Source organism: Streptomyces sp. NPDC002888 (assembly GCF_042888465.1).
Taxonomy (GTDB): domain Bacteria; phylum Actinomycetota; class Actinomycetes; order Streptomycetales; family Streptomycetaceae; genus Streptomyces.
Map to the genome: position 1 here is coordinate 284,186 of NZ_JBIAPU010000001.1, position 56,746 is coordinate 340,931.

Consider the following 56,746-nt stretch of genomic DNA (forward strand, 5'->3'; position numbering starts at 1 on the left):
CGCCGTGTCGTCGATGCCGTGCTCGTCGGTGGGTGTGAGGGGGAAGGCACTGAGGCCATGGAACATGGTCGCTCCTTCGAGGGGGAGGAAACGGGTGGCTATGCGCCTGCGGCGCGCAAGTCCGCCACGACTGAGGTCAGTTCAGCGGCAAATGCCTCAGCCTGCGGCTCGGTGATGGTGGAGGTGGTGACCCGGACGGCGCCCCGGTGGGCGGAACCGTCAGGGACGAAGACGTGGCCGGGCCGTACCGCCCAGCCCCGCTGTCCCAGGGCGTCGGCCACCGACCGGCCGTCGACGTCGAGTTCGACCCACACGTTCAGTCCGTCGGGCCGGTGGGGGACCTCGATGCCCTGGGCGTGCAACTGCCCGACGAGCAGGCCGCTGCGATGCGTGTATGTCTCGCGGGCCCGTTCGTGGAGTTCGTGGACGGCGGGATCGAGGAGCAGTTCGCGGGAGATGTGCTGCAGCAGGTGGCTGACCCATGTGGTGCCGGCGCTCAGCCGCGCCTCCAGGCGGGCGGTGGTCTCCGGGTCGGCGGCCAGGAGAGCGAGACGCAGGTCCGGGCCGAGGAACTTGGACAAGGACCGCACCAGCGCCCAGCGTGCCGTGGTCGGGGGAGTGATCCGGTGGTACGGCCGTGCGGAGACCGCCGAGAAGTGGTCGTCCTCGATGACCAGGACCTGGGGGTGGCCGGCCAGGATCGCGCGCAGGTCGGCTGCCCGCTCCTCGGTGAGGCTCGCGCCGGTCGGGTTGTGGGCACGGGGTGTGCAGACCACCGCACGAGCACCGTCCTCCAGGGCGGCCCGCAGGGCGTCGGGCCGCATACCGGCGCCGTCGACCCGGACCGGCACCGACCGGTAGCCGTTCAGTCGCAGGGTGCCGATGCTCGCCAGGAAACAGGGATCCTCGATCGCCACCAGGTCGCCGCGGGCGAGGTGGGCGTTCAGGAGGCGTTCGGTGGCGTCGACCGCTCCGTGCGCCACCAGCGTCCGGAACGGCTGCTCGATGTCCTCCGCGAAGTCGGCGGAGGCCCACTCGGCGAGCCCAGGGTCGACGGCGGGCACTCCGTACAGGGGCCGGCGGTAGCGTCCGCGCCGGACCACGGCCAGGATGTCCGGCAGCAGTTCCGGGTCGGGGTTGCCGCTGGCCAGGTCGGTCGAGGCGCCCCCTGCACCGACACCTTCGCGGGCGAGCTGCGGCACCGCCGCGATCACCGTGCCGCCGCGGCCCCGGGTCTCGGCCACGCCGGCCTCGACCAGCCGCCGGTACGCCAGGGCGACCGTGTTCCGGTTGACCCCCAGCTCGGCGGCGAGCGTCCGCACCGGGGGCAGCACCGCTCGCGGCGCCAGCTCACCTGAAGAGACCTGGTCCCGCACACTGCCCGCGATCTCAGCCGCGGTCGTGCCGCTGATCGTCATGTGATCACCTCCTGCACCCACCGTAGCATTTTTGTCCTATGCCAAAACAGTTGCCTACGCGCCCGCTGCGCGAGAATGGAGCAAGTGACCACAACCCGGTGTGGATGAACCGCAACGGCGATGTCTACGACAAGGCGGCCGACCAAGTCAGCGCGGGCATCACTATCAGTCCGGCGCCGTCGTCCTGGTCAGTGGTTCCCTCATGTCATCGCCCCTCGGAACATGGTGTTGTCATTGGCCGACTTCTCCGGGATCGGCTGGATGACGTCCCAGTGTTCGACGACCTTGCCGTCCTGAACCCGGAAGATGTCGACGACGGACGCTCCGCGGTCGTCGGCGGACATCTGGAAGTGGTGGTGGAACGCGACGTACTCGCCGTCGGCGATGACCCTCTTCAGGCTGATGCTGCGGCGTGGGTTCGGGTGCTGGATGCGGTGACGCGTGATCCGGGGCGGCGGTGACGGCTCCGCCCGCGACAAGTGGAGCAGTCTGATCGTCATGCGGCTCGGGGAGCGCACCCACCGGTTCAACGAACTCCACCGCGAGATCGACGGGATCAGCCGGCGGATGCTGACCCTGACCCTGCGCGCACTGGTCCGCGACGGCCTGGCCAGCCGCACGGCCTACCCCACCGTGCCGCCCCGCGTCGACTACGAACTCACCAAGCTGGGCCGCACCCTGCTCGCGCCGATCAGCGCGCTCCACGAGTGGGCCGTGGCGCACCGCTCCGACATTCGCCAGGCGCGCGCCGACCACGACCGAGCCACCGGCGACCGCGGTGCGGACTCGCGCACCCCCTGAGAAGGGCTACATGTTGATCATGTGGCCCGCCAGGCCGTGGACCGCCTCCTTCACCGCCTCGCCCAGGGTCGGGTGGGCGTGGACGTTGCGGGCGACCTCGTGGACGGTGAGGTCCCACTGTTGGGCCAGGGTGAGTTCGGGCAGCAGCTCGGTCACGTCCGGGCCGATCAGGTGGCCGCCGAGGAGTTCGCCGTACTGGGTGTCGCTGATGAGTTTCACGAAGCCGGTGACATCGCCGAGGCCGTGGGCCTTGCCGTTGGCGGTGAAGGGGAACTTGGCGACCTTGATGTCGTGGCCGAGTTCGCGGGCCTGGGCCTCGGTGTAGCCGAAGCTGGCGATCTGGGGCTGGCAGTAGGTGGCGCGGGGGATCATGACGTAGTCGAGTTCCATCGTCTCCGCGTCCGCGATCGTCTCCGCGGCCACCACACCCATCGCCTCCGCCGCGTGCGCGAGCATCAGCTTCGCGGTGACGTCGCCGATGGCGTAGATGTGCGGGACGGAGGTGCGGCAGCGGGTGTCGACGTCGATCGCGCCGCGCTCGGTGACCGTCACGCCCGTGTTCTCCAGGCCGTAGCCGGTGACGTTCGGGGCGAAGCCGATGGCCTGGAGGACCTTGTCGGTCTCCAGGACCTGCTGGGCGCCGTCCTTGCCGGTGACGGTGACGCGGACCTGGGGGCCGGACTCGTCGATCGACTCGACCCGGGTGGAGGTGAGCACGTCGATGCCCAGGCGGCGGTACTGCTTGGCGAGTTCGGCGGAGACGTCGGCGTCCTCCAGCGGGGCGACGCGGTCCAGGAACTCGACGACGGTGACCTTCACGCCGTAGTTGTGCAGGACGTAGGCGAACTCGATGCCGATGGCGCCGGCGCCCGCGATGACGATCGACTGGGGCAGGTCCTCGGCGAGGATCTGCTCCTCGTACGTCACCACGCGGGCCGTACGGCGGGTGCCCGGCAGCAGCTTCGGCGTGGCGCCGGTGGCGATGATGCAGTGGTCGAAGCCGATGGTGCGGGTGTTGCCGTCGTAGTCGGCGACCTGGAGGGTGTGCGGGTCGACGAATGTGCCGCGGCCGTCGAACTCGGTGATCTTGTTCTTCTTCATCAGGTAGTGGACGCCCTTGACGCGCCCGTCGGCGACCTTGCGGCTGCGGCGGTAGGCCTCGCCGTAGTCGAAGGAGACCTCTCCGTCGACCTTGATGCCGAAGGTCTTCGCCTCGCGGGTGACGATGTGCGCGAGCTCGGCGTTGCGCAGGAGGGCCTTGGTGGGGATGCAGCCCACGTTCAGGCAGACGCCGCCCCAGTACTTCTCCTCGATGACGGCGACCCGTTTGCCCAGTTGGGCGGCGCGGATGGCGGCGACGTAGCCGCCGGGGCCGGCACCGAGTACAACGACGTCGAAGTGCTCGTCCTGCTCGACCATGGGGAGTTCCTCCGTGGGTCCGCCGTGAGTCCGTCCCCGTGATTGTTTCGCTCCGGCCCGTCGCTCGCCACGCGGATCACCGCGTGTTACCAACGCAACAGCGCCCCCGCCGATCCGTGGTGGTCCGTCGGTCAGTACACGTCCCGCGCGTACCGCTTCTCCGTCGCGAGCTGCTTCACGTACGCCGCCGCGTCCTGCTCGGTGAGGCCGCCGTGGACGACGGCTATGTCGCGCAGGGCCTGGTCGACGTCCTTGGCCATGCGGGAGGCGTCGCCGCAGACGTAGAAGTGGGCGCCGTCCTGCAGCCAGGACCACAGGTGGGAGCCGTGTTCACGCATGCGGTCCTGGACGTAGACCTTGGCGCGCTGGTCGCGGGAGAACGCGGTGTCCAGGCGGGTGAGGGTGCCCTCGGTGAGGTGGGCGGTGAGGTCGTCCTCGTAGTAGAAGTCGGTGGCGCGGTGCTGTTCACCGAAGAAGAGCCAGTTGGGGGCGCGGTGGCCACGGGCGCGGCGTTCGTCGAGGAAGCCGACGAAGGGTGCCACGCCGGTGCCGGGGCCGACCATCACCATCGGGGTGGTGGGGTCGGCGGGCGGGCAGAAGTGCGGGGACTGCTGGACGTGGACCGGTACTTCGGTGCCGGGTTCGGCATCGGCGAGGAAAGGTGAGCAGACACCCTGGCGGGGGCGGCCGGCCAGGTTCTCGTAGCGGACCACGGAGACCGTCAGGGACACCAGGTGGGGGTCGGTGAGCGGGCTGGAGGATATGGAGTACAGGCGCGGCTGGAGGCGGCCCAGGGCGTCGGTCCACTCCTGGGCGTCGGCCCGTACGGCGAACTCGGCGACGGCGTCGACGGCCTGCCGGCCCCAGGACCACTTGGCCAGCTCGCCCTTGTTGTCCGGGCGCAGCAGCTTGCGCAGCTCGCGCGCGTCGCGGGCGCGGTCGGCGACGAAGCGCAGCAGGTCGGGGGTGATGCGGGTGATGTCGAGGTGGCGCAGCAGGGCGTCGCTGAACGGGGTCTCGCCGACGCCGGTGACCTGCACCGGCGTGTGCGCGTCGAGGCCGGTCACGGCCAGCCACTCCGTCACGAGGCCGACGGCGTTGAGGGGCCGTACGCCGAGGGCGTCGCCCGCCTCGTAGACGAGGGGTTCTTCGCTGTCGCGGGTGTCGAAGGTGAAGCGGCGGACCTCCTTGTCCGCGCCGGGCAGGCTGAGCAGCCGGTTGCCGGTCAGGCGGGCGGTGACGGGGGCGGGCCGCTTGGGACGCGAGGTCCTGGGCGCGTCGAGCGGGGGCCGCGGGCTGTCGTGGAGGGCGGTGAGCACCTCGTCGAGCCAGGCTTGAGCGGTGCTCTCGTAGTCGGGTTCGCAGTCGGTGCGGGGTGCCAGCCGCACCGCGCCGAGTTCGTCGAGGCGCTCGTCGAGGCGGCGGCCGTGGCCGCAGAAGTCGTCGTACGAGGAGTCCCCGAAGGCGAGGACGGCGTAGCGGCGTCCCTGCAGGCGCTGGGCGTCGGGGGCGGCCAGGGTGTCCCAGAAGCCGGTGCCGTTGTCGGGGGCGTCGCCGTCGCCGAAGGTGCTGGTGATGAGGAGCAGGTCGGCGTCGGAGGGCAGGGTGGTGGGGTCGGCCTGGTCCATGGCGACGAGGGAGGCGGTGTGGCCGCCCGAGGTGAGGCGTTCGGCGGTGGCGGCCGCGAAGTCCTCGGCGTTGCCGGTCTGCGAGGCCCAGAGGATCACGACCTGGCGGCGGGCCGTCTGCGGGGTCGGCGGGATGGTGGTGGCCCTGGAGTACATGCCGGCGAGGGTGCCGTTGACCCACAGGGCGTGTTCGGGACTGAAGGGGGCGTCGGGCGGCAGGACCGGTACGCCGGGGGCGCCGACGGGGACGCCGGCGAGGAAGCCGACGAGGTACCGGCGTTCGGTCTCGGTCAGGTGTGGCGGCGGGGTGGGTTCGATGCCGAAGGCGGCGGCCGCGGAGGGCACGACGGCGGCGGGCTCCACGACCACCGGCGCCGGGGTCGCCGTCACGGGCGTGGATGCCGCGACCGGCGTCGTCGACGTGATCGGGGTGGACAACGTGACCGGGGTGGCCACCTTGGTCAGCGACACCGCGCACACCTTCAGCTCGGGCTGGAAGGACAGCGGGTCGACGGCGTCGCTGGTCACCGCGTTGACGCTCAGGTACTCGCCGAACAGGTCGTTCCAGTGGAAGGGCGCGAAGCAGGAGCCGGGGAGGACCCGGTCGGTGACGACGGCGGGCAGTACGGCCCGGCCGCGGCGGGAGGCGACCTCCACCGAGTCGCCGTCGGCGATGCCGAGGCCGGCCGCGTCCTGCGGGTGCACCTCGACGAAGGGGCCGGGGTTGAGCTTGTTCAATTTGGCCACCTTGGCGGTCTTGGTCAGGGTGTGCCACTGGTGCTGGAGGCGGCCGGTGTTCAGGACGTACGGATAGTCGTCGTCCGGCATCTCGGCGGGCGGGAGGTGCGGGCGGGCGTGGAAGGCGGCGCGGCCGCTGGGGGTGGGGAAGGTGAGCGAGCCGTCGTCGGCCACGTACCGCACGGGGTTGCGGTCGGGGCCGTCGGCGGTGGGGGCGGGCCACTGGACGGGGGTGGAGCGCAGGCGGTCGTAGGTCACGCCGCGCAGGTCGTAGCCGGTCTTGGGGTTCCAGGCACCCTTGATCTCCTCGAAGACCTGTTCGGCGCTGTCGTAGGAGAAGCCCTTCTCGAAGCCCATCTCGCGGGCGACGGCCGCGATGATCCGCCAGTCGGCCATGGCCTCGCCGGGCGGGTCGGCGGCGGGCTGGGCGAGGGTGAGGTTGCGTTCGCTGTTGATGAGGACGCCCTCGGTCTCGGTCCAGAGGGCGGCGGGCAGGACGACGTCGGCGTAGGCGTTGGTCTCGGTGTCGGCGAAGACGTCCTGGGTGACCACGAACTCGGCGGCCTCCAGGCCCTCGATCACGGTCTTGCGGTTGGCGACGGAGGCGACGGGGTTGGTGCAGATGATCCAGCAGGCCTTGATGTCGCCGTCGGCCAACCTCTGGAACATCTCGACGGTGCCCTTGCCGACGCCGTCGGCGCGGAGGGTGTCGGGGGGCAGCTCCCACAGTTCCTCGGCGAAGGCGCGGTCGGCGTCGACGAGGACGGAGCGCTGGCCCGGCAGGCCGGGGCCCATGTAGCCCATCTCGCGGCCGCCCATGGCGTTGGGCTGGCCGGTGAGGGAGAAGGGTCCGCTGCCGGGGCGGCAGATCGCGCCGGTCGCCAGGTGGAGGTTGACCAGGGCGTTGGTGTTCCAGGTGCCGTGGGTGGACTGGTTGAGGCCCATGGTCCAGCAGCTGGTCCACTCCCCCGCCTCGCCGATCAGCCGGGCGGCCTCGCGCAGGTCGTCCTCCGGGATGCCGGTGATCTCGGCGACGGTCGCGGGCGGGTACTCGGCGAGGAACTCCTCCATCGCCTCCCAGCCCTCGGTGTGGGCGGCGATGAAGTCGGGGTCGGTGTGGCCGCCCGCGTGCAGCAGGTGCAGGAGGCCGTTGAGCAGGGCCAGGTCGGTACCGGGCTTGACCTGGAGGAACAGGTCGGCCTTCTCGGCGGTGGCGGTGCGGCGCGGGTCGACGACGATCAGCTTGGCGCCCGCCGACTTCACGCGGTCCATCATGCGCAGGAAGAGGATCGGGTGGCAGTCGGCCATGTTGGAGCCGATGACGAGGAAGACGTCGGCCTTGTCGAAGTCCTGGTAGGAGCCGGGCGGGCCGTCGGCGCCGAGGGACAGCTTGTATCCGGTTCCGGCGCTGGCCATGCACAGGCGGGAGTTCGACTCGATCTGGTTGGTGCGCAGGAAGCCCTTGGCCAGCTTGTTCGCGAGGTACTGGGCTTCGAGGCTCATCTGGCCGGAGACGTAGAGGGCGACCGCGTCGGGGCCGTGCTCGTCGAGGATCGCGCGCAGGCGGCGTGCGGTCTCGGTGATCGCCGCGTCGACAGGGGCGGGCTCCGGCTCCTCGCCCCGGTCGGACCGCACGAGGGCAGTGGTCAGCCGGCCGGGGGCGGCGAGCAGGTCGGCGGTGGTCGCGCCCTTGGTGCACAGCCGGCCGAAGTTCGCGGGGTGCTCCTTGTCGCCGGACGCCTTCAGGACGCTGCGGCGGCCGTCCGGGCCCGTGCCGATGTCGAGGACCATGCCGCAGCCCACCCCGCAGTACGAGCAGACCGTCCGCACCTTCGCTGTGCGGTCGCTCCGCGAGTCCGGCGCGGCCACGGGCGCCCCCCTTTGCTGTGTTCGACTGGCTGTGCGTTCGACATGGTTCGACCGTTCATGACCCTACGGACGACTCATTACGCCGGTGTCTCTTCGGCGGCTCATGGCCGGTTAAGCGCGCCGCACAGGGCGGCCACGGACGGTGTGAGCGGGACTTTCGGGCGATGCACGTGAGGAACGTCACGCCCCGGCTTCCCCTGGGGCCACAATCGCGCTATTGCTCCCCTTTGACCCAAGTGCCCCACAAGGATGATCTTTGCGGGTGGTTGGTCTCTCTTGTCAGGGTTTGGCGTACGGTGAAGTTCCTGACGACTGTGGGGAGTTCCTCACCCGCACACCGCGCCGGGGAGGGTGCCATGGCCGTCGACGGCAGGACAGTGACGTACCAGCGGGTCGGCGGCCTCGCCACGAGTGAGCGCCCCTCGGCGCCCCGGCTGTGTCTGCTCGGCCGGTTCACCCTCGACTACGGCACGGCGGCGGTCGACGTCGGTGTCGCCGCCCAGCGGCTGCTCGCCTACCTCGGCCTGCGTCGGCACGGGACCCGTACGGTCGTCGCCGGCACGCTGTGGCCCGACGCCACGGAGGAACGCGCTCACGGCAGCCTGCGTACGGCGCTGTGGCGGCTGCACCGGGGGCGGGAGCCGCTGGTGCGCAGCGACGGGGACATGCTGTCGCTCGCCGAGACGGTCAGCGTGGACGTCCGCGCCCTGACGGACTCGGCGCTGCACGTCGTCGACGCGCGCTCCGCCGACCCCGGGCTCGCCCGGCACCTGCTCTTCGCCGGGGACCTGCTGCCCGGCTGGGACGACGACTGGGTCCTCTTCGAACGGGAGCGCCTGCGCCAACTCCGCCTGCACGCCCTCGACGCGCTCGCCCATCAGTACCTCGCGGAGGCCCGGCCCGGACTCGCTCTCGAAGCCGCCCTCGAGAGCGTCCGCACCGAGCCGCTCCGCGAGAGCGCCCACCGCGCGGTCGTCGCCGTGCACCTCGCCGAACACAATGTCCTGGAGGCGGTCCGCCACTACCGCGTGTTCCGGTCCCTGCTGGAACAGGAACTGGGTCTGGCGCCTTCGGCGGGGTTCACGGCGATGCTGCCGGCGTGCGCGTGGGTCGACGACTGACGGGGCTGCGTCGGCGAGGAGCCAGGCGCCCGGGAAGCCGGGAGCACGGCCCAGAAACGTCCAGCCATCGCCTCGACCCGGCGAGGGCCACCGCCGGCGGCCCGAGGAGCTCGATGGTCACCGCGATCCCCAGCGGCATCCGGGCCTCCGCCAGGTAGCAGCACAGGTTTGAGCCCGCCTGAAGGCTGACGATGCCGAGCAGTACCAGTGCCGATGGCGGGATCGCGCCGAAGGTACGTCCGGCCGACGCGGGCAGGGAGGACCGGGGGGACGGGCCGCCTTCAGTCCTGTCGACGTCCGAGGTGGCCACGCGTGGATTGTCGACGATCGGGGGCCGCTCATCTCTTGGTTTTCCCGTGCGCGGCCAGTCTCGATTTCCCGTGCGTGGCCTGTCTCGGCCCTACACGCCCTCCGCCAGCGCCACCCCGAACGCCGTCCGCAAGCCCTTGATGTCCTTGCCGGTCAGGACCGCCAGGGGCGCGTAGTGGTACGGGACGCCGTGGGGCGGGGTGCCCTGGGGGTGGGGCCAGAGGATGCCGGGGAGGGTGCGGCGGGCGGGGAAGGTCCAGTAGTCGCCGCTGCGGTAGTGGTGGTCGGCGCGGCCGGGGGCGCGTTCGAAGCGGATCTCGATGCCGTGTTCCAGGGGGATCCAGTCGCCCTCGGTGAGGGGCAGCGCGCCGTCGGGGGTCGAGGCGGAGGGGGTGTGGTCCCAGCGGCGGAGGTAGGGGTGGTGGGCGCGGTTCGGGGGTGTGGCGGGGGGCTTGTCGAGGGTGACGGTGAGGGTGTCGGGGTCGATGTCCTCCACTCGGTGGAGGCGGGGTGCGGGCTGCGGCAGGCCCAGTTCGGGGCGCAGGGAGACCGTGTCGTCGACCAGTTCGACCCACTGTCCGGGGTGCAGCGCGGTGTGCCGGTCGCGGCCGAGGGTCGTCAGGCGGAGCGTCGTGCCCGTGCCGTCCAGGACGGGGTGGATGACCGAGCCGTTGTCCCGTGACCAGACGAAGCCGGCGCCCTCGCGGGCGGTGCCGCCGTGGCGGATCTCGACGCGGTAGAGCTGGTTCTCCCCCGTGTAGGGGGCGTGGGACGCGATCGCGCAGGGGTCGTCCGAGCCGCCGTCGCCGCCTTCGCCGTCGCGGGTGGTGCGGACGTGGAGGACGCCGGTGAAGCGGGGTGTGCGCTGGGCGGTGATCCACTCCAGGGGGTCCTCCTCCGGGAGCAGCGGCCGGGCCCGGACCTGCCACACCACCTGGGCGCGGCTGCCGGAGTCGGGGTGGTGGGGGCCGAGCGCGGGTTCGTGCAGGGAGGGGTCCTCGACCTCGGTGACGTGGCGTTCGAACACCTTGAGGTAGACGAGGCAGCGGTCGGGCGGCAGCCGGTCGGCGTCCCGGTCCGGGTCGATGAAGGCGTACGGCTGGTCGGTGTAGTTGACGTCGGCGGGGTTGTCGACGCGGATGCCGTCGACGTAGTAGCTGCCCGCGCCGATGACGAAGTCACCCGCGCGCACCTTGCTGATCTTGAAGCCGCAGCGGCTCTGCGGCCCGGCGTGCGGTCCGACGAGGTCGGCCATGGCCGAGCGCAGGGCGTGCAGCAGGATGGCGGTCTGTTCGTTGCGGTTGGCGTCCAGGCCGACGCGGCCCTGGAGGTCGAAGACGGTGGAGTAGTGGCGGTCGGGCGAGAAGGTGATGTTCGAGAAGTCGCCGTGCACGGCGGGTCCCCCTAGGTCGCGGTGATGACGGCTGCTTCGACACCGAGCGGCACGTACTCGGCGAGGTGGCCGAGGAGGCTGCTCAGGCGCTGCGGCTGGTACAGGTCGTGGAAGGCGCCCATCTCGGCGCCGTCCTCGGCGCCTGCGGCGATGCGCGGATCGCAGGCCGGGTGCAGCCGGCCGTAGCCGGGGTGGCCGTAGCGCGTGCTGGTGAAGTGCGGTCGCAGGGCGGGCTCGTCGGGCGTCGGCAGGCAGGCATGACGGGGCGGGCCCGGGTGGCCGGGCGGCGCGTAGGAGTGGCGCAGGCAGCCGGCGCCGCGGCGGCGGGTGTGCAGGCAGCCGGTGATGACGCTGTCCGTGCCGAGGGCGAGGAGGTCGACGCGGACGCCGCCGAGGACGGTGCAGCGGCGCAGCGTGAGTGCCGCGTGCGCGACGCGGTCCTCGGGGCCGGTCAGGGCGGGCAGTTCGCGGTCGGTGGCGTCGACGACCGAGTCGAGGATCTCGACGGTCAGCGGCTCGCCGCGGGTCTCGTCCTGGTCGACGACGACGGTGCCGATGATCGAGTGCTCCACCCTCAACCGGGCCGTGGTGCGGCGCAGTTCGACGGACGGTTCCTCGCCCCAACGGGGGCGGCAGTCGTGGTCCAGCTCCCAGCCGGGCACCAGCGTGCAGTGGCGTACGACGACCTCGCCGATCTGTCCGACCACGTCGAGGCTGCGGCCGGTGACCACGAGGCCGTCGAGGACCAGCCGTGGTCTGCGGGCGGCCGGCGGCGGGCAGTCGGCGGGCGTGCCGGGCGGGGGCTGTTTCCCGGTGGCGCGGACGGTGAGCGCGTCGAAGCGGTTGGCGTTCTGGTTCAACAGCCGTACCACGGGACGCTGTCGGGGCGCGGCGCGCAGTTCGAGGCGGTCGTCGGGGTCGAGGTCGATGCGCAGGGCCTCGGTGTAGTCGGCGGAGTCGCGGATCTCGATCAGTACGTCGTGCAGGGCTGGGTCCGTCGGCCTGCCGTCCTTCTCCGCCTCTTCCCTGTCGGCTTCCTTGTCGGCGCGCCAGCGGCGCAGCGCGGCGGTGATGGAGCCGAGGCCTTCCCCTCCGCCGACCACATAGAGCCTGCGCCCGCCCACCGGGGTCACCGGCCGCGCGTAGGCGCCGCCGCCCATGGCGTCGCTGAAGCCGTAGTGCCAGCTCACCCACACCCCGTCCTCGGGTGCCTCGTCGGGTGGGAAGGCGATCCGGCCGAGGACCGGGTCCACGGCGACCCGTCCCGGGTGGGGCCGGTAGCGCCAGTCGGTGAGGTCGGCGACGACGATCCGGTCGGCCGGTACGGGCCGGTCGGGGTCGTCGCGCCAGATCCGCAGGCTGCGGCCGGGCCCGTAGAACTCGGTCGGTGCGGCCGCGAACTCCTCGCGGCCCAGCGGACGCGGCACCTCGCCCGTCGCCGCGTCCGGGCCCGCCGGGACGAACAACGGGGTGTCGATGCCGAGGACGTTGACCAGGTAGCGGCTGTAGCGCTGGTCGATGCAGAACGCGGGCGCCCGGGTGACCGGGAAGGCCCGCAGCCGCCACACGAACAGCGCCAGGCTGGGGATGTTGTGCAGGCCGCGGGTGGCGGTGCTGTTCGGCCGCCGTACGTCGACGAGGTGCGGTGCGTCGTCGAAGGGGCCGCCGAGCCGGGCGCAGGCCAGGGCGTCGCGCACATCGAGGGTGGCGGGACGGTCGGGGCGTACGTGCCGGGTGTGCTGGGCGCGGACCAGGCGCGGGTACAGCTCGACCGCGCGGGCGGGCCAGCCGGAGCTGTCCAGGGCGACCGCTTCGAGTGCGGCCGGGGTGCCCTTGCGGCGCCGGTTGGCGACGGCGTCGGCGACGTCCCGGCGCGGGGCCGGTGCCCCGGCGGGCAGCGTTTGCCCGGTAAGGAGCGGCGGCCGGTGCGTGCTCTCGGCGTGCCGGCCGGAAGTCCTCGTACTGGATGTACTTGGGCTTTCGGCCGGTGCGGCGAGAGTGCGTGCCGGGCGTCGCGACGGGGCGAACGTTGCCGGCCGGGGCACTGGCGCGCGGACCGCCCCGGGCGGGAGGGCGGGGGGTGTGGGGATGCCGACGAGGGCGCCGATGTACGGCACCACCCAGTCCTCGCACGTCTCGACGAACCAGTTGGCGTACCAGGTGTCGAGGTCGTCCTCGACGACGCGGACCTGTTCCTCGACGATCCGCAGCAGCGCCCGCAGCGGATGGCCCCGCTCCTCGTCCCGGATGCGGTGGAGGGCGGGCAGCAGTTCGTACAGGCGGTCGGGTGGCGGGGCGGGGCTCACGGGGTCACCTCCAGGTGCAGCACGGTGAAGCGGGGCAGGTCGGGTGCCGCGACGACGAGGTCCGCGGGCAGGACGCCGGTGTCGCCGACGTGGGCCGGGCGGGCCGGGACGTGGGCCGCGACGCCGGTGACGGTGTCCGCGTCGGCGGGGGTGGTGCCGCGGGTGGCGCCGAACCGCCGTACGTCGACGAACACCACGCCGGGCACGCCCTGGAGCGCGGCGACGGCCTCCGCCAGGTACGCGCCCTGCCCCAACTCCCGTGCGTCGAAGCCGAAGACGCGCCCGAGGGCGGCTCTCAGGTGCGGCTCCAGGAGCGTGGCCGTCCGGTCGGGTTCGATGCCCACGCGCGCGTGGACGACGAGGTTGAAGCGGGTGCGCGGCGCGACGGCGGCCGGGATGCCGGGGTCGCCGTACCGGCGGAACGCGGTGAGCAGGGAGGTGAGGACGCCGGAGTCGGGCTCGACGGGGGCGTCGTCGACCCCGGCGACGGTGACGTGGACGAGTTCGCGCCCGTCGACGGCCAGCCGGTCGGCGACGGCCTTGCCGATGCCCGCGCGGGCGAGCGTGAAGTCGGCGTAGTCGCGCAGACCGACCAGGCGGTCCATGGCGAGCGTCGGCAGCGGGGCCCGGCCGCGCAGCGCGGCGTCGGTGTCGGCGTCCGTACCGCCGCTCGTGGGCAGCGGGTTGGTGACGGCGGCGATCCCGAGGGGCTTGGTCTGCGGCTGGCTGAGCTGTCCGGCGCGCAGGTTGCCCGCCCGCCCGAGGCCGACCCGGTAGCGGGCGGCGACGTTCGCGGTGCCGGTGGGCAGCCGGGCTCCGTGCCGGCCGTCCCCGAAGGTGACGGTGGCGGTGCCGGTGTCGTCGGTGCGCAGCTCGTAGGCGTGCTCCTCGGCACCGGCCCGCGCGATCTCGGCCGTCTCGTGCCAGGTCGACTCTCCCACCCGGACCGTGAGTTGGGCCTGCTCGCCGTCGCTGTCGGGTGCTGCGGTGTATGTCAGCGGATGCTGCCCGAGCGTGAAGCGCTGTCCGGGCCGGGACGCGTCGCCGCTGCCGAGCGCGGGTTCCTCCTTCGTCTCGCCGTGGGTGGCGCGTACGGCGTTGCCCCACACGGTGACGGTGTCGCGGCGGTAGGCGCGGCGCAGCGGGGCGGCCAGGCAAAGGACGGTGTACGGGACGGCGCCGGGCCGGTGGGCGTCGGTGACCGCCTCGGTGGTCAGGATGCGGGCGACCTCGCCGGTGGGTTCGGTGCCGTCGACGGGGGTGCCGGTGACGAGGACCGTACGGGACGGGGGCAGCCCGGTGACGACACGGTCGAGGTCGATGCGGTCGCCCTCGACGGGGTCGTCGACCGGTTCGTCGGCGAGCGGGAGGGCCTCGCCCTGGGCGTGCACGGTGTAGGGGCGGTGGGCTGTCAGCCGCAGGTCGTCCGCCCAGGTGAACCACGGCTGGTCCAGGGTGAGTTCGGTGATGCGTGCGGAGATCCCGTAGGCCGCCAGGCCGGTGCTGCGGACAGCGCTGACATGGAACGGCCGACCGTCGTCGTCCGGGGAGTCGAGGACGATCCAGCTACCGGAGATGATCCTGGGGTGGTCGCCGTCCAGCGGGAGCCGGAGCATCTCGTCGTCCACCTCGTACAGCGACTTGTCCAGCGGCCATTCCTCGAAATCGGGGTCGGCGGCGGCCTCGATGCCGATGACCACGGCCCTCCGCTTCAGCGGCGCGGCCGCCCCGAAGGGCGCGGCCCGCACCCGCAGCGCGTCGAGCCGTACGAACTCGGGCTCTTCTTCTCCGCCCCCGTCGTCTTCGAGCAGCGTGAGCACCTCCCGCAGCACGAGGGCCGTCCGCCCGGCCTCCGTGTCCGCGTGTACGAATTCCACGAACCGCACGACCGGAGGGTCCCCGTCGTCGAAGTGGAACAGCAGCCGGTCCCCCGGTGCCACACCCGTGCTCAGCCCGTCGGCGTACACCACCCGCAGCCGCCCCGCGCTCCCCCGGGTCAGCAGCGACGGCCGCCGCAGGCGGGGCCGGAGCTCCGCCCAGGAGGGCCGTGCCACCAGGTCCTCGTCGGTCTCGAAGAGGACGGATTCCTGGCCCGGGTCCGGCACGCTGCGCACCTGCGCCCCGGCCGGGACAGTTACCGGGACGTCGGCCGGGTCGGGGTCCAGGGTGTAGGCGAGCCGGCCGTCGGCCGCGAGGCCGGGGCGCGGGCGGTAGCCGACCAAGCGGCCCAGTTCGACGAGGGAGCGGCGTTCGGTGGCGGTGCCGAGGTAGCCCTCGTCGGCGATGCGCTCCTGGTAGAACGTCAGCACGTCGGCCACGCAGGCCCACGCGTCCAGCAGGGCCAGGGCGGGGTCGGACGGGTCGCGGGTGGTGAGCGCGGCGAGTTCGGGGTGCGCGGAGCCGGCCAGCGACCGGGTCATCGCCGCGAGGAAGGCGGGGTGCGTGCCCACCCGGGCGCGCAGGGCCGACGCGCCGGGCGGATTGTCCGTGGGCAGCGGGGTCGGGGGCTGCGTGACGCAACCACAAGGGTCCGCGGCACCGCCGCAGCCGCAACTGCCGTCATCGGTGGCGCACATGAGCGTTCACCGTCCTCCCACCAGATCGATGACCAACGTCCCGTCGGACGGCGGCGAGGGGATCTCCAGCGGCCCGAACGCCAGCACCCCGTCCGCGGGCACCGGCGGAACCGCGACCTCGGCGCGGCCCAGCCGCCGCACCGTCGCCGACAGCACGCCCCGCACGGCCATCGCTTCGGCGACCAGCCGGCCGGTGTACAGGTCGCTGCCGAAGGTGAGCCGGTCGGGATGGAACAGCCCGGCCAGCCGTGCGCGCACCTCCCGTTCCACGGCGGCGCGCCGCGCGTCCGCCGCCAGGCACAGCCGCAGCCGTACGTCGACCGGGACCAGGCGCGGCGGATCCACCCGCAGGTCGTGCCCGATCCGCCGGACGCCCTCCAGCCGGGTGCGCACCGCCTCGAGCAGCGCGGGCGGCGGCCAGGTCCGCCCCAGCGGGTCGACCGCGACGTCCGCCTCGTACCAACTTCCGGTCCACGCCAGGTCGGTGGCCGCCCGCTGCACCCCGGGCACCTCGCCCGCGAGGGCGGCGTAGTCGTCGGCGGTGACCGCCCGCCGCAGACCGTGCCGGTACCCGGTGGGGCCGAGCCGCCGCGCCTCGGCGACCGGCTCCGGCGCGGTGCCTCCGGTAGCGGGCAGCGGATTGCGTACGGCGGTGACGAGGGCGTCGGTCGCGGCGCCGACGACGACGTGCACCACCGTGTCGGCACCGGTGTTGCCCGCGGGACCGTTCCCGACGCGTGGCCTCGCCCGGAACTCCTGCCCGGGTGACACGGCCCGGCCGAGCCGTCCGTCGCCGAAGCGCAGGCCGGTGGTGCCGTCGTCCTCGGCCTCGGCCACGAGGTGCGGGTCGTCGGGCCCGCTGTCCAGCAGGTCGGCCCGCGCCGCCCACCGCTCGTCGCCGGAGGTGAGTGCCAGGTGGGGCAGGGCCGCACGGGGATCCTGGGTGAGTGCCGTCGACGCGGGCCCGGCGACGCGCGGGTCGGCCGGGTCGAGGCCCGCGGCGAGACCGGCGCCCCAGGCCGCGGCGACCTCGGCGGCGGTGTCGGCGTCGAGCGGGACGCCGTCGCGGGCGCGCGCGGCGAGGCGGGCGAGGCGGTCGGTGCGGCGGGCCAGCAGGGCGGCGGACCGGGAGCGCAGCAGGACCAGGGCGGCCCGCCGCCGTGCGGTGTCGCGCGCCCGCTCCAGGCCGGAGTCGGCGACGGCCTGTCTGCCCCACAGGGTGCGGGCCAGCGCCAGGTCGTCCGGGCGGAGCGGGCCGCCCGCCACTACGCGCCGGTACATCTCCGCCACGGCGTCCGCCGCCCGGCCCGGGATCGCCGCGAGCAGCCGGGCCTGCGCGGCGGCCACCCGGGCCGGGTCGGGGTAGGGGGCCCGCCGGGTGAGCGGTCCGGCGTCCAGGCGGGGCAGCCACCGCAGCGGCGCCTCGTCCCGCTGCGGGCGTCCGAGCCCGGCGCACCGCACCGGCCGGGCGGCCGGGGTGGGCGCGGTGAGCCGTACGGGAGGCCCGGCGCTGCTGCCGTGATCGACCAGCACGATGTTCCCGCGGGCCACGGTGACGTCCTCGAACAGACAGCAGCCGTCACCGCCCACGGCGGCCAGGCACAGCGGGAACGCGAGCGCGTCCTGTTCGGCCCAGGTCACCCGCAGCAGCGGCTGCCCGTGCACGGGGTCGCAGGTCCTCTCGACCGCGGTGAGCCGCACCGCCTGCCGGTGGCGCGGGTCGGCGTCGCCCGGCACACCGGTCGTGGGACCCCGTACCTCCTCCAGGACGAGGACGTCGCCGGGCGCGAGGTCGAGCAGGCGCCGCCCCTTGTCCGGGGCCGGGTCGACGAGGGTCGCCGAGGTGGACCCGGCGGGCAGCACGCACTCCTCACCGTCCCAGGTCCACAACCGGATCCGGTTGTGGGCGGGCCGCAGCACCAGGTCGGCGGGCAGGACGGGTTCGTAGCGCTCGAAGCCGGCGGTGGGGGTGCGCAGGTCCGCCTCCGAAAGGAGCGGCGGGCGGCCGGGCAGCGCGGTGGCGAACCAGTACGTACCGGCGCGCAGTACGGCGTTCTCGGCGACCTCCAGGTGCACCCAGGTGCGGGCGTTGCAGCCGTCGTGCAGGCGGTGGTCGACCAGGCGCAGATGGCGGCGGACCGAGGTGCGCAGCCGGGCGGTGTGCAGGTAGGCCTCGGTGGCGACGGCGTCCTGACGGTACGACAGCCGGTCGCCGACGTGGGCGAGGAGTTCGACGAGGGTGACGCCGAGGTCCGGCACCTCCCGGTCGGTCCACTGCGGTGCCGTCAGCGCCAGCCGGTCCAGGATCAGCCGGCGGAAGCTCGCGTAGTCCTTGGCGAGGTAGTCGAACGCCGGGACTGGCCGAGGCACGCTCTCCGCGTCGACGGGCGCGCACGTGGCCTCCTCCGCGAAGGTGAACGGGGCGCCGCTGTGCCGGGGGTCGAAGCCGGGGAAGGGGGCGCCCGGGTGGTCGGGGTCGACGAGGGCGAGCGTGTACGGGCAGCCGTCGCCGAGGCGGTCCAGGGTCACCAGGAGGGTGGCCTGCCGGGTCTCGGGCGGGCTGCCCTCCACCCGTACGGACAGCGCGCGCACGGCCCGCCCCGGCCCCTCGATCCGCACCGCCCGCGGCTCCGGCAGCGGCTCGGGGGCGGCGCCGAGGAGCAGCACACGCAGGGTGCGGGTCGCACGGTCCACGTCCACGGCGACGACCGCGCCGAGCCCGGCCGCCCGGATCCGGTCGGCGCGCTCGCCGGGCAGGCAGGGCCGCACGTCGGTCGAGCCGGCCCTCCGCACGTCAGTCATCGGCCGACCTCCCGTTCCAGCACGGCCGCCGTCTGCCGGCCCGTCGCGAGCAGGACGTAGGAGACCGTGATCCGCAGCGCGCCCTCCTCCGTCTCGACCTCGACCCGGTCGACCTGGACGAGGTCGGCGAGCCAGCGCTGGAGGGCGGCCTGGAGGGAGTACTCGACGGCTCCGGCCAGTTCCTGGCCGCCCGGGGCGAAGACGAGTTGGAGCGCGCCGGATCCGAAGTCGGGCCGGTTGAGCCGCTCGCCGGGGACGGTGAACAGCACCTGCTCGATCAGGTCGCGGACCCGGTCCTCGTCGCCGGTCGCGGCGGACCGGCCCTGTGCGTCGACGTGGAAGGGGAAGTCCAGGTGGGCGCGGGAGGCCAGGTGGGCGCGGGAGCCCAGGTTGTCGCGGGAGCCCGGGCGCGCGCTCATGTCGCCACCACCCGCTGCTGGACCGCCGACACCATGGGCGGCCCCTGCGGCGCCTGCGCGGCGGACAGGCACAGGCCCGCGCCCGGCCCGGTGGGCTCCAGGACGACCGGGCGGCCCTGTACGAAGACCCGGGTGGAGGCGGCGGGGGTGAAGTCGACCTTCACGCACGGGCTCGGCGGCTGTGCCGAGGACAGCGTGCAGGACGGGGCGACGACGTTCAGGTCGGCCGTCGTCACCACGGGCGCGCCGCCCGCCAGCACCTGCTGCTGGCCCGGTGTCAGGCTGACCTGTCCCTGGTGGGCGCAGGTCAGGGTCGCGGCCGTGGAGAGAGCGAATCCCGGCATGTCAGACCTCCGCTCACGCCGTCTTCACGACGAGCGCGCCGTTGTTGATGTTGACGAGGCCGACGATGTTGATGTTCGCCGCGGTGATCGTCACGCCCGCCTTGTCGAGGGTGATCGAGGCGGTCGGCGACTGGAGCAGCACCCCGTTGCCCTTCATGGGCGCAACCGGCGCGTCGCTGACCGCGATCCTGCTCTTGGCGGTGGTCTCGACCAGGAAGGCCGGGGAGCCGGGCCTGAGCGTGTTGGCCGTTGCCGGGACCTCGGCGCGGCTGCCCCAGAAGAAGCCGGTCCAGATCGGGTGGTCGGGGTCTCCGCCCTCGAACTCCACCCACACGCCCGCCCGTTGGGGCGGCACGACGAACGCCCCCGACTGCAGTCCGCTCATGGGAACGCACGGCATCGCCCAACTCGTCGGGAACACCCCGAACACGTCCGGCACGCTCACCAGCAGCCGGCCCATGCCCAGCGGATCGATGTTCTGCACCACCGCGCCCCGGTACTTGCCGTAGAAACGCCGGGCACCCGGCGCCTGAGCCTCCTCGCGCTGCGCGGGACCGAGGAGGCCCGGTGACTCCACGTAGCCGATGTCGTCCATGCGTGTCATGCGGCACGCCTCCTTGCGGTCACCGGCTCGCTCACAGCGGCCGGAACGCGTTGCGGGTCAGGGTGAACTGCTGGGTGTAGGAGCCTCGTTGGACCGAGTGCGTGACGCTCTTGACGTAGTACGTCCCGTCGTACGCCTCGCCCGCCCCGTGCACCGGAACGGGCCGCCGGGGCCGCAGTGGCTGCCCGTAGCGCAGGACGTCGAGGCCGCCCTGCCCGGAGATCACCTCGTAGCTGTCCGCGGCGCGGGCCAGTGCCACGCCCGCGGCCTGTGCGGGGGTGAGCTTCGCCAGGCCGCGGATCGGGGCGATCTTCAGCGGGAGCGGTCTGCGGCGGCCCATGGGCGGGCTGAGCGGGGTGACGTCCGGGACCGGGACCGGCACGGGGAACCTGGTGTCGGGGTCCTGGATCAGGACGACGTACTGGGTGGCGGAGAAGCCGTCGAAGGAGAAGGACAGGCTGTCGACGTTGGTGGCGGTGTCGCAGTTGACCAGCAGCGGTTCCTGCGGCGGGCCGAGCCGGTTCGGCGGCTCCCAGTGGGCGACGTTGACGCCGGGGACGGGGCCGGGCGCCACGAAGAACTGGTAACCGGCCTGCGCGGCGAGCTGCTTGACGTAGGCGAGGTCGGTGCCCTGGTGGCTCGGCACCTCGCGCAGCGGGTTGGGCGGCACCATCAGCACGCTCGGCACGATCGCCGGAACCAGCCCGTACATCGGGTACTTGGCGCAGATCACCGCGACCCGCGCCTCCGGGGGCAGGCACGGGTATTTCACCCCGCTGTAGTCGACGACGTCCATCATGCGCGAGACGTCCTCGCCGATGAGGGTGAGACGGGACTGGCCGGGGTCGGCGGCGGGGCCGAGCTCGTGGCGGGTGACGACGCCGTCCATGAGGACGGTGCTGCGGCCGCGCACGGTGAGCACGATCTGGGTGCGGGCGGGCGGATCCAGGGCGCCCGGGGGGAGGAGTTCGGTCAGCAGCGGGGACCGTTTGGCGGTGGCGAACCGCAGCTGGAAGCCGCCGGGCCGGCCGACGCCCTCGGTCACCTGGACCGACAGCAGGGCGTCCACCACCTCGCGGGGCACCGGCTCGGCGAGCACCGCACCGAGCCGCAGCGACAGCAGGAGTTCAGAACCCATGGACACTCCCGCCGGCCGCCGCGGACAGCGCGATCAGCAGCCGCCGGCCCGGGCGGGCGGTCAACTCGGCCGGATCCAGTACGGGGTTGGCGTCGGCGAGCTGCCAGAACAGCTCCGGGTCACCGAACGCGGCGGCGGCCACCCGGTCGAGCCGGTCCCCCTCGCCGACCGTGTGGAGTCCCACCGGCGTCAGCTCGGCCGGGTCGGGCAGGAACCTGCGGCGGACGTACGGGACCGGCTCGCCGCCGTCGGGCGGTCGGTACAGGGCGCTCTCGCTGCCGTGGTAGCGACTCGCGGGGGTGAACATCAACTGCCTCCCGGTGCCGTGCCGAGGCCGATCGTGCCCAGGCGGGACGATCGGTGCAGGGCCGCCAGCTGCTCGCGGCGCCGCTGGTAGCCGAGGTACAGGGCACCGCCGCGGTGGGCGAAGCCCAGGTCGTCGACGGTGAGGACGCGCAGGCCGAGGGAGACCTTGGCGCGGATCGGGCGGAGATTGGAGTCGAACGCCTCCTCGGTGACGGTGAACTCGGTGAGCCTGACCGGCACCACCCGGTCCCGGCTCCACACGAACACCGTCAGCGGTGCCTCCGTCGGAGCGATCTCGAAGGCGCCGGCCCGGGCCGCGGCGTCCTGCGCGAGCAGCGCCGGCGCGGTCGGGTTCACCAGCAGGTCCAGCGCGGCCAGCACCGGCAGCAGCCCGTACCGCGCCACCGCCTCCGCGTCCGGATCGGCCGGGTCCTCCAACTGGGCCGTGGCATCCAGCTCGACGTCCACCTTCACCGTCTCGTGCGCGGGCCCCCTGAGCCGCAACGCCTCACTCCGCTCCCCCGCCTCCGCTCCGACACCCTGCGGCTGGAGCGTGCGGGTGACCGTGTCGGGGTTGTACTGCAAAGCGATGACCCGCAGGACCGCCCCGGTGGCGGGGGCGAGGAGGACGAGCGCGCCGCGGGGGACGACGGGGGTGTCGGGGAGGAAGGAGGAGGTCATCGGGGTTCGCCCCCTCGGGCCGCGCTGCCGGTCCGGGAGTCTTGCCTCGGAACACGGGCGTCCTGTGTCATCTCCCCCACCGCGGCGGCCGCCGCCCGCGCGATCGCGTCGACGCCCCTCGCGCCGGCGGTGGCCCGCAGCCGGTCGACGGTGGTCACCGTGGAGTCGGTGGCTGCGCCCGGCCACGCCCGGGCGTCGTACGACGTGAGGCGGTCCCGGAGGGCCGCGGCGAGCAACTCCGTGATCTCCGCCGGGGACCGGCCCGCCGCCACGCCCGCGTCCAGGACCACCCGGTCGATGCGCAGCGCGATCCGTACCGTTCGTCTCATCGCCATGCCGCCTCCGCGGTGAGGGCTGCCGGGAGCGGCAGGTCGAGCTTGCGGAACTCGGCGCGGGCCGCGTCCCGTACCGTCGCGGCGTCGACGGGCCGTCCGGCGGCCGCGGCGCGGAAGGCCGCGCCGAGTGCGATGGCCTGGATGGCCGCGCCGGTCGTCGGCAGGTCCGCGAAGGGCCGCAGGTCGAGGTCCGGGGACAGCGGTACGCCCGCCGGGAACGCCGCCGCCCACAGGCGGCGCCGCTCGGGCGCGCCCGGCACCGGGAACTCCACGACGAACCGCAGCCGTCGCAGGAACGCGGGGTCCAGCGCGCCGCGCAGATTGGTGGCGAGGACGGCCACCCCGCGGTAGGCCTCCATGCGCTGCAACAGGTAGCTCACCTCGATGTTGGCGTACCGGTCGTGGCTGTCGTGGACCTCGCTGCGCCGCCCGAACAGCGCGTCGGCCTCGTCGAACAGCAGCAGCGAGCCGCCGCCCTCGGCCGCGTCGAAGACCCGGCGCAGGTTCTTCTCCGTCTCGCCGATGTACTTGCTGACCACCGCCGACAGGTCGATCCGGTAGTGGTCCAGGGCGAGTTCGTGCGCGAGGACCTCGGAGGCGAACGTCTTGCCGGTGCCGCTGGGTCCGGCGAACAGCGCGGTCACGCCCTGCCCGCGGCTCATCCCTTTCCCGAACCCCCAGTCGGCGAAGACCGTGGTGGCGTGCCGCACCTGGCCGGCCATGCGCCGCAGCACGTCCATCTGGTCGTCGGGCAGCACCAGGTCCGCCCAGCGGGCCCGTGGCACGGTGCGCCGTGCCAGTGACTCCAGCCGGGGCCGGGAGGCGTCCCGGCAGGCCGCCCACAGCCGGGGCCCGGGGAGGGCGTCGGTCGGGTCGTCGGCGTGGGCGGCGCCGATGCGGTGCAGGGCGGGCAGGCCGAGGCGGAACTGTCCGGCCAGCGCGGCCGGTACGCCGTCCGGGTCGAGGCCGGTGACCGCGGCCCACAGGGCGCGCTGCTCGTCCGGCGGCGGCACACTCACGTCGATGACGGCCCCGGGCAGCTCGGCCACCGGCCACACCTCCCGCGCGGCCAGCAGGACGGGGCCGCCGGTCCGGGACAGGAAGCGGTGCACGGCGGCCGTCAGGGCCGCGTCGTCGGGGTCGGCGTCTGTGGCGTCGAGCAGCAGGGCGACCGGCAGCAGTCGGGTCTCCCGGTGCCACAGCAGGGCCGCAGCGTCCGGATCCGTCCCGCCGTGCAGCAGCAGCTTCGCGGGCAGCCGGTACACCTCGCGGCTCAGCCGTGCGCAGGCCCGTACGGCGACGAGCGTGCCGCTCGCGGCGTCGTCGCAGACGAGCTGGACGACCGGGAACCGTCCGCCGGGGGCGACGGACGGCAGCGCGGCCGCCACCGCGTCCACCGTCCGGCGCGCGGAGGCCGGGGAGGGCAGGCCCGGGGCCGGGTCGGCGACCGGTTCGACGACCGCGAGGAGCCGTTCGTCGAGGTCGTTGAGACCACGGACGAGGTTGGCGATGCGGTCGTCGGCCCGCAGCGGCGCGGTGAGCAGCGGCTGCGCGGGCCCCCGTACGGCCTCGGCGAGCCGCCAGTGGCGCAGGGGCCGCCGGGGCGACAGCACGTCCCAGCGGGCGTCGTCGAACAGCCGCAGGGCGAGGGCGAAAGTCGGTGCCGTGGCCGCCGGGTCGCTCTGGGCGGCGGCGATCGCGGCACCGAGGGCGGGGTCCAGGGCCGGGGCGGACGCCAGCAGCAGCACGTCGCGCTCGAAGTCGGTCAGTCCGAAGCGGTCGGCGAGCGCCACGAGGGCGGGCGGGCCGGTGTGTTCGGGGCGGGCCGCGTCCTGCCGTTCGGCGGCGAGCCGGTCGGCCGCCGGGCCTGTCCCGGGTGGCTCGGGCTGCCTGGGTGCCGGTGGCAGGGCGGGGGCCGGCCGACCGCGCCGCGTCCAGTGTCTGCCGCTGTCCGACACCGCCGCGGGTCGCGGTGCCGACTCCTCGTGCCGGGGCCGCGCCGGGCCGTCGAGGCGGGCCCGCAGCCAGGCCAGGGAGGCCGACAGGTAATGGTTGTTGGCCTCCTCCCAGCGGAGGTCGACCGGTGTCCCGAAGCTCTCGGGGTCGTCGGACGTCACGGGATCGTCACCTCCACGGTCGACCCGCTCAGGAACGTGCCGGTGGTGCGGTCGGCGATCTCGCTGTCGACGCCGTCGACGCGCAGCCGTACCCGGGCCTTCCCGGGTGGCAGGACCGCGGTGACCGACAGGGTCGTAGTGCCGGCGGTGAGCAGGTCCACGGCCAGCTGGTGCGTCCCGACGAGGACGGCGGCCCGCTGGCCGGGGAGGACGGGTTCGGCGGCGGTGACGGTGACCTCGGTGCGCGCCGGGGTGCCGCCGGCCGCGGTGGCGGCGAGCGCGATGACCCGCGGGCTGACGCCGAGGACGAGTTCGTTGGTGTGCGGGCCGGCGTCGGCGTCCGGGGCGAGGCTGACCGACCAGGGTCCGGCGGGCAGTGCGGCGGCGGGCAGCGGGAGGTCGATTTCGGTGGCCCCGGCGGCGGGCGCGGGCAGGGGCACCTCGGCGGACCGGTTCACCGTCAGGTGCCGCAGCCGCGCGGTGAGCGGGACGGCGGGCAGGTTCTCCGCGAGCAGCGTGACCGTGTCGCCGGGCAGCGCGCCGACCTGCCCGGGAACCGCGTAGCGGACGGCGAGCAGGGCGGGCGCGTGCGACGCCGCGTCCGGCCTGACGACCGGGGAGCGGCCGTCGGCGCCCCGGCGCAGCACGGGCAGCGGGGAGCTGCCGGGCCGGGTGCTGTCGACGAGGACGACGGTGACCTGGTAGGCGGACGACATGCGGAACGGCGTCCCGAACGCCGTCCACATCGTGGCGATGTCCTCCTGGCTGAGCGTCTCCTGGGTGATGCGCACGCGTTCGCCCTGGAGGTGCAGGTCGCTCTGCGGCAGCCGCACGGCCGTCGCCCTGCGGATCTCGTCGGCCGACAGCACCGACGGGTCGTGCAGCGCCAGCATCGCCGCGCCCAGCAGTTCGTGTGCCGTGCCCTCGTCGTTGCTGTAGGCGGCGAGCAGGTAGTGCAGGACCAGCGGCAGGACGGGCCGGGGCGACTCCCCGGGCGGCGAGCCGGGCGGATCGGCGTTGCGGAAGGCGGGGTTGAGGTCCGCCCGGTACAGGAAGAGGTTCACATGGTCGCCGCTCACCGCGTCGGGCGCGCGGTCGGGCGGGGCGACGGTGACCTCGGGTCCGCCGAGCGCTTCGAAAAGTCGGGTGCGCAGGGTGGCCGTCACGGCGGCGATGGCGAGGGAGTTGCTCATCCCAGGTCCCCCTGCGCGCGGCGCCGCAGGTAGGTCTCCAGCGCCTTGGCGTGGTTCTCCCGCACCGCGGCGGACGGCGGGCGTGGTGCGGCCGTGGCGGGCGGTGTGCGGACGTCGAGCCGCCCGATGGACACCTCGACGACCACCGTGGGCGCCGCCTCCACCGCCATGGCTCCCGGATCGGCCTCGGGGGCGGCCGCCGGGGCGGTGGGGACCGTGCCGACGCGCAGGCGTGGGTGATCGGGCATCACGGTGACCGGTACGGGTTCCGTCGACGGCCCTCCCCTCGGCGGTGCCGCCGCGGCGGGCGGTGCCTCGGCCGCTTTCAAGGCCGCGGCGGGCGGTGCCTCGGCCGCTGTCACGGCAACAGGAAAAATCGGCACCTGCTGACGTCCCGTCACCTTCGCGCGTACGACAGGAAAGTGGTCGTCTGTGAGGGAGCGGGAGGGCGTCGTCGGGTCCGGCCGCTCCCCCACCTCCTCCACGGCTGCCGCCCCGCGCGGTGGGCGTTCCTCCGCCGCAGGTTCCTCGAGGGGCGCGTCGACCGGTTCGTCCGCGAGGGCCGGGGGCGTCTCGTCGACGACACCGCCCGCGGGCCGGTGTGCGTAGGGGGCGGCGGGGCGGGGGCGCAGGCCGGGGAGCGGGGCGCCGCTGCGGCCGAGAAGGCGGTTCAGGGGGCCGTTCACGCGCCCACCAGCCCCAGGTAGCACTGGCGGCGCCAGGGGCTGAGCGCGAGGGTGTCGGCCTCCGACCAGCCGTAGGCCCGGGCCAGGTCGTGCACCTCCTGGAGAGTGCGTCGGCCCCAGGTGTCCAGCTCCGCCCAGAGGAAGCCGACAATGTCGAAGGTCTCCTCCCAGGTGTGCTCGCAGTCGGGGCAGTCGAGGTCGATCCGCGGGTCAAGGAGGGGGTCCGCGGCCAGCCATGCCTCGGCGACCGCGCCGACGGGGGCGGTCGGAGCGCAGCGGTGGGCGAGGGCCTCGTCGGGGGCGGGCGGATCGGCGTCCAGTACGGCGGCCAGGTCCGCGCTCGTGGGCATGCGAACAGGGACGTCGCGGCCGCCGACCCGTACGGTCACCGTGCCCGGGACCGGCTGCCCGGACACGGACACCGGCGCGGGCACGGGCATCGCGTCGAGCAGGTCCCGCTGGTCGAAGGCGACCTCGACGTCCGTGCCGCACCCGGGGCAGCGGGACACCGCCTCGACGCCGGTGCCGAACAGGGCGGCGCGGAAGGCGAACAGGGCCCGGTCGCGCAGGCCCACCGGCACGTCGGCGGCCGCGGCCCGGGTGGTGCCCCGGGCGACGGCGAGCAGGGCCAGGCCGCGGCGCAGCGGGTCGCGGCCCCAGCCCGCCTCCCAGGCGTCCAGCAGCTCGGCGGCGCTCACTGAGGTCATCCGGTTCTCACCCCCCGTACTCCGGTCCGCCCGTCAGAAGTCCGGCTCGGTGGGCTCGGCGACGCTCACGTCCCGGATCCAGCCCTCGTTCTCCAGCTTCAGGTGCTGGATGGCGACCGCGTTGGCGTTGGCGTCGAGGTCGGGCAGCGCCTGGTACTCCGAGACCCAGCAGCGGAACACCTGGTAGGCGAGCACCTTCTGGCCGGCCTCGTTGTAGACCTCGATGATCAGGTCCTTGCGGAAGCCGGCGAGGGCCACCTCACGGTCGCGCTGGTCGGGCGCGGCCTGCGCGTTGGCGTAGTTCCAGACCTTGTTCGCCCACAGTTCGAACTCCGGGTCGTGGGTGACCCCGCGCTCCAGGGTGATGGGCTCGTACTTGGTGCGGCCGGGTGACTTGCGGGTGCTGGAGTGGTCGCCGCCGTCGCGGTGCTCCACCACCTCGGTGGTCCGCTTCAGGGCGCTGACCTTGCTGATCCCGGCGACATAGCGGTTGTCCCACTTCACCCGGAACTTGAAGTTCTTGTACGGGTCCAGGCGGGCGGTGTTGGCGGTGAACTGGGCCATCTCAACCCTCCTGGCCGGTGGCGGAGTCGCGCTTCTGCTGGATGCGGATCAGGACGAACTCCACGGGTGCCAGGGGCTGGAAGCCCACGTCGATGGTGACGATGCCGCGGTCGATGTCGTCCTGGAGGTTGTTCGTGGCGTCGCAGCGCACGAAGTACGCCTCCTTCGGTGTGCGGCCCTGAAAGGCGCCCTGCCGGAACAGCCGGTTCATGAAGGCGCCCACGTTGAGCCGGATCGAGGACCACAGGGGTTCGTCGTTGGGCTCGAACACGACCCACTTCGTGCCGATGAACAGCGATTCCTCGATGTGCAGGGCGACACGGCGGACCGGGAGGTAACGCCAGGGGTCACCGAGAGCCTCGGCGCCGCGGCAGGTGCGGGTGCCCCAGACGACGTTGCCGTACACGGGGAAGGTGCGCAGGCAGTTGACACCGAGTTTGTTGAGGGCGCCGTTCTGCGCGTCCGTCAGCCGGAACGCGAGGGAGCGCACGCCGAGGAGGCCGCCGTCGTCGATGCCGGCCGGGGCCTTCCAGAAGCCGCGACGCGTGTCGGTGCGGGCGATCACCCCGGCGACGGTGCCGGCCGGCCCGACCTCGCGGTCCGGTCCGCCCAGCGGGTCCGAGACCAGCACGTTGGGGAAGAACACCGTGGCGTTGCGTCCCGTCACCCCGCCCACGAGCGGGCCGGCCTGGGCGCCCTCCCTCGCCTTGTCGGGGCTGACCCAGGCGAACGGCGGGTCGAGCAGCAGCATGGCCCGCCGTTCCACGCACAGCCGCGCGGCGGCGTCGACGACGGGCGCCCAGCGGCTGTCACGGTCGTCGTCGCCCTCCGGCTTCTCCAACTGGGCGGGAATCACGAGAAGGTTGAAGAGGTCGACGTCGGCCAGGGCCGCCAGACCCGTGAGGACGTCCGCGGGTTGCAGGGCGGTGTCCTCCACCTCGCTGAACGCCTTGTCCTCGACCGCGGTCGGCCGCTGGTCGAAGGCCTGCGGCAGTACGGGTTCGACGAGCTGCGAGGTGGCGAGCGCCCGGTCCAGGCGGCGGCTCGCGAGCTGGGGGTCGACGGAGACGAGATACGTCTCCTTCGTCCGCCCGTCGGTGACCTCCAGGGTGTAGACCGTGTCCTTCTCCGGATCGGGGTCGTGGGTCACGCTCGCCTTGAGGGCGCTGCCGGCCGAACCGGGCGCCCTGGCCCGGAGTTTCACTCCGTTGCCGAGGTCGGCCTCGGCGTACTCGGGGGCTTCGCCGACGCGTACGACGACCGCCTTGCTGCCGCCGTTGAGGAAGAACTGGTAGACCGCGTAGCTCAGATCGCTGCCGGTCCACAGTCCGCCGAAACGATCCTCGTAGTCGGCCCAACTTTCCAGCGTCGTAGGTGTTTGTGGCCCCGTCAGGGCCGGTCCCACGAACGCCGTCACCGACGTCTCGACGCCGGCGATGGGCCGGACCGGACTCTCGGTCTCCTCGATGTAGACACCGGGATAGGAGAATTGCGTCGCCATAGCCCCTCTGGCCTCCCTCACCCGACGACTTCCGGCCGCCGGAGGTGCGTCGCATGGTGCACGGGGCGCAGTCACCGGGTCGTCACCGGCATGTCACGGGTCCGGTGACGGGGAAGTGACGCCTCCGGGTCCACACTCCGGGGCAGTGGGGCCGGGCGCGCGGGTGAACCGGCCGGGCACCGCACGGCCGGGGGCCCACACCTCGGCCGACGGCGGGCGGTGCGCGTGGCCCCGCGGCGGGTGACATCGCGGAGGAGGCCGGTATGGGCGCACACCGAGACGGTCATATGGCGGCGGCCCGGACGACGGACGTGCCGCCGGGCACCGTCCAGCGGTGCGGGGACCACGCGTGTCCGCCCGGCACCTGCGGGCACCGGGACGACGAGCACGCGGTGCTGCGCCGGCACCCCGCCCCGCACTCCGCCCCGGCGGCCGGAGGGGCGGCACCGGAGTCCGTGCACGCGGTACTGCGGGGGCCCGGGCAGCCGTTGGAGCCGCCGGTGCGGTCGGGGATGGAGGGCTGGTTCGGGCGGGACCTCGGCGCGGTGCGCATCCACTCGGACGGCGCGGCGGCACGGTCCGCCGCGGACATCGGCGCGCTCGCCTACACGGTCGGCAACCGGGTCGCCTTCGGTGAGAGGCAGTTCCGTCCCGGCACCGACGACGGCCGGCGTCTCCTCGCCCACGAACTGGCGCACGTCGTCCAGCAGGGCGGTGTCCCTCCCCCGTCCGGCGGTGCCCTGCGGCTCGGCGCCCCGGACGACCGCCACGAGCGCGAGGCGCACTCGGTGGCCGCCCGGGCGGCGCACCCGACGGCGGGCGACCGGCCGGACACCGTTCGCCGCGCGCCCGTACCGGGACGGGCCGCGCCCGCGGGGACGGCGGGAGCGCCGGCGGTACGGGTCGACTGCGGGGCGATGCTCATCGAGTTCGCCACGGACAACGGTGTGGAGGCCTACTCCCTGACGTCCTGCCGCATGCCGCCGGGTCAGTACACGGCGACCGTCCAGGTCGACGGGCACGACCTGGTCCTCGACTTCGGCGAGCAGACGGGCGGCGAGGCCTTCGCGTTCTCCTACCGCGTCGGCCCCGGGCAGCGGGATCCGAGCCGGTTGTTCACCCGCAACAACACCGTCGTCACCGTGACGGTCAACGACACGGCGGGGGCCGCGCGGTCCGGTCCCGGCTCCGGGCCGCGCCCCCTGGAGTCGGTCCTGGTCCCGGACGCCACGTACGCGCTGGCACTCGCCCCCGGCTACATGGTGAGCGGTGGCACCGGGCTGGCGCGCGGGGCCCTGATGAGCGAGGCGCTGGCGGGCGACCTGGTCGCCGCGGAGGCCGTGGGCACCGCGGAGGCGCTCCTCGCCGCCCAGGGACTCGGTACCGCGGGCACCGTCGTCGCGGAGGGCGCCGGCATCGGGGCGACTCTGACAGCCGCGGGCGAGGGCATCCTCTTCGTGGAGGCGGCCGGCGCGGCCGAGGTCGAGGCGGCCGTACCGGTCGCGGGCTGGATCGTGGGAGCCATCGTCCTCGCGGTCGCGGGCGGACTCCTCGTGGCCGGGTACCTCCTCTCGCGCGAGACGAGGCCGAAGACGCAGCAGCAGCCCCGGCAGCGCACGGACACCGGCCGCAGGACGTCGCCGGAGCCGACCCAGGACGTCTTCCCCGACGTCGGCCAGGACACCCGCCGCAGGCGCAGGCCTCAGCAGTGCCGCTCCGCCTGGATGCCGCCGGCGGGCGGGAACGTCGTCCACGACGAGTTCGCACGGCTCGTGGCGCTGCGCTACGGCAACGCGATGTACGCCACGGTGAACTACTGGCTGACGGACGGGCGGGTCGTCGCCGACTTCGACCACCACAATCCCGACGTCAACGAGTTCTTCGAGGCGAAGACCCGGCACGAGATCCTGCTGCGCGACTGGGCGCGCAGCCAGCCCGAGATCCTCGCCCGGCTCCTGGAGCAGGCCGGCCGGCAGCACGAGATCCTGACCCGCTGCGCGGAGCCGGGCTGGCGGCTGGTCTGGTTCTTCGACGACGAGCGGGTCGCCGACGTGGCGCGCGAGTACCTCGGGCCGGTGGTGGACGAGGTGCGGTTCATGCCGTGGAACCGGAGGGTGCCGTAAAAACCGTTGGCCCGCCCGGCGCGTCAGTGGACGTGCCGGGCGAACGCCTCGTACGCCCGCTCGTCGAAGAGAACGAACCTGACCTCTTCGACGGCGGTCGGTGTGGCGGCGCGTACCGTCTCCGCGGCGATACGGGCGCCGTCGTCGATGGGCCAGCCGTAGATGCCGGTGGAGATCGCGGGGAACGCGACCGTGCGGGCGCCCAGTTCGTCGGCGATCCTCAGCGACTCCCGGTAGCAGGAGGCGAGTTGGCCGGAGCGGTCGTCGGTGGCGGACCAGACCGGTCCGACGGTGTGGATCACCCACTGCGCGTCCAGCTCCCCGGCGGTCGTGGCGACCGCCTGCCCGGTGGGCAGGCCCTTGCCGTAGTGGGAGGCGCGGAGCCTGCGGCAGTCGTCGAGGATCGCGGGGCCGCCGCGCCGGTGGATGGCGCCGTCGACGCCACCGCCGCCGAGCAGCGAGGAGTTCGCCGCGTTGACGATGGCGTCGACGGACTGCCGGGTGATGTCGCCCTGGACGAGAGTGATCGTGGTCATGGGGCCTTGATACCAGCCAGCGGTCGCCTCACCAGGTCACGGGCAGGGACCGCAGGCCGTGGATGGCGGACGTCGAGCGGGGCAGCCTGTCCACCGGCTCCGTGAGCCGGAGTCCGGGGAGCCGGTCGAAGAGGGCGGGCAGGCCGATCTGGAGTTCGGCGCGGGCGAGGGACTGCCCGACGCACTGGTGGAGCCCGTGGCCGAAGGCCAGGTGTCCGGCCGCGTCGCGGCGGATGTCGAGGGTGTCGGGGTCCGCGAAGACGGCCGGGTCCCGGTCGGCCGCCTGGAGTGCCACCACCACACCGTCCCCGGCCCGGATCAGGACACCGCCCAGGTCGACGTCCTCAGTGGCGATCCGCCGCATCCCCGCGTGGGCCACGGTCAGGTACCGCAGCAGTTCCTCGACCGCGTCCGGCCACCGGTCGGGGTCCGCGCGCAGGGCGGCCAGTTGCCCGGGGTGGCGCAGCAGGGCGACGACCGCCAGCGGGAACATGTTCGCGGTGGTCTCGTGGCCCGCGACGAGCAGCAGCGCCGCGACGCCCACCGCCTCCTCCGCGGTGGCCTCGCCGGTGGCCACCCGCTCGGTCGCGAGCCGTGAGATCAGGTCGTCGGCGGGTTCGCGGGAGCGCGTGGCGAGCAGCTCGCCGAGGTAGCCGTAGAGCGCCTTCCGCGCCGCCAGCATGTCCTGGGGAGTGTCCGAGGCGAAGTCGGTGAGGGTGCGCACCTGCCGCTGGAAGAAGGCGTGGTCCTCGTACGGCACGCCGAGCAGCTCGCAGATCACCCGGGTGGGCTGCGGCAGGGCGTACGCCTCGACGAGGTCGGCCTCGGCCCGGCCGTCGGCGGTCATCGTGTCGAGGAGTTCGCCGCATATGCGGGCGATGGCGGGGCGCAGCCGTTCGATGCGGCGGAAGGTGAAGTCGGGGACCACCATGCGCCGCAGACGGGTGTGGTCGGGCGGGTCCATGACGAAGAACTGTCCGGGGCCGGGCGGGGGCACCCGCGGGCTCAGGCCGGGGAAGCCCTCGCGGGTGGCGTCGGCGCTGAAGCGCGGGTCGTCGAGGACCGCGCGGGCGTCCTGGTGCCGGGTGATCAGCCAGGGGCTGTTGTCGCCCCAGACGGTCACCCGCCGGATCGGCTCCACCGTCTGCCACTTGGCGTACTCGGAGGCCGGGTCGAGCAGCGGGCGTTCGGTGGGCAGTGGGGGGAAGGTCATGCCGACGTCTCCTTCAGTCCGGCGAGGGTGAGCAGCAGGGACTTGACCTCGGTCGCCGCGTACGCGTCACGGGCCGGTTCCGGGTTCGGCCGGGAGCACAGCAGTACGGGGCCGTGATCGGGGTCGTCGGGCAGTCGGCCGTGGCTGCCGCTGACGCCGGAGGGGTCCAGCGGGACGGTGCGGATGCGGTACCGGAATCCGGACTTCTTGCGCAGGACCGAGCCCACGGCGCGCAGTTTGACCGCCGGGACGCTGTCGTCGTAGAGCAGTTCGGCGGGGTCGTAGCCGGGTTTGCGGTGGATCTCGACCTGGCGGGCGAAGTCCGGGGCGCGCTCGTCGTCGAGCCAGTAGTAGTACGTGAACCAGGCGTCGGGGTCGGCGATCGCCACGAGTTCGCCGGAGCGTTCGTGGTCCAGGCCGTGCGCCGCCTTGCCGTCGGCGTCCAGCAGCCTTTCCACACCGTCGAGTTCGCCGACGATCTTCGCGACCTTCTCCGTGTCGGCCGGGTCCCGTACGTAGACGTGGGCGATCTGGTGGTCGGCGACGGCGAAGGCGCGGGAGGTCCAGGGGTCGAGGTACTCCATGCCGTCCTGGGTGTGGACCTGGAGGAGTCCGGCGCGGCGCAGGGCGCGGTTGATGTCGACGGGGCGGGAGGCGGGGGCGATGCCGTACTCGCTGAGCGCGACGACGGTGGCGCCCTCACGCACGAAGTGGTCCATCAAGGGGCGCAGGGCGTCGTCCAGTTGGCGGGCGGCGCGGGCGGTGGCCGGCGAGTCGGGGCCGGAGCGCTGGGGTTCGTAGTCGAGGTGCGGGACGTAGACGAGGGTGAGGTCGGGTTGCTGCTCGTCGAAGATCTGGCGGGCGGCGCCGAGGATCCACTGGGTGGAGGGCATTCCGGCGTTCGGCCCCCAGTAGGTGAAGAGGGGGAACGGGCCGAGGCGGTCGGTGAGTTCGGTGTGCAGGGTCGGCGGCCAGGTGTAGCAGTCGGGTTCCTTGCGGCCGTCGGAGTAGTAGACGGGGCGCGGGGTGACGGTCCAGTCGACGTCGGCGCCCATGGCGTACCACCAGCACACGTTGGCGACCTTGTAGTCGGGGTCGGATCTGCGGGCGGTCTCCCAGATCTTCTCGCCGCCGACGAGGGCGTTGTGCTGCCGCCACAGCAGGACCTCGCCGAGGTCGCGGAAGTACCAGCCGTTGCCCACCGCGCCATGTACGGAGGGCAGTTCACCGGTGAGCAGGGTGGACTGGACGGTGCAGGTGACGGCGGGCAGGACGGTGTCGAGGCGGGCCCGGAATCCGCGTTCGCCGAGGGCGGCGACGGCGGGCATGTGGCGCAGCAGGTTCGGGGTGAGTCCGACGATGTCGAGGACGACGACCCGGTGGCGGTCGGTGGTCATGAGTGCTCCTCCTTGAGGCCGAGGCCGGTCAACCGGTCGCGGGCCCAGGCGAGTTCGGCGGCGATGCCGCCGGGGAGGTCGGTGGGGGGTTCGGGGAGGACGGACCAGGTGTAGGTCTCCACGTCGATGTGGTCGCAGGCGGCGGTGGGGCCGCCGAGGAGTTTGGCGAGTACGTCGGTGAGCGGGCCGGTCGTCGTCCGCAGCGGCGGCTCGGGGTCGGCGTGCAGGGGGGCGTGGAAGTGGACCCGCCAGGCTCCGGTGTCGGTGGGCAGTCCGCCGTCGAGCGCCTCGCCCAGGTCGTCGACGCCGAGCACCTCGCCGTCGCGCACGGTGCGGGTCTGGTGCAGGAACCTCGGTTCGGCGAGCCTGCGCAGGGCCGCCCGGGCGGCGGGGTCGGCCGGGTCGGCGGCCTCGACGGCGCAGGACGCCTGGAGTTTCACGACGGGAAGCCCGGCGTCCACGAGTCGCCGCAGCGCCTCAGCGGGGTCCTCGAACTGCACGGCGAGATGGCAGGCGTCGAGGCAGACGCCGAGCCGCTCCGGGTCGAGGCCGCCGAGTTCGCGTACCGCCTGGCCGGTGGTCTCCACGACACATCCGGGCTCGGGTTCGAAGCCGACGCGGACACGGCGGCCGGTGTCGGCCTCGATGGCGGCGAGCCCGGCGGCCAGCCGGTCCAGGGCGCGGCGGGCGGTGTCGGCACGCTCGGCGGGCCAGGGGTCGCGCCAGCCGAGGGGCAGCGTGGAGACGCTTCCGCGTGCGGCGTCGTCGGGCAGCAGCGCGGCGAGGACGCGGGCGCAGTCGAGGGTGTGGCGCAGCCGTGCCTCGTCGGCCCAGTCGGGGTGGTACACGTCCTTCTTGACGACCTCGCGGTGGAAGCCGGCGTACGGGAAGGCGTTGAGGGTGACGGCCTCCAGGCCACGCGCCGCGAGCTCGTTCTTCAGCCCCCGCAACGCCCCCTCGTCGGTGCTGAGTTCGGTGACGACGTCACGGGCCAGCCAGAGTCCGATGCCGAGCCGGCCGACGCCGAGCCGTTCACGGACGGGCTCGGCGTAGAGGGCGAGTTGGGAGACGACGCCGTCCAGGTCCTCCGCCTGGTGGACGTTGGAGCAGTAACCGAGGTGTACGGCTGTGCCGTCGGGGTGCCGAAAGCGCATGGGGCCGCTCACTCTCCCCCGCGTCGGATGGAGTTGCCCTGGAAGGTGGAGGTGTCGTCCGGCTTGGGCTCGTCGAGGTCGAGCCGTCCGCTCTGCCCGTAGAAGGCGACGGGGTTGCGCCACATCACCTGGTCCACGGCGTCGTCGTCGAACCCGGCGGCGAGCATCGCGTCGGCGGTCCTGCGGGTCTTCAGTGGGTCCGAACGACCCCAGTCGGCGGCCGAGTTGACGAGGACGCGGTCGGTGCCGTGCTCTTTGAGGATCTCGACCATCCGGTCCTCGCTCATCTTCGTTCGCGGGTAGATCGAGAAACCCGCCCAGCAGCCGCTGCCGAGGACCATGCCGACGGTGAGTTCGTTGAGGTGGTCGAGGACGACGAGTTCGGGGGCGATGCCCGACTCCCGTACGACGTCCAGGGTGCGGCGGGTTCCAGCGGCCTTGTCGCGGTGCGGGGTGTGCACGAGGGCGGGCAGGTCGTGGGCGACGGCGAGCTGGAGCTGACGGGCGAGCGCCTCGTCCTCCTCGGGGGTCATGGAGTCGTAGCCGATCTCCCCGACGGCGACGACCCGGTCCTTGGCGAGGTAGCGGTCGAGCTCGTCCAGCACGGGCAGACAGCGCGGGTCGTTGGCCTCCTTGGGGTTGAGGGCGATCGTGCAGAAGTGCTGGACGCCGAACTGCGCAGCCCGGTACGGCTCCCAGCCGAGCAGCGAGTCGAAGTAGTCGTAGAAGCTCTCCGGGGAGGTGCGGGGCTGCCCCATCCAGAAGGCGGGTTCGACGACGGCGCGCACTCCGGCCGCGTACATGGCCTCGTAGTCGTCGGTCGTGCGGGACGTCATGTGGATGTGCGGGTCGAAGATGCGCATGTCAGGCCTCTTCCTTGAGGGCTTCGGATACGGCGACGGGCTCGGGCCCGGCGTCGCCGAGGGCCGCGAGGGCCCGTGTGGCGGCCTCGGGGCGGGTGGGGGCGAGGTCGCGGGCCCGGGTGGCGAGGGTGGTGGCGACGGCCGGGAAGGCACGTACCAGGGGCCAGACGTCGGCCGGTACGTCCCGGCCGGCGGCGATCCGCTCATGGGCGAAGTCGGCCAGCATGCGGGCGAGTTCGTGGTCGGCGCGGGTGTCCAGGCCTGCCACGCGGTCCAGGGGGATCTCGTGGAAGAGGCACTTGAGGACGGCCTGCCGGTACTCGGCGTTAGGAAGACGAGCGGCCCCGTACGGGCCGAGCGCGCTCTCGATGACGCCGGTGTCGTTGCCGCGCAGGGCCTCGCGCAGGAGGAACAGGGCGAGGTCGTCGTCGCCCGCGTCGGCCGCGGGGGCGTCGAGGAGCGGCAACGCGCGTAGCACGGCTCGCTGTTCGGCCGGGTCGCCGTGCCGGTACAGGCCCTTCACCTCGTCGGCGAGTGCCCGGCCGCGCAGGGTCAGCGCGGTGAGCAGGGCGGCCCGGGCGGCCTCGTCCGTGGTCCAGTGGGCGTCGAGGCGAGCCTGTCCGCAGCGTCTTCGCGCGGCCGGGAACAGGGCGCGGATCGCGGCCGGTTCGGCGGCGACGCTCGCGAGAGCGTCGTCCAGCCAGGCGCGGGCCGCCTGGGACAGCGGGCCGGACCGGAGCAGGGGGCGCGGATCAGGGAGTGTCGGCGGGAGCGGGCGTGCGTCGGGCATGGGAGGTCGACCTCCTACGAGACGGGAGGGGGTGTGGGGTGGGTGGTGCGTGGGACGGAGCGCGCTCAGGCGGTCGCGGTGCGCAGGAACTCGATGGAGCGGCGGGCGATGTCGGGGGCGTCGAGGGCGCCGCCCTGGATCTCGACGGAGACCAGCCCGCGGTGCCCGAGATCGCGCAGCGCGGCCAGCACGGGCGGGAAGTCGATCTCGCCGGCGCCGAACTCGAGGTGCTGGTGGACGCCGCGCCGCATGTCCTCGATCTGCACGTTGCACAGGCGCGGCGCGGCCTGCCGTACGCACTCCAGGACGGGCCGGTCCTCCACGCAGTGTGCGTGCCCGATGTCCAGGGTGATCCCGAACAGCTCGTGTCCGCCGACGAGTTCGGCGAGGCGCAGACAGCGTTCCACGGTGTCGACGCACATGTACGGCTCGGGCTCGAAGGCGAGGGCCACGCCGTACTTCGCGGCCGTCTCCAGCACCGTCCCGACTCCGGCGGCGAGCCGCTTGAGGGCGTCCGCCTCCGGCAGCCCGTCCGGGGCGGGTCCGCTGCACAGGTGGACGGTCGGGGATCCGAGGTCGGCCGCGATGCGCACGGCCCGGCGCAGCAGGTCGATCCTGAGTTCGGCCCCGTCCGACATGAGCGTCGGCAGGTGTTTGCCCCACGGGTCGAGCAGATGGGGTGCGCCGGTCTCGACCGTGACGTCGAGTCCGTGGCGGTCGAGTCGCCGGGCCAGGGAGGTGACGCGCCGGGTCAGGTCCTCGGCGTAAGGGTCGAGGTGGACGTGGTCGAGGGTGAGGGCGACACCGTCGTAGCCGAGGTCGGCGAGGACCGTGAGGACGTCGTTGAGCCGGTGGTGGGTGAAGCCGTTGGTGCCGTAGCCGAACTTGAGAGGTCTGGGCGGTGGTTCCATGCTCACGTTCCTCATACAGCGGTCAGGTGGGGGATATGCGCCGGGCCAGGCGTCGCGCGAGGGGGTGGGCGACACCGAGGGCCGCCGCCGTGGCCGGTGCCCCGGCGCGTGCCGTCAGCGCGGCTTGCAGGGGCATCAGCGCGAGGATCCCGGCGCCGACGGCGCGTCGCACGTTCTCACCGGAGGGCTCGCGCACGGCGCGGAGTTGGGCCGTGCCGTAGGTGCCGAGGCAGGTGAGGGCGGCGGCAGCGGTGACGGCGGCGGCCGGGCGGGCGGTGCGGTCACGCCGTGCCCGGCGCAGGGCGGGGACGACGGTCGCGAGGGTCGTGGCCGCGGAGACGGCGAGGGTGGTGGCGGGCAGCCGGGCGGGGGCGCCCGAGATCTCGTGCCGGCTGAGGGCCGTCAGCGTGTAGGTGTGCGTGCCGACCAGGGCGGCGGCCCCGGCCGCCCTGCGCGCGGCGGCGGCGCCCGCGTCGGCCGTATCAGTGGTCAGCGCGCCCGACAGGACGTTCAGGGCGCGCGCTCCCGCCATGGCCGCGGGACCGGCCGCGGTGGACTTGAGCCCGAGATCGTACGCCCAGACCAGGCCGGCCAGCGGGAGCGCTCCCAGAAGTCCGCGCCGTCCGCCCGCGACGGCGGCGAGGCCCAGCCCGGCGGCGGTCAGGCCGCTCGCGACGGCGAGGGCGGTACGGCGGGGCACGCGGCCGGAGGGCACGGGGCGTTCGGGGCGTTCGACCGCGTCGACCGTGGCGTCGGCGTAGTCGTTGAGGGCCATGCCTGCCCAGTAGAGGCACACAGAGGAGGCGGTCACGCCCAGCGTGCGGGCGGTCAACGGGGCTCCGGCGGCCGCGGCCCCCGCGAGGACGTCACCGGGGACGCTCAGTGCGGCCGGTGCACGGACGAGGCGGGCGAGGTCGGATATGCGCACGTCAGAACGACGGTCGGAGCGGAATGCCGCTTTCCGATCTTTCATGGCCGCACACTACTCAACCAACTTGAACTTTCACACTAACGCCAAACCGAAATCGGAGTGGCAAAGCCAACACCAAGATTCCTTCCGGACGCCGCCGAATCGGTGTACACGCGGCCAGTTGGGCCCTAAGGGCGTTGCCGCAGCCGCCGCCAGACGGCCTTCGCCGCGTTGTGGCCCGACATGCCGTGGACGCCCGGTCCCGGTGGGGTGGCCGAGGAGCAGATGAAGACGGCCGGGTGCGGGGTGGCGTACGGGGACAGGGACAGCTTGGGACGGAGCATGACCTGGAGTCCGCGGACCGCGCCGGAGCCGATGTCGCCGCCGACGTAGTTGGCGTTTCGGGCGGCGAGTTCGGGCGGGCCCGCGGTGGCGCGGGCGAGGACGCGGTCACGGAAACCGGGGGCGAAGCGCTCCAGTTGGCGCTCTATGGCGTCCGTGAGGTCGCCGGTCCAGCCGTTGGGGACGTGGCCGTAGGCCCAGAAGACCTGCTTGCCGGCCGGGGCGCGGGTGGGGTCGACGAGGCTGGGCTGGACCGTGATCATGAACGGCCGGTCGGGGGCGCGGCCCTCGATGGACGCGGCGCGCAGGGCCGTGTCGATCTCCTGGCTGGTGGCGCCGATCTGCACGGTGCCCGCGTCGCGGGCCTCCTTCGCGGTCCACGGCACGGGTCCGTCGAGGGCGTAGTCGACCTTGAAGACACCTGCCCCGTACCGGTAGCCCTCGTAGAAGCGGCCGAAGCCGGCGATGCGGGCCAGTGCGGTGGGCGAGGTGTCGAAGACATAGGCGCGGGCGGGCGGCAGGTCGTCGAGGCGTTTGACCTCGTAGTCGGTGTGGATGGTGCCGCCGAGGTCCTTGAGGTAGGCGGCGAGGGCGTCGGAGATGGACTGAGAGCCGCCGCGGGCCACGGGCCAACCGCGGGCGTGCGCGGCGAGGGCGAAGACGAGGCCGATGGCGCCGGTGGCCACACCGGAGAGCGGGGCCATGACATGCGCGACGAGGCCGGAGAACAGCGCCTTCGCCCGTTCGTCGCGGAAGCGGCGCATCAGCCAGGTCGACGGGGGCAGACCGACGAGGCCGAAGCGGGCGAGGGTCACCGGGTCGCGGGGCAGGGCGGTCAGCGGCAGGGACATGAAGTCGCGGGCCAGGGTGTCCCACCGGGGCAGGAACGGTTCGACCAGCCTGCGGTACGCGCCCGCGTCACGGGGCCCGAACGAGGCGGCCGTCTCGCCGACCGAGCGGGACAGCACGGCGGCGGTGCCGTCGGGGAAGGGGTGGGCCATGGGCAGCTCGGCATGCAGCCACTCCAGGCCGTAGCGCTCCAGGGGCAGGGCGCGGAACGCGGGTGAGTTGATGCCGAGCGGGTGGGCCGCGGAGCACGGGTCGTGCCGGAAGCCCGGCAGGGTGAGCTCCTCGGTGCGGGCGCCCCCGCCCACGGTGTCCCGCGCCTCGAAGAGGGCCACGGAGAAGCCGCGGCGGGCCAGCTCCACCGCGGCGGTCAGTCCGTTCGGCCCCGCACCCACCACGACAGCATCGAGCATCGACGGCACCTTCGGACCCCTTCGTCAGCCGATGGCCACTGGGGATCAGGATATGCCGGTGGACTGACTACGATCGCGGCGCGGGGGGAGTCGGCCGGGTGACGGGCTGATTCCGCCTGGTTCCGCCTGGTTCCGCCTGGTTCCGCCTGGTTCCGCGATCAGGCTGCGCCCGACAGCAGCCCCATCACCCGCCGTGCCGTGGCCGCGTCCCGTGCCGCCGTGAAGGGCAGGGTGTTGCCGCCCGTGATGCGGAACGGCTCGCCCGTGAGGGTCAGGTGGGCGCCGCCCGCCTCCTCGACCAGGAGGATGCCCGCGGCGTGGTCCCAGGCGGCCTCCCAGGAGAAGGCCGTGGCGTCCGACTCGCCCCGGGCGACGGCGAGATACTCCAGGCCCGCGGAGCCGCAGGCGCGGGGTGCGACGCCGTCCGTCCACAGGCCGAGGAGGGCGTGCTTCTGCTCGTCGGTGGTGTAGTCGGGGTGGGACGTGGCCACCGTCAGGTCCCGGCCGGGGGTGGGCGGGCCGGCGAACAGCCGCTCGCCGTCGAGGAAGGCGCCGCCGCCCCGAACGGCCGTGGCCAGTTGGTCGCGGGCGGGCGCGTACGTCCAGGACGCGAGCAGGACTCCACGCCTCGCGAGCGCGACCAGTGTGCAGAAGCCGTCGTCGCCGTGCACGAACTGCCGGGTCCCGTCGACCGGGTCGACGATCCAGACCGGCGCGTCGCCCTGTATCGCCTCGTACGTGGCCGGGTTGGCGTGCACCGCCTCCTCGCCGACCACGACCGAGCCGGGCAGCAGGGCGCCGAGCGCCTCGGTGAGATACAGCTCGGCCCTGCGGTCGGCGTCCGTCACCAGGTCGTGCGGGCCGTTCTTCTCGTCGACCTCGTGCGCGGCGAGCCTGCGGAAGCGCGGCATGATCTCGGCCGCGGCGGCCTTGCGGACCGCGTCCTCCACGTCGGACGCGTGGCGGGCGAGAAACTCGTCGATGGTTTCCTTGTCTTCGATCATGCCTCCATGAGAGCACGCGCCACTGACAATCCCCGCCCGCCCGGTGCACTCCGGGTGGAATCGGCATGAACACCGGGCGCGCGGGCGCCGGGCGGGATCACCGTCCCACGGCGTACCCCTGCATGCCCCGCGGGTTCGCGGCCGCCGACAGGATCCCGGTCCGGGGATCCCGGGCGACCGCGCAGAGCCGGCCCTCGGACCAGGGCGGTCCCACGGTCACGTCGTGGCCCCGGCGCTTCAGCTCGGCGGCGATCCGGGGGTCCGTGCGGGCCTCGACGGTGACGCTGCCGGGTCGCATGCCGCGCGGGTAGAAGGAGCCGGGGAAGCTGTCGTTGTGCCAGTTCGGGGCGTCGATGGCGCCCTGGAGGTCGAGGCCGCCGCGCACGGACGCGCGCAGGGCGACCGCCAGGAAGAAGTGCAGCTGCCACTGGTCCTGCTGGTCCCCGCCCGGCGTCCCGAACGCCATGACCGGCGCTCCGTCGCGCAGGGCGAGGGAGGGGGTGAGCGTGGTGCGGGGGCGGCGGCCGGGCGTCAGCGTGTTCGGCAGCCCCTCCTCCAGCCAGGTCATCTGCAGCCGCGTACCGAGCGGGAAGCCCAGTTCGGGCACGACCGGGTTGGACTGGAGCCAGCCACCGCTGGGCGTGGCGGCGACCATGTTGCCCCAGCGGTCGACGACGTCGAGGTGGCAGGTGTCGCCCCGGGTGCTCCCGTCACCACGGACATCCGGTTCGCCCGGAACAGGCGACGCGGGATGCTTGGCGACGGTCGGCTCCCCCGCGCCCATCGGGCCGGGGCCGGGCTCGTCGGAGACGACCACGTTCGCGTGGGTACTGAGGCGCGGGGTGCGCCCGCCGGGGCTGCCGGGCCGCAGCTCGTGGGAGGCCGTGTCACCGACGAGCCCGCGCCGCGCCGCGTTGTAGTGCGCCGACAGCAACTCGTCCAGCGGCACCTCGGCCGCGTCCCCGTACCAGGCCTCCCGGTCGGCCATGGCGAGCTTGCAGCCCTCGACGAGCAGGTGGACGTAGTCGGCGGACCCGTACGGCGGCAGCTCGGGCGGGAGCAGCGCGAGCTGCTGGAGGAGGACCGGACCCTGGCTCCAGGGTCCCGCCTTGCACACGGTCCAGCCGTTCCAGTCGTACGTCGCCGGTGCCTCGTACGCCGCGGACCAGCCGGCGAGGTCGGCGGCGGTGAGTGTGCCGGTGTGGCGCTCGCCGCTGGTGTCCAGGGTGGGGCGCCCCGCCTGCCGCACCAGGGCCTCGGCGACGAAGCCGGTCCGCCACACCTCCCGCGCGGCCTCGATCTGCGCCTCCCGGTCCCCCGCCCCGGCCACCTCGGCCAGCAGCCGTTTCCAGGTCGCGGCGAGGGCGGGGTTGCGCAGCAGCTCACCCGGCCGGGGCGCCTTCCCGTCGGGCAGGTACACCTCGGCCGACGAGGTCCACTCCGTCTCGAACAGCTCTCGGACCGTCTCGACGGTCGCACCGACGTTCTCCACGGGCGCGTGCCCGTGTTCGGCGTACCCGACGGCGTACTTCAGGACGTCGGCGAGGGGTTTGGTGCCGTGGTCGCGCAGCAGGAGCATCCAGGCGTCGAAGGCGCCCGGCACGGCCGCGGCGAGCGGGCCGGTACCGGGGACGAGATCCAGACCGAGCCCTCTGTAGTGGGCGACCGTCGCCCCGGCCGGCGCCACGCCCTGTCCGCACAGCACCCGCACCTCGCCGCCCGCCGGGGCGAGCAGGATCGGCACCTCACCGGCGGGCCCGTTCAGGTGCGGCTCCACGACGTGCAGCACGAAGGCGCCCGCCACGGCCGCGTCGTAGGCGTTGCCGCCGTCCTCCAGGACGGCCATCGCGGACTGCGAGGCCAGCCAGTGCGTGGAGGACACCATGCCGAAGGTGCCCTGGAGAGTGGGACGGGTGGTGAACACCTCTCACCTCGCTGCTCACGCCTGCCGGTCGGTTCGCCCACCTCTCCCTACCGCAGGTACGGGGCAGACATGCGTACGAGTTCACGAGCGCACGGTGAGCGTGCCGCCGGGCCCGCGGTCGATCCGCGCGCCGTGGGCGTGGCTGACCCGGTCCAGAGTGGTCCGCAGCCACTCGGCGTCCTCGTGCGAGGCGTGCTCCAGCCGCATCCGCCGTGCTTGGAAGGGCACCATCCGCACTTCGGCCGGCCTGGTGCCGGGCTCCGTCGTGACGAGCGTGACGAGGTACAGCAGCCGCAGGTCGTCCCGGTAGCGCTCGTAGCCGCGGATCCCCTCGTAGTCGTCGACAAAGTCGCCGCACCCGTACAGGACGAGCCGTCCCCGGTACACCTCCACCGGGCGAGGATGGTGCGCGGAGTGTCCGTGCACCACGTCCGCTCCGCCGTCGACCAGGGCGCGGGCGAAGCGGACCTCGTCACGGGAGACGCCGAAGCCCCAGTTGGCACCCCAGTGGACCGAGACCACCACGACGTCTCCCGGTCTCCTCGACCGCCGTATCCGGGCGATGAGTTCGGCGGCCGCGGCGGCGGACGGCCCGGCCACGAGAGCCACGCCCGCGCGGCGGTCGGTCGCGGCCCACTCGTGCGGGACGCCGCTGGACGGCATCCCGCAGGAGAAGACCAGGACGCGGCCGCCACCGCGCACGGGGACGACCGCCGGCCGCCCGGCCTCCGATGCGTTCCGGCCCGCTCCCGCCGTCCTGAGTCCGGCGTCCGCCAGGGCCGTGAGCGTCTCGTCGAGTCCGCGGGGTCCGAAGTCCAGGACGTGGTTGTTGGCCAGCGTGCAGACGTCGGGACGGGCGGCGGCCAGGGACGGCAGGTTGGCGGGATTCATGCGGTAGTGGACGTCCTTGTCGGGTGCGAAGGAGCCGTCCTGCGTGACGCTGGTCTCCAGGTTGACGATCCGGGCGTCGGGCGCGGCCCGGTCGAGGACGTCGAGTGCCTCGCCCCAGGGCCAGGAGAAGCCCACCGGGCGGGGGATCGGCCCGTTCGCCGCCTCGGCCAGGTCGACGTAGGCGCGGGCGTCGCGGACATACGTCTCGCGCAGCACGGGGTCGCCCGGGTGCGGGAGGATCTGGTCGACGCCCCGGCCCAGCATCACGTCACCGCAGAGGGACAAGGTGAGGCTCATGGTCGTGGGCCGGGTCAGGCCGCCGCGTGGGGGGCCGGCGCCATGTGGTCGCTGAACCAGGCCCGGGCCAGATCCGTGACGTGTTCCAGGGCGCCGGGCTCCGCGAACAGGTGGGTGGCGCCGGGGACGACCGCGAGCCGGTTCTCGCAGTGCAGCCGGGACTGTGCCTCCCGGTTCAGTTCGAGCACCGTCTCGTCCTGCCCTCCGACGATCAACAGCGTGGGGGCCGTCACCCCTGACAACCGTGGCCCCGCCAGGTCCGGCCGACCGCCCCGGGAGACGACCGCGGCGAGCCGGGCGCCCGGCTCGGCGGCTGCCCACAGTGCGGCGGCCGCGCCGGTGCTGGCGCCGAAGTACCCGACCGGGAGCCCTTCGGTCCCGGGCTGTCCGTGCAGCCAGCGGGTGGCCTCCGCCAACCGCCGGGCCAGCAGGCCGGTGTCGAAGACGTTGGCCCGGTCGGTCTCCTCCTCCTCTGTGAGCAGGTCGAACAGCAGGGTGCCCAGCCCGGCACGGCGCAGTCCGGCGGCGACGAACCGGTTGCGGGGGCTGTGCCGGCTGCTGCCACTGCCGTGTGCGAACGCCACGACCCCGGGCGCGCCCCCGGGCACCGTGAGCCACCCGGGCAGCACCGCCGCACCGGCGCGCACGTCCACCTCCCGGTCCTCGGGCAGGACGTGGTCCGAGGCGGGGCGGCGCTCGCGCACCGGGCGGGCGAGGGCGGCTTCCAGGCAGGCGACGACCTCACGGTCGTCGGTCTGGGTGAAGTCGCCGTAGTAGGGGCCGATCGCGAAGAAGTCCCATGGGGTGTGCAGGCACACGAGTTCGTCGGCGTCGTCGCCCAGCCGCTCGGTCCAGTCCGGCGGCGCCACGGGGGCCGCCAGCACGATCCGCGCCGCTCCTCGCGCACGGGCGATCCAGCAGGCCGCGCGCGCCGTCGACCCCGTGGCCACCCCGTCGTCGACGACCACGGCCGTGCGGCCCCTGAGCCCGACCGCTGCCCTGCTGCCCCGATAGCGCCGGGCGCGGTTCTCCAGCACCGCGCGCTCACGCTCCTCGACCCGGGCCAGCGCGTCCGGGGTGACGCCGCGTATCACGTCGTGGTTGATCACGCGCGCACCGCTCTCGCCGATCGCGCCCATGCCCAGCTCCGGCTGGGTCGGCACGCCGAGTTTGCGCACCAGGCAGACGTCCAGGGGCGCGCCCAGCGCCTCGGCGACCTCAGCGGCGACGGGAACGCCTCCGCGGGGCAGTCCCAGCACCACCACGTCGGCACTCTCGAGGTGCCTCAGCCGGTCGGCCAGCTGCCGGCCGGCGTCACGACGATCGGTGAAGTACACGGTCCGGCCCTCCTCACACCGCCCCGCACCTCCATCCTCACCCCTGCGGAAACGAAGCGCAGCACCGCGCGAAGCGCACTCCCCGCGCGGTTCTTAGACTGTGAGACATGGTCCGGCCCAACGACGAGGTCGAGGCACTCCTCCAGGAGTACGCGGACCTCATCGCCGTCACCGCAGGCGACGCGTTCAAGGCCCGCGCCTACGAGAAGGCGGCGCGCGCGATCGGCGGGCACCCGTGCGACGTCTCCCGCCTCGATGCCGCGGGCCTGCGTGAGATCCCGGGCGTGGGCAGGTCGATCGCCGAGAAGGTCGTGGAGTACTTCCGTACCGGCACCGTCGTGGCGGTCGAGGAGCGGCGGGCCGAGATCCCCGCCGGGGTACGGCAGCTCATGACCATCCCCACCCTCGGTCCGAAGAAGGCGATGACGCTCTACGAGGACCTGCGCGTCTCCTCGGTGGGCGAGCTGATTGACGCCATCAAGGAGGAGCGGCTGCGTGATCTGAAGGGCTTCGGGGAGCGGACCGAGGAGAACATCCTGCACGGCATCGCCCTCATGCGGCAGGCGGGAGAGCGGATCCTGCTCAGCACCGCCACGGAGGCCGCCGAGGATATCGTCGCGGCGCTCTCCGGGATCACCGGCTGTGAGAGCTGCGCGTACGCCGGATCGCTGCGCCGCATGCGGGCGACCATCGGCGACATCGACGTCCTGGTGGCCGCCGACCGGTCGGCTCCCTTCATGGACGCGCTCACCGAACTGCCCGCCACCGCGGAGGTCGTCGCGCACGGCCGGAGGAAGACCTCGGTCCGCACCGTCCGGGGCGTCCAGGTCGACCTGCGGGTGGTGCCACCGGACTCGTGGGGCGCGGCCCTCCAGTACTTCACCGGCTCGAAGGCGCACAACATCCACACCCGCACGATCGCCGTCCGCCTGGGGCTGAAGCTCTCCGAGTACGGCCTGTTCGAGACCGAGGGCGGCCGGCGGGTCGCCTCCCGGTCCGAGGACGAGGTGTACGCCAGGCTCGGCCTGCCCTGGATCCCGCCCACGCTGCGCGAGGACCGCGGGGAGATCGAAGCGGGCCTGCGCGGCGAGCTGCCCGAGGTGGTGACCGAGGGCGACCTCAAAGGTGATCTGCACACCCACACCGACCTCACCGACGGTCTCGCCCCGCTGGAGGAGATGGTGGCGGCGGCCGCCGAGCGGGGGTACGCGTACTACGCGGTCACCGACCACGCGCCGAACATGTACATGCAGCGCATGACCGACGCGAAGATCCTCGCTCAGCGCGAGCGCGTGCGGTCACTGGACGGCGCCCACCACGGGATGCGGCTGCTGCACGGTACCGAGCTCAACATCGGACCCGAAGGTGAGGTGGACTGGGCCGACGCGTTCCTCGAAGGCTTCGATCTCTGCGTGGCCTCGGTGCACTCCCACTTCGGCATCGGCCGCGGGGCGATGACCCGGCGGATCGTACGCGCCTGCGAGAACCCTCACATCAACGTCATCGGCCACCCCACCACCCGTCTGATCGGCAGACGGCCCGGCATCGACGCCGACCTCGACGAGGTGTTCGCCGCCTGTGCCCGCACGGGTACGGCGCTGGAGGTCAACGCCCAGCCCGACCGGCTGGACCTGCGCGACGAGGACATCCTCCGGGCCCGCGGTCTGGGGGCGAAGTTCGCCGTCGACAGCGACGCCCACTCCCTGCGCGACCTCGCGTACATCCGCTACGGAATCGGCATGGCACAGCGCGGATGGCTCACCCCGGACGACGTGATCAACACCTGGCCGCTGCGGCGGCTGCGCCGGTTCCTGCGCAAGGACCGGACGAACTGAGGCACCCTCCGGTGCCGCACGGCGCGCGCTCCGGTGTCACGTACCGGACATAACCGGACACGTGACTTATCGTCAACCGGCCTCCGTCACCGCGTCGGTACGGAGCGAGTTCGCACTTCCGCACTACAGAGACTCATGTGAAACTGTCGTCCCGTCCGCAGTGCGGACTCCTTCCGCACCGTCCCCCACGAAAAGTGCGCCGTGCGTTCTCTCCCCCTGCCGCTCACCCTGACCGCGCGCCTGTCCCCCGTCGCCGTGCTCGCCTGCGCGGGCTGGGCGCTGACGTCCGGCCCACTCGCCCCGGCACCGGCCGCCGAGCACGGGTCGGCCGCCAGGACGGGCACGCAGTCGTCGGCCTCGGCACCGTCGACCGAGGCGGAGACCAAGACGTACGCCGCGGCCCCCGCGCCGTGCACGAGTGTGGCCACGAGCACGGTGAAGGCACTCGTGCCGGGTGCCAAGCAGGCCGGCAAGGAGATCCCCTCGACGGACACGAAGGTGCGCCGCACCTGCTCGTGGAACGCGCTCAAGGGGTACGACTACCGCTGGCTCGACGTCTCCTACGAGATCACCGACTCGGACGACGAGGCGACGGAGTCCTACACGAACCGCGTGAAGGAGAAGAGCGGCGGCGGGGACGTTCCCGGGCTCGGCGACTCCGCGTACTCCATCGTGAACCTCACCACCGAGGACAAACAGCAGACGCGTGAGGGCACGGTGCTGGTCCGCGCGTCCAACGCGCTGGTGATCATCACCTACAACGGCAGCGACTTCGAGTCGAAGAAGGCACCCGCTACGGACGTGATCAACAAGGGCGCCATCAAGGCCGCGAAGGACGCGGTGGCAGCGCTGGAGGGCGGCCAGACGAACTGACCGCCCTCCCCACGGGCACGCGTCACGCCTCGGCCGTCTCCCGGCCTCGCAGCAGCATCAGCGCCAGGTACAGCACCATCGAGGTGCCCAGGCCCACCGCCCAGCCGTAGTCGGCGAGCGGCTCCAGGGCGGGAACGGGCCGGCCGTCGATCAGCGGCTTGAAGCTGGCGCCGCCGACCGCCAGCACACCGCCCACCAGGAAGGCGACGACGGCCCGCCAGTTCCAGCCGCCCTCGTACCAGTAGCGGCCGCCGCTGCGGTAGAGGTCCGCGAGGACCAGTCGGCCTCTGCGCAGGATCCAGTAGTCGGCGATGAGGATGCCGGCGACCGTGCCGAGCAGACCGCCGACCAGGCCGAGCCAGGTGAAGATGTAGCCCTGCGGGTCGGAGTACAGCTTCCACGGGAAGATCAGCACACCGAGGACGCAGGTCGCGAGCGCGCCGGTCCGGAAACTGATTTTCCGGGGCGCGATGTTGGAGAAGTCGAAGGCAGGCGAGACGAGGTTGGCCGCGATGTTCACGGACAGCGTCGCCACCAGCACGGTCACCAGCGCGAAGAGCAGGCCCACGACGTTGTCCGTCTTCGCGGCGAGCTGTACCGGGTCCCAGATCGTCTCGCCGTACACGGCCTGCGAACCGGAGGTCACCATCACCGACAGCAGCGCGAACAGCGTCATCGTCGTGGGCAGACCGAGCGCCTGACCCCACGTCTGCGCCTTCTGGCTCTTGCCGTAACGGGTGAAGTCCGGAATGTTCAACGAGAGCGTCGACCAGAAGCCGATCATGCCCATGAGGGAGGGCCAGAACAGCTTCCAGAAGTCACCGCCCCAGCCGAGCTTGGACGGCTGGTCGAGCAGCGGGCCGAAGCCGCCCGCCTTGTTGCTCATCCAGATCAGCATCACGAGCGCGCCGACGAGCACGAAGGGCGCCGCCCAGTTCTCGAAGCGGCGGATCGTCTCCATGCCCCGGTAGATGATCGCGACCTGGAGCACCCAGAAGATCGCGAACGACAGCCACATCGTCCACGCGTAGCCGCCGACCTTGGCGACGTCGGTCCAGCCGCTGCCGATCAGCTTCCCGGCGAGGAAGTAGATCGCCTCACCGCCGATCCAGGTCTGGATGCCGAACCAGCCGCACGCCACCAACGCCCGTACGACGGCGGGCAGGTTGGCGCCGCGGATGCCGAAGGAGGCACGGGCGAAGACCGGGAACGGGATGCCGTACTTCGGTCCCGCGTGCCCGGTGAGCAGCATCGGGACCAGCACGATCAGGTTGGCCAGCGCGATCGTCAGCACGGCCTGCTTCCAGTCCATGCCGACCGCGATCAGACCGGAGGCCAGCGTCCACGAGGCCGTGTTGTGGGCCATGCCGACCCACAGCGCGGAGAAGTTGTACGTGGTCCAGGTGCGCTTCTCGACGGGGACCGGCAGCAGGTCCTCGTTGGCGTACGGCCCGCTGGGCGGCGGCGAACCAGGAGCGATCTCCACCCGGCCGTCGGCGAGGGTGACTTGGGCGGACGGCGGTATGGCCGTGGGAGCGGTGTCGGTCATGGGCAGGCCAATCAAACGAGGGGCGGATCCGGAAAGGCCGTGCGGGCTCCGGCCCCCTCCCCCGGGAACTGGGGGGGAGGGGAGAACAGGAGTGGGGGGTTGGGGAGTTGACCAGGAAGTACGTCAGCCGTTGAGGGCCGGGATCACCTGCGTGCCGTACGCGTCGATGACCCTCTCCTGCGCGTCGTGCATGTCGTAGACGGCGAACTGGTCGACGCCCAGCTCGCGCAGCGCGTTCAGCTTCTCGATGTGCTTCTCGACCGGTCCGACGATGCAGAACCGGTCGACGATCTCGTCGGGCACGAACTGGGTGTCCGGGTTGTCGGCACGCCCGTGGTGGGAGTAGTCGTACCCCTCGCGGGCCTTGATGTAGTCGGTGAGTTCGTCGGGTACGGCGGCGGAGTGCTCGCCGTACTTCGACACCAGGTCGGCGACGTGGTTGCCGACCATCCCGCCGAACCACCGGCACTGCTCGCGCGCGTGGGCGAGCGCCTCGGGCGAGTCGTCCTCGGTGACGTAGGCGGGGGCGGCGACGCAGATCTTCACCTCGGACGGGTCACGCCCGGCGGCGACGGCAGCGTCCTTGACCGCCTTCACCATGTACTCGGTGAGGTACAGGTCGGCGAGCTGGAGGATGAACCCGTCGGCCTCCTCACCGGTCATCTTCAGCGCCTTGGGCCCATACGCGGCCATCCAGACGGGGAGTTCTGCGCCCGGCTTGATCCACGGGAAGCTGATCACCGTACCGCCGAGATCGGCCTCACCCCCGCTCCCGAGGGCGCGGATGACCTTCATCGCCTCGCTGATACGGGCCAGCGTGTTGGGCTTGCGGCCCGCGACACGCATCGCGGAGTCGCCGCGGCCGATGCCGCAGACGGTGCGGTTGCCGAACATGTCGTTGAGGGTGGCGAAGGTGGAGGCGGTGACCTCCCAGGTGCGGGTGCCCGGGTTGGTGACCATCGGGCCGACCGTCAAACTCGTGGTGTTGGAGAGGATCTGGCTGTAGATCACGAACGGCTCCTGCCAGAGCACGGCGGAGTCGAACGTCCAGCCGTAGGTGAAGCCGTTGCGCTCGGCCCGCTTCATCAGGCTGACGACCTTCGAGGCCGGCGGGTCGGTCTGCAGGACGAGTCCGAAGTCCATGGCGCCACTCCTAGTTGAGGTACTGACAGGTGGACCGCGGGGTGTAGACGCCGTGACCCGCGCGCCCGGTGAACTCCCGCTCGGTGATGACGGGTTCGCCGCGCGAGAGCACCGTCTCGACACGGCCGGTGACGCTCCTGCCCTCGTACGCCGAGTAGTCGACGTTCATGTGGTGAGTCACGGCGGACAGGACCTGCTCGGCGGCCGGGTCGTAGATCACGACGTCGGCGTCGGCGCCCGGCGCGATGGTGCCCTTCTTCGGGTACAGGCCGAACATGCGGGCCGGGGTGGCGCAGGCGATCTCGATCCAGCGGCGGCGCGAGAGGTGCCCGTCGACGACGGCCTGGTGGAGCAGGTCCATACGGTTCTCCACGCCCGGCAGGCCGTTGGGGATCTTGGAGAAGTCGCCCCGGCCGAGCTCCTTCTGGCCCACGAAGCAGAAGGGGCAGTGGTCGGTGGAGACCACCTGGAGGTCGTTGGTGCGCAGGCCCCGCCACAGCGCGGCCTGGTGCTCCTTCGGCCTGAGCGGGGTCGAGCACACGTACTTGGCGCCCTCGAAGTCGGGCTCCGCGAGGTTGTCGGTCGACAGGAACAGGTACTGCGGGCAGGTCTCGCCGAAGACGTTCAGCCCCTCGTCGCGGGCCCTCGCCAGCTCGGCGACCGCCTCCTGCGCCGAGACGTGCACGACGTACAGCGGTGCGCCGGCGACCTGCGCGAGCTTGATCGCGCGGTGGGTGGCTTCGGCCTCCAGGAGGGCCTTGCGGACCTCGCCGTGGTAGCGCGGGTCGGTCTCGCCGCGGGCGAGGGCCTGCTCCACGAGCACGTCGATGGCGATGCCGTTCTCGGCGTGCATCATGATCAGCCCGCCGTTCTCGGCGGAGCGCTGCATGGCGCGCAGGATCTGGCCGTCGTCGCTGTAGAAGACGCCCGGGTAGGCCATGAACTGCTTGAAGGAGGTGACGCCCTCCTCGACGAGGTGGTCCATCTCCTTGAGCGTCCCCTGGTGCACATCGGAGACGATCATGTGGAATCCGTAGTCGATCGCGCAGTTGCCCTCGGCCTTGGCGTGCCAGGCGTCCAGGCCCTCGCGCAGGGTGTGGCCGACGCTCTGCACCGCGAAGTCGACGATCGTCGTCGTGCCGCCCCAGGCGGCGGCCCGGGTGCCGGTCTCGAAGGTGTCGGAGGCGAAGGTGCCGCCGAACGGCAGCTCCATGTGGGTGTGGGCGTCGACGCCGCCCGGGATGACGTACTTCCCGGTCGCGTCGATGACCCGCTCGGCCGTCCAGGCCTCGGCGGCCGGGGTGCCGGATGCGGCGAGGGCGGCGATACGGCCGTCCTCGATCAGGACGTCGGCGTGGATCTCGTCGGACGCGGTGATGACGAGACCGCCGCGGATGACTGTACGGCTGCTCATGGGTTGACTCCGCTGGGTTGTGGTCGGGTGCGGGTCGTCTGTGGCTGGTCGCGCAGTTCCCCGCGCCCCTCAAGCCACCAGGGGCGCAGGGAACTGCCAGGTCACGGTGCCGTCAGCGGGGCGTACGCGTCCGGGCGGCGGTCGCGGAAGAACTGCCAGCGGTCGCGGACCTCGCGGAGCTTGGCCAGGTCCAGGTCGCGGACCACCAGCTCGGTCTCCTTGTCGCCGGCGACCTCGCCGACGAACTGGGCCTCCGGGTCGACGAAGTAGCTCGTCCCGTAGAAGTCGTTGTCGCCCAGGTCCTCGACACCGACCCGGTTGATCGCGCCGACGAAGTACTCGTTGGCGACGGCCGCCGCCGGCTGCTCCAGCTGCCACAGGTAGCGCGAGAGTCCGCGTGAGGTGGCCGACGGGTTGAAGACGATCTCGGCGCCCGCCAGCCCCAGCGCCCGCCAGCCCTCCGGGAAGTGACGGTCGTAGCAGATGTAGACGCCGATCTTGCCCACGGCGGTCTCGAAGACCGGCCAGCCGACGTTTCCCGGGCGGAAGTAGAACTTCTCCCAGAAGCCGGGGACCTGAGGGATGTGGTGCTTGCGGTACTTGCCGAGGTACGAGCCGTCCGCGTCGATCACGGCCGCGGTGTTGTAGAGGACGCCGGGCTGCTCCTCCTCGTACATCGGCAGGACCAGGACGATGCCCAGTTCCTTCGCGAGCGCCTGGAAGCGCTTGACGATCGGGCCGTCGGGGATCTGCTCCGCGTACTCGTAGAACGCCTTGTCCTGGACCTGGCAGAAGTAGGGCCCGTAGAACAGCTCCTGGAAGCACAGGACCTGAGCACCCTGCGCGGCCGCGTCGCGGGCCGCCTGCTCGTGGACCTGGATCATCGATTCCTTGTCGCCGGTCCAGGCGGTCTGGAAGAGGGCGGCACGGATCACTCTGCTCATCGGGACCTCCGGTCGCTGGGTGTGCGAGAAGGCTAGGAAGTCCCCATGCAGGCTTTGAGTTGCACCGTGTCACGTCTGCGGGCGTGCGGCGTGCCACGGTGTCACGCCTTCGCCGTCCCATGTTTCACCGCCGTTTTCCCAGGTCGTCGCATGTTTCACCCCTGTTGCGCGTCGTGCGCGAGGAGCGCGATGTGCACCGACGCGGCCTGCTCGAAGTCGTCGAGGTCGACGCCGAGCCGGGCCTGTATCGCCTCCAGGCGGCGGTACAGCGCGGGCCGGGAGACGTGGTGGAGCTGGGCGGTGCGGGACTTGTTGCGGCCGGTGGCGAGATAGGTCCGCAGGACGGACAGCAGGTCCTCGTCGGCTGCGCACAGCAGCCCGTCCAGCTCCCGCTCCGCGAAGGACTGCACCTGCGGGTCGTCCCGCAGCAGCCGTACCAGCCCGCGCAGATGGACGTCCCGCAGCCGTACGACGGCCGGCAGGTCCAGCGCGGCCGAGGAATCCGCCACGGCGTCCGCGACGTGCTGCGCCTCGCGCAGTCCGGCGGGCACGTCGTCCCAGGCGGTACGGGCGTCGGCGGCGGCGACCGTACGGACGGTCCCGGACTCGGTGCGCAGCCGGGCGGCGAAGTGCGCCGTCAGCGCCTGGGCATCCTGGTCGCGGGCGAGGCTCAGCAGCACGGCGATCGCCCCCTCGGCCAGCTCGGCGACGAGCCCGGAGAGCCCCACCATGCGCAGTACGCGGTCGAGTTGGGCCAGATCGCCGTCGCGGACGACGAGCGGGACGAACGTGCGCCGGTTGACGGGCAGTCCGGCGGCCCGCGCGCGGGGCAGCAGCTGCCTGGCCGGTACGACCCCGGAGACCAGGTCGGTCAGCAGGCTCTGCGCGGACTGCTCCTCCCAGGTGTGGGCGGAGTTGCCGCCGAGCATGCGGTGCAGGACGAGGGCCTCGGCGGCGCGGTCGGCGAGGAGTCGTCCGGCGGCGGTGTCGCCGCGGTACCCGCACAGCATGATCCGGCCCCACCGCTCTCCACGTCCCGCCAACTCCGCCCGGATCCAGCCGTCGCCCTCGCTGCCGCCGGCCTGGCGGGCGATGCGCTCCCAGTCGCGCAGCACGTCGTCCACCGCCGGCCGCTCCCCCGCGGTGGCGAGGACGCGGTGGGCGAGGTTGGTGACGACGACGGGGCAGGCGCTGTGCTGGGCGACCTCGTCGAGGAGGCGTTGCAGCGGGGCGCCCGCGGTGATGAGCCCGGTCAGCGCCGTGCGGACGGACTCGGAGAGGCTGACGGCTGCGAACTTCCGCCGTACCAGGCGGGCTTGGACCTCCTCCGTCAGCTCGGCGAAGGGGAAGGGCCGGTGCAGCACGATCAGGGGCAGCCCGCACCGCTCGGCGGCCCGGCGCATCACCTCCGGCGGGGCGGGGAAGGCGCGGCCGAGTCCGAGGACGACGGCCGCTGCCTCCGCGCGGTGCAGCGACTGGATGTACTCGGCCTGCGCGCCGTCGTCCCCGGCGAGCAGCACCCCGGTGGTGAGCACCATCTCGCCGCCGCTGAGCATCACGCCGACGTCGGGTGCCTCGGCGACGTGCACCCAGCGCACCGGCCGGTCCAGCTGGCCGGCGCCGGCCACCACCTCGGGCTCCCCGGCCAGCACCCGTTCCAGGCCGAGGACCTGGCGGACCGACAGGGCGGGTTCCGGGGGTTCCGTGGGCTCCAGCGGTCCCAGCGGCTCCAGGATGGCGGTCATGACGATGATCCCTTGCTGTGCTCTGTGACTACGGGGTGCTCCTCAGAGCGTGTTCGAGGATCGCGGCGCCCTCCTCGGCCTCCGCGACGGTGAGGGACAGCGGCGGGGCGATGCGCAGGGCGCTGGTGTTGTGGCCGCCGCCCTTGCCGATCAGCAGCCCGCCCTCACGGGCCGCCTCCAGCACCGCGGCGGCGCGCTCCGGGTCGGCCTCGTCCGTGCCGGGTTTGACCAGCTCGACGCCGAGCATCAGTCCCCGGCCGCGCACCTCCCGTACGCCCGGCACCTGGGCGGCGAACGCCCGCAGCCGCTCGATGAGCAGTCCGCCGACCCGGCGGGCGTTGCCCTGGAGGTCGTGTTCCAGGAGGTAGGCGAGGTTGGCGAGGCCCGCGACCATGGTGACCTGGGTGCCGCCGAACGTCGAGATGCTGTTGGCGTCCAGGCAGTTCATGATCTCCGAGCGGGCGATCACGCCGCCGATGGACGTGCCGTTGCCGATGCCCTTGGCGAAGGTGACGATGTCCGGCGGGCCGCTCTGCCCGTGGGCCTGCCAGCCCCAGAAGTGCTCGCCGGTGCGTCCCCAGCCGGTCTGCACCTCGTCGGCGATCCACAGGATGCCGCGCTCCTGAAGCACCTCGCGGAAGGCGGCGTACAGGCCGTCCGGAGGTGAGGTGAAGCCGCCGACGCCCTGGATGGGCTCGGCGATCAGGGCGGCGGGCGGGCGGGTGTGGCCGAGCAGGTCCCTGAGGTCGTCGACGCAGGCCGCGACGAAGGCGTCGTCGTCGAGGTCGGCGTAGGGGCCTCGGGTGCGTACACCGCCGTGGACGTACAGCGTCTGCAGGGGTGACAGGGAGGTCGGGGACCAGCCGCGGTTGCCGGTGATGCCGACCGCGCTGAAGGAGCGGCCGTGGTAGCTGTTGCGCATCGCCAGGACCGTGTTGCTGCTGCGGTACGTCGTCGCCAGCAGCAGGGCCGTGTCGTTGGCCTCGGTGCCGGAGGTGGTGAAGAAGACGCGCGCGTCGGGGATGCCGCTCAACTGGGCGATCCGCTCGGCGAGTTCGACCATCGGCCGGTTGAGGTACAGGGTCGAGGAGTGGATGATCCGCCCAGCCTGTTCGCTGACCGCCTTGGTCACCTCGGGCAGGGCGTGCGCGGTCATGGTGGTGAGGATGCCGCCGAAGAAGTCGAGGTACCTGTTGCCGTCGGCGTCCCAGACGTGGCGGCCCTCCCCGTGCGTGATCTCCAGCGGGTCCTCGTAGTAGAGGGCGAGCCAGTCCGGCATGACGCCCCGGTGCCGGGCGTAGAGGTCGCTCATGGCTG

Annotated in this window: 47 protein-coding genes (2 of these 47 cut by a window edge); 5 read left to right on the forward strand and 42 right to left on the reverse strand. The window is 73.0% G+C overall.

Annotated elements, in window-relative coordinates; all coding sequences use genetic code 11:
• The 3 genes from ACFYWX_RS01240 to ACFYWX_RS01250 all read right to left on the reverse strand — a co-directional run.
• Positions 1–66 carry the 5' portion of a dihydrodipicolinate synthase family protein gene (locus ACFYWX_RS01240; RefSeq protein WP_389421936.1) on the reverse strand. Its footprint begins 828 nt before the window's first position, so the window shows 66 of its 894 coding nt (coding positions 1–66); it begins with the start codon at positions 64–66; its stop codon lies beyond the left edge, outside the window.
• Positions 67–98: 32 nt separating this feature from the next.
• Positions 99–1,418, reverse strand: coding sequence for an aminotransferase class I/II-fold pyridoxal phosphate-dependent enzyme (locus ACFYWX_RS01245; protein WP_389421937.1), 1,320 nt, complete (start codon positions 1,416–1,418; stop codon positions 99–101).
• A gap of 200 nt (positions 1,419–1,618) precedes the next feature.
• Positions 1,619–1,918, reverse strand: a complete 300-nt coding sequence (locus tag ACFYWX_RS01250) for a nuclear transport factor 2 family protein (RefSeq protein ID WP_389421938.1) — start codon at positions 1,916–1,918, stop codon at positions 1,619–1,621.
• Here ACFYWX_RS01250 and ACFYWX_RS01255 point away from each other — a divergent pair.
• Positions 1,917–2,219 carry a winged helix-turn-helix transcriptional regulator gene (locus ACFYWX_RS01255; RefSeq protein ID WP_389421939.1) on the forward strand — a complete coding sequence of 101 codons (303 nt, stop codon included), beginning with the start codon at positions 1,917–1,919 and terminating at the stop codon, positions 2,217–2,219. The genes ACFYWX_RS01250 and ACFYWX_RS01255 overlap by 2 nt on opposite strands.
• Before the next feature lie 6 nt (positions 2,220–2,225).
• Here the strand turns inward: ACFYWX_RS01255 and lpdA are convergent, their stop codons facing one another.
• Together lpdA and ACFYWX_RS01265 are read right to left on the reverse strand one after the other, a co-directional pair.
• Complete coding sequence (gene lpdA / locus ACFYWX_RS01260; RefSeq protein WP_389421940.1) at positions 2,226–3,638, reverse strand: dihydrolipoyl dehydrogenase; 1,413 nt, start codon at positions 3,636–3,638, stop codon at positions 2,226–2,228.
• Between the two features lie 131 nt (positions 3,639–3,769).
• Complete coding sequence (locus ACFYWX_RS01265) at positions 3,770–7,795, reverse strand: molybdopterin-dependent oxidoreductase (RefSeq protein ID WP_389422161.1); 4,026 nt, start codon at positions 7,793–7,795, stop codon at positions 3,770–3,772.
• Positions 7,796–8,229: 434 nt separating this feature from the next.
• Here ACFYWX_RS01265 and ACFYWX_RS01270 point away from each other — a divergent pair, with 434 nt between their 5' ends.
• Positions 8,230–8,994 carry a BTAD domain-containing putative transcriptional regulator gene (locus tag ACFYWX_RS01270; protein ID WP_389421941.1) on the forward strand — a complete coding sequence of 255 codons (765 nt, stop codon included), beginning with the start codon at positions 8,230–8,232 and terminating at the stop codon, positions 8,992–8,994.
• A 400-nt stretch (positions 8,995–9,394) separates the two neighbouring features.
• Here ACFYWX_RS01270 and ACFYWX_RS01275 read toward each other — a convergent pair whose 3' ends face one another.
• Genes ACFYWX_RS01275 through ACFYWX_RS01355 form a run of 17 tightly spaced genes read right to left on the reverse strand, consistent with a single transcriptional unit; the run spans position 9,395 to position 28,975 of the window.
• Entirely contained in the window at positions 9,395–10,696 is a 1,302-nt protein-coding gene (locus ACFYWX_RS01275) for a DUF6519 domain-containing protein (RefSeq protein ID WP_389421942.1), read from the reverse strand.
• A gap of 11 nt (positions 10,697–10,707) precedes the next feature.
• Positions 10,708–13,002, reverse strand: coding sequence for a hypothetical protein (locus ACFYWX_RS01280; RefSeq protein WP_389421943.1), 2,295 nt, complete (start codon positions 13,000–13,002; stop codon positions 10,708–10,710).
• Positions 12,999–15,578, reverse strand: a complete 2,580-nt coding sequence (locus tag ACFYWX_RS01285; protein ID WP_389421944.1) for a putative baseplate assembly protein — start codon at positions 15,576–15,578, stop codon at positions 12,999–13,001. Before ACFYWX_RS01285 ends, ACFYWX_RS01280 begins: the two co-directional genes overlap by 4 nt.
• A gap of 6 nt (positions 15,579–15,584) precedes the next feature.
• Positions 15,585–18,380 (reverse strand): putative baseplate assembly protein, encoded by a 2,796-nt coding sequence (locus ACFYWX_RS01290; protein WP_389421945.1) that lies wholly within the window; start codon positions 18,378–18,380, stop codon positions 15,585–15,587.
• Positions 18,377–18,799, reverse strand: coding sequence for a GPW/gp25 family protein (locus tag ACFYWX_RS01295; protein ID WP_389421946.1), 423 nt, complete (start codon positions 18,797–18,799; stop codon positions 18,377–18,379). Before ACFYWX_RS01295 ends, ACFYWX_RS01290 begins: the two co-directional genes overlap by 4 nt.
• Positions 18,796–19,143 carry a hypothetical protein gene (locus ACFYWX_RS01300; RefSeq protein ID WP_389421947.1) on the reverse strand — a complete coding sequence of 116 codons (348 nt, stop codon included), beginning with the start codon at positions 19,141–19,143 and terminating at the stop codon, positions 18,796–18,798. Before ACFYWX_RS01300 ends, ACFYWX_RS01295 begins: the two co-directional genes overlap by 4 nt.
• A 13-nt stretch (positions 19,144–19,156) precedes the next feature.
• Positions 19,157–19,747 (reverse strand): phage baseplate assembly protein V, encoded by a 591-nt coding sequence (locus tag ACFYWX_RS01305; protein WP_389421948.1) that lies wholly within the window; start codon positions 19,745–19,747, stop codon positions 19,157–19,159.
• 31 nt (positions 19,748–19,778) lie between these two features.
• Complete coding sequence (locus ACFYWX_RS01310) at positions 19,779–20,885, reverse strand: hypothetical protein (protein ID WP_389421949.1); 1,107 nt, start codon at positions 20,883–20,885, stop codon at positions 19,779–19,781.
• Positions 20,875–21,192: a LysM peptidoglycan-binding domain-containing protein gene (locus tag ACFYWX_RS01315; RefSeq protein ID WP_389421950.1), complete on the reverse strand. Its 318-nt coding sequence runs from the start codon at positions 21,190–21,192 to the stop codon at positions 20,875–20,877. The genes ACFYWX_RS01310 and ACFYWX_RS01315 overlap by 11 nt, the downstream gene beginning before the upstream one ends.
• Complete coding sequence (locus ACFYWX_RS01320; RefSeq protein ID WP_389421951.1) at positions 21,192–21,872, reverse strand: hypothetical protein; 681 nt, start codon at positions 21,870–21,872, stop codon at positions 21,192–21,194. The genes ACFYWX_RS01315 and ACFYWX_RS01320 overlap by 1 nt, the downstream gene beginning before the upstream one ends.
• Entirely contained in the window at positions 21,869–22,207 is a 339-nt protein-coding gene (locus ACFYWX_RS01325; RefSeq protein ID WP_389421952.1) for a hypothetical protein, read from the reverse strand. Before ACFYWX_RS01325 ends, ACFYWX_RS01320 begins: the two co-directional genes overlap by 4 nt.
• Positions 22,198–24,324: an AAA family ATPase gene (locus ACFYWX_RS01330; protein WP_389421953.1), complete on the reverse strand. Its 2,127-nt coding sequence runs from the start codon at positions 24,322–24,324 to the stop codon at positions 22,198–22,200. Before ACFYWX_RS01330 ends, ACFYWX_RS01325 begins: the two co-directional genes overlap by 10 nt.
• On the reverse strand, positions 24,321–25,517 hold the full coding sequence (locus ACFYWX_RS01335; RefSeq protein ID WP_389421954.1) for a DUF4255 domain-containing protein: 1,197 nt from the start codon (positions 25,515–25,517) through the stop codon (positions 24,321–24,323). Before ACFYWX_RS01335 ends, ACFYWX_RS01330 begins: the two co-directional genes overlap by 4 nt.
• Positions 25,514–26,203, reverse strand: a complete 690-nt coding sequence (locus tag ACFYWX_RS01340) for a hypothetical protein (RefSeq protein WP_389421955.1) — start codon at positions 26,201–26,203, stop codon at positions 25,514–25,516. The genes ACFYWX_RS01335 and ACFYWX_RS01340 overlap by 4 nt, the downstream gene beginning before the upstream one ends.
• Positions 26,200–26,910, reverse strand: coding sequence for a hypothetical protein (locus tag ACFYWX_RS01345; RefSeq protein WP_389421956.1), 711 nt, complete (start codon positions 26,908–26,910; stop codon positions 26,200–26,202). Before ACFYWX_RS01345 ends, ACFYWX_RS01340 begins: the two co-directional genes overlap by 4 nt.
• A gap of 33 nt (positions 26,911–26,943) precedes the next feature.
• Positions 26,944–27,474, reverse strand: coding sequence for a phage tail protein (locus ACFYWX_RS01350; RefSeq protein WP_389421957.1), 531 nt, complete (start codon positions 27,472–27,474; stop codon positions 26,944–26,946).
• Position 27,475: 1 nt separating this feature from the next.
• Positions 27,476–28,975 (reverse strand): phage tail sheath family protein, encoded by a 1,500-nt coding sequence (locus ACFYWX_RS01355; protein WP_389421958.1) that lies wholly within the window; start codon positions 28,973–28,975, stop codon positions 27,476–27,478.
• 263 nt (positions 28,976–29,238) lie between these two features.
• Between ACFYWX_RS01355 and ACFYWX_RS01360 the strand changes: the two genes are divergently transcribed.
• Positions 29,239–31,098, forward strand: a complete 1,860-nt coding sequence (locus tag ACFYWX_RS01360) for a DUF4157 domain-containing protein (RefSeq protein ID WP_389421959.1) — start codon at positions 29,239–29,241, stop codon at positions 31,096–31,098.
• 23 nt (positions 31,099–31,121) lie between these two features.
• Here the strand turns inward: ACFYWX_RS01360 and ACFYWX_RS01365 are convergent, their stop codons facing one another.
• The 13 genes from ACFYWX_RS01365 to ACFYWX_RS01425 form a co-directional block, all read right to left on the reverse strand.
• Positions 31,122–31,634, reverse strand: coding sequence for an O-acetyl-ADP-ribose deacetylase (locus ACFYWX_RS01365; RefSeq protein WP_389421960.1), 513 nt, complete (start codon positions 31,632–31,634; stop codon positions 31,122–31,124).
• 28 nt (positions 31,635–31,662) lie between these two features.
• Complete coding sequence (locus tag ACFYWX_RS01370; RefSeq protein WP_389421961.1) at positions 31,663–32,847, reverse strand: cytochrome P450; 1,185 nt, start codon at positions 32,845–32,847, stop codon at positions 31,663–31,665.
• Entirely contained in the window at positions 32,844–34,244 is a 1,401-nt protein-coding gene (locus ACFYWX_RS01375; protein ID WP_389421962.1) for an alkaline phosphatase family protein, read from the reverse strand. Before ACFYWX_RS01375 ends, ACFYWX_RS01370 begins: the two co-directional genes overlap by 4 nt.
• Positions 34,241–35,398, reverse strand: a complete 1,158-nt coding sequence (gene eboE, locus ACFYWX_RS01380) for a metabolite traffic protein EboE (RefSeq protein ID WP_389421963.1) — start codon at positions 35,396–35,398, stop codon at positions 34,241–34,243. The genes ACFYWX_RS01375 and eboE overlap by 4 nt, the downstream gene beginning before the upstream one ends.
• An 8-nt stretch (positions 35,399–35,406) precedes the next feature.
• A complete protein-coding gene (locus ACFYWX_RS01385; protein ID WP_389421964.1) occupies positions 35,407–36,261 on the reverse strand; it encodes a TatD family hydrolase in 855 nt (284 codons plus the stop codon).
• A 1-nt stretch (position 36,262) separates the two neighbouring features.
• Complete coding sequence (locus ACFYWX_RS01390; protein WP_389421965.1) at positions 36,263–37,051, reverse strand: EboA domain-containing protein; 789 nt, start codon at positions 37,049–37,051, stop codon at positions 36,263–36,265.
• Positions 37,052–37,116: 65 nt separating this feature from the next.
• Positions 37,117–37,962, reverse strand: a complete 846-nt coding sequence (locus tag ACFYWX_RS01395) for a sugar phosphate isomerase/epimerase family protein (RefSeq protein WP_389421966.1) — start codon at positions 37,960–37,962, stop codon at positions 37,117–37,119.
• A 22-nt stretch (positions 37,963–37,984) separates the two neighbouring features.
• Positions 37,985–38,890 carry an SCO3242 family prenyltransferase gene (locus ACFYWX_RS01400; protein ID WP_389421967.1) on the reverse strand — a complete coding sequence of 302 codons (906 nt, stop codon included), beginning with the start codon at positions 38,888–38,890 and terminating at the stop codon, positions 37,985–37,987.
• 170 nt (positions 38,891–39,060) lie between these two features.
• On the reverse strand, positions 39,061–40,473 hold the full coding sequence (locus ACFYWX_RS01405; protein WP_389421968.1) for a phytoene desaturase family protein: 1,413 nt from the start codon (positions 40,471–40,473) through the stop codon (positions 39,061–39,063).
• Positions 40,474–40,631: 158 nt separating this feature from the next.
• A complete protein-coding gene (locus ACFYWX_RS01410; RefSeq protein WP_389421969.1) occupies positions 40,632–41,477 on the reverse strand; it encodes an inositol monophosphatase family protein in 846 nt (281 codons plus the stop codon).
• A gap of 97 nt (positions 41,478–41,574) precedes the next feature.
• Positions 41,575–43,401 (reverse strand): gamma-glutamyltransferase family protein, encoded by a 1,827-nt coding sequence (locus ACFYWX_RS01415; RefSeq protein WP_389421970.1) that lies wholly within the window; start codon positions 43,399–43,401, stop codon positions 41,575–41,577.
• 81 nt (positions 43,402–43,482) lie between these two features.
• Positions 43,483–44,589, reverse strand: a complete 1,107-nt coding sequence (locus tag ACFYWX_RS01420; RefSeq protein ID WP_389421971.1) for a CapA family protein — start codon at positions 44,587–44,589, stop codon at positions 43,483–43,485.
• 14 nt (positions 44,590–44,603) lie between these two features.
• Positions 44,604–45,926 (reverse strand): phosphoribosyltransferase family protein, encoded by a 1,323-nt coding sequence (locus ACFYWX_RS01425; protein WP_389421972.1) that lies wholly within the window; start codon positions 45,924–45,926, stop codon positions 44,604–44,606.
• A 107-nt stretch (positions 45,927–46,033) separates the two neighbouring features.
• On the opposite strand from ACFYWX_RS01425, the gene polX reads away from it, so the two are divergent.
• Complete coding sequence (gene polX / locus ACFYWX_RS01430) at positions 46,034–47,761, forward strand: DNA polymerase/3'-5' exonuclease PolX (protein WP_389421973.1); 1,728 nt, start codon at positions 46,034–46,036, stop codon at positions 47,759–47,761.
• A 201-nt stretch (positions 47,762–47,962) separates the two neighbouring features.
• Positions 47,963–48,634, forward strand: a complete 672-nt coding sequence (locus ACFYWX_RS01435) for a hypothetical protein (protein WP_389421974.1) — start codon at positions 47,963–47,965, stop codon at positions 48,632–48,634.
• Positions 48,635–48,656: 22 nt separating this feature from the next.
• Here ACFYWX_RS01435 and ACFYWX_RS01440 read toward each other — a convergent pair whose 3' ends face one another.
• The 7 genes from ACFYWX_RS01440 to ACFYWX_RS01470 all read right to left on the reverse strand — a co-directional run.
• Complete coding sequence (locus tag ACFYWX_RS01440) at positions 48,657–50,183, reverse strand: NCS1 family nucleobase:cation symporter-1 (protein ID WP_389421975.1); 1,527 nt, start codon at positions 50,181–50,183, stop codon at positions 48,657–48,659.
• Between the two features lie 123 nt (positions 50,184–50,306).
• Positions 50,307–51,326 (reverse strand): TIGR03842 family LLM class F420-dependent oxidoreductase, encoded by a 1,020-nt coding sequence (locus tag ACFYWX_RS01445; protein ID WP_389421976.1) that lies wholly within the window; start codon positions 51,324–51,326, stop codon positions 50,307–50,309.
• A gap of 10 nt (positions 51,327–51,336) precedes the next feature.
• The gene (hydA, locus tag ACFYWX_RS01450) at positions 51,337–52,740 is read right to left on the reverse strand and encodes a dihydropyrimidinase (RefSeq protein ID WP_389421977.1); all 1,404 of its coding nucleotides are present in this window, start codon (positions 52,738–52,740) and stop codon (positions 51,337–51,339) included.
• A 101-nt stretch (positions 52,741–52,841) separates the two neighbouring features.
• The gene (locus tag ACFYWX_RS01455) at positions 52,842–53,684 is read right to left on the reverse strand and encodes a nitrilase-related carbon-nitrogen hydrolase (protein WP_389421978.1); all 843 of its coding nucleotides are present in this window, start codon (positions 53,682–53,684) and stop codon (positions 52,842–52,844) included.
• Between the two features lie 155 nt (positions 53,685–53,839).
• Entirely contained in the window at positions 53,840–55,429 is a 1,590-nt protein-coding gene (locus tag ACFYWX_RS01460) for a PucR family transcriptional regulator (protein WP_389421979.1), read from the reverse strand.
• Positions 55,430–55,457: 28 nt separating this feature from the next.
• Positions 55,458–56,741: an aspartate aminotransferase family protein gene (locus ACFYWX_RS01465; RefSeq protein ID WP_389421980.1), complete on the reverse strand. Its 1,284-nt coding sequence runs from the start codon at positions 56,739–56,741 to the stop codon at positions 55,458–55,460.
• Positions 56,738–56,746 carry the 3' end of a nitrilase-related carbon-nitrogen hydrolase gene (locus tag ACFYWX_RS01470; protein ID WP_389421981.1) on the reverse strand. It continues 834 nt past the right edge of the window, so the window shows 9 of its 843 coding nt (coding positions 835–843); its start codon lies beyond the right edge, outside the window — the gene reads right to left on this strand; it ends in the stop codon at positions 56,738–56,740. The genes ACFYWX_RS01465 and ACFYWX_RS01470 overlap by 4 nt, the downstream gene beginning before the upstream one ends.

Excerpts from the sequence above, each read along its gene's own strand:
- ACFYWX_RS01245 (WP_389421937.1), bottom strand. The coding sequence starts at position 1,418 with ATGACGATCAGCGGCACGACCGCGGCTGAGATCGCGGGCAGTGTGCGG.
- ACFYWX_RS01255 (WP_389421939.1), top strand. The coding sequence starts at position 1,917 with ATGCGGCTCGGGGAGCGCACCCACCGGTTCAACGAACTCCACCGCGAG.
- ACFYWX_RS01250 (WP_389421938.1), bottom strand. The coding sequence starts at position 1,918 with ATGACGATCAGACTGCTCCACTTGTCGCGGGCGGAGCCGTCACCGCCG.
- lpdA (WP_389421940.1), bottom strand. The coding sequence starts at position 3,638 with ATGGTCGAGCAGGACGAGCACTTCGACGTCGTTGTACTCGGTGCCGGC.
- ACFYWX_RS01265 (WP_389422161.1), bottom strand. The coding sequence starts at position 7,795 with ATGGTCCTCGACATCGGCACGGGCCCGGACGGCCGCCGCAGCGTCCTG.
- ACFYWX_RS01270 (WP_389421941.1), top strand. The coding sequence starts at position 8,230 with ATGGCCGTCGACGGCAGGACAGTGACGTACCAGCGGGTCGGCGGCCTC.
- ACFYWX_RS01285 (WP_389421944.1), bottom strand. The coding sequence starts at position 15,578 with ATGTGCGCCACCGATGACGGCAGTTGCGGCTGCGGCGGTGCCGCGGAC.
- ACFYWX_RS01290 (WP_389421945.1), bottom strand. The coding sequence starts at position 18,380 with ATGACTGACGTGCGGAGGGCCGGCTCGACCGACGTGCGGCCCTGCCTG.
- ACFYWX_RS01295 (WP_389421946.1), bottom strand. The coding sequence starts at position 18,799 with ATGAGCGCGCGCCCGGGCTCCCGCGACAACCTGGGCTCCCGCGCCCAC.
- ACFYWX_RS01300 (WP_389421947.1), bottom strand. The coding sequence starts at position 19,143 with ATGCCGGGATTCGCTCTCTCCACGGCCGCGACCCTGACCTGCGCCCAC.
- ACFYWX_RS01305 (WP_389421948.1), bottom strand. The coding sequence starts at position 19,747 with ATGACACGCATGGACGACATCGGCTACGTGGAGTCACCGGGCCTCCTC.
- ACFYWX_RS01310 (WP_389421949.1), bottom strand. The coding sequence starts at position 20,885 with ATGGGTTCTGAACTCCTGCTGTCGCTGCGGCTCGGTGCGGTGCTCGCC.
- ACFYWX_RS01315 (WP_389421950.1), bottom strand. The coding sequence starts at position 21,192 with ATGTTCACCCCCGCGAGTCGCTACCACGGCAGCGAGAGCGCCCTGTAC.
- ACFYWX_RS01320 (WP_389421951.1), bottom strand. The coding sequence starts at position 21,872 with ATGACCTCCTCCTTCCTCCCCGACACCCCCGTCGTCCCCCGCGGCGCG.
- ACFYWX_RS01325 (WP_389421952.1), bottom strand. The coding sequence starts at position 22,207 with ATGGCGATGAGACGAACGGTACGGATCGCGCTGCGCATCGACCGGGTG.
- ACFYWX_RS01335 (WP_389421954.1), bottom strand. The coding sequence starts at position 25,517 with ATGAGCAACTCCCTCGCCATCGCCGCCGTGACGGCCACCCTGCGCACC.
- ACFYWX_RS01345 (WP_389421956.1), bottom strand. The coding sequence starts at position 26,910 with ATGACCTCAGTGAGCGCCGCCGAGCTGCTGGACGCCTGGGAGGCGGGC.
- ACFYWX_RS01350 (WP_389421957.1), bottom strand. The coding sequence starts at position 27,474 with ATGGCCCAGTTCACCGCCAACACCGCCCGCCTGGACCCGTACAAGAAC.
- ACFYWX_RS01355 (WP_389421958.1), bottom strand. The coding sequence starts at position 28,975 with ATGGCGACGCAATTCTCCTATCCCGGTGTCTACATCGAGGAGACCGAG.
- ACFYWX_RS01360 (WP_389421959.1), top strand. The coding sequence starts at position 29,239 with ATGGGCGCACACCGAGACGGTCATATGGCGGCGGCCCGGACGACGGAC.
- ACFYWX_RS01365 (WP_389421960.1), bottom strand. The coding sequence starts at position 31,634 with ATGACCACGATCACTCTCGTCCAGGGCGACATCACCCGGCAGTCCGTC.
- ACFYWX_RS01370 (WP_389421961.1), bottom strand. The coding sequence starts at position 32,847 with ATGACCTTCCCCCCACTGCCCACCGAACGCCCGCTGCTCGACCCGGCC.
- ACFYWX_RS01375 (WP_389421962.1), bottom strand. The coding sequence starts at position 34,244 with ATGACCACCGACCGCCACCGGGTCGTCGTCCTCGACATCGTCGGACTC.
- eboE (WP_389421963.1), bottom strand. The coding sequence starts at position 35,398 with ATGCGCTTTCGGCACCCCGACGGCACAGCCGTACACCTCGGTTACTGC.
- ACFYWX_RS01385 (WP_389421964.1), bottom strand. The coding sequence starts at position 36,261 with ATGCGCATCTTCGACCCGCACATCCACATGACGTCCCGCACGACCGAC.
- ACFYWX_RS01390 (WP_389421965.1), bottom strand. The coding sequence starts at position 37,051 with ATGCCCGACGCACGCCCGCTCCCGCCGACACTCCCTGATCCGCGCCCC.
- ACFYWX_RS01395 (WP_389421966.1), bottom strand. The coding sequence starts at position 37,962 with ATGGAACCACCGCCCAGACCTCTCAAGTTCGGCTACGGCACCAACGGC.
- ACFYWX_RS01405 (WP_389421968.1), bottom strand. The coding sequence starts at position 40,473 with ATGCTCGATGCTGTCGTGGTGGGTGCGGGGCCGAACGGACTGACCGCC.
- ACFYWX_RS01410 (WP_389421969.1), bottom strand. The coding sequence starts at position 41,477 with ATGATCGAAGACAAGGAAACCATCGACGAGTTTCTCGCCCGCCACGCG.
- ACFYWX_RS01420 (WP_389421971.1), bottom strand. The coding sequence starts at position 44,589 with ATGAGCCTCACCTTGTCCCTCTGCGGTGACGTGATGCTGGGCCGGGGC.
- polX (WP_389421973.1), top strand. The coding sequence starts at position 46,034 with ATGGTCCGGCCCAACGACGAGGTCGAGGCACTCCTCCAGGAGTACGCG.
- ACFYWX_RS01440 (WP_389421975.1), bottom strand. The coding sequence starts at position 50,183 with ATGACCGACACCGCTCCCACGGCCATACCGCCGTCCGCCCAAGTCACC.
- ACFYWX_RS01445 (WP_389421976.1), bottom strand. The coding sequence starts at position 51,326 with ATGGACTTCGGACTCGTCCTGCAGACCGACCCGCCGGCCTCGAAGGTC.
- hydA (WP_389421977.1), bottom strand. The coding sequence starts at position 52,740 with ATGAGCAGCCGTACAGTCATCCGCGGCGGTCTCGTCATCACCGCGTCC.
- ACFYWX_RS01455 (WP_389421978.1), bottom strand. The coding sequence starts at position 53,684 with ATGAGCAGAGTGATCCGTGCCGCCCTCTTCCAGACCGCCTGGACCGGC.
- ACFYWX_RS01460 (WP_389421979.1), bottom strand. The coding sequence starts at position 55,429 with ATGACCGCCATCCTGGAGCCGCTGGGACCGCTGGAGCCCACGGAACCC.
- ACFYWX_RS01465 (WP_389421980.1), bottom strand. The coding sequence starts at position 56,741 with ATGAGCGACCTCTACGCCCGGCACCGGGGCGTCATGCCGGACTGGCTC.